Here is a 57,671-nt window from a genome sequence, read left to right as displayed (position 1 = left end):
GCGAATAGGGATTCATTCATCCAGCAACCTCGTGAGATGAATGAATCGACGATCCCACAAAAAATCGGGTAGAGGAGCAAACGCTCCCCTACCCGATTTTTTAATTTTTACATAGCCTAAGTGGCAAGAACCCTCCTTCGGCAAAACGGCTATCGTAAGGCTATACTCACAGCTGAAATAGTACCGTTGGATTTGTTGCGATGTTATTTACACTTTCCTTGTTAGTTCCTCCATTAGTCGCACTAAACGTATAGGAACCAGACAATAATTCCTTGTTAATCTCTCCGTTGTTTGTAGTTCCGAAAGGCCGCCAGCTTCCAGCATAGTAGCTTACTATGCCGCCATTAACTGGATTCCCTTGGCTATCCTTCAGCTGCACCTTAACATTGATCGTCTGGTAGACAACCACAGGATCAGTTCCAATATTTTGTACCTTTTCGTTGTGTGTTCCTTCATAAGTCATGTCAAACGTATAGGAACCATGCAATAATTCCTTACTAATCTCACCGCCGCTTGTAGTTCCGATAGCCCGCCAGCTTCCTGCATAATAGCTCACTATACCTCCATCGAGTGGATTCCCTTGGCTATCTTTCAGCTGCACTATAACGTTGATCGTCTGGAACACAACCACAGCATCGATTCCAATATTCTGCACCTTTTCCTTGTGCGTTCCTTCATAAGTCATGTCAAACGTATAGGAGCCAGGCAATAATTCCTTGCTAATTTCGCCTCCGGTTGTAGATCCGATAGCCCGCCAGCTTCCTGCATAGTAGCTCGCACTGCCGACATCCAGCGGATTCCCTTGGCTGTCCTTCAATTGCAGCTTGACTTTAACCGTCTGGAACACAATCACAGCGTCAGTTTCGGTATTCTGTACCTTTTCCTTGTGCGTTCCTTCATAAGTCATGTCAAACGTATAGGAGCCAGGCAATAATTCCTTGCTAATCTCACCACCGCTTGTAGTTCCGATAGCACGCCAGCTTCCTGCATAATAGCTCGCACTACCGACATCCAGCGGATTCCCTTGGCTATCCTTCAACTGCAGTTTGACTTTAATCGTCTGGAACGCAACCACAGTATCAGTTCCTGTATTTTGTACCTTCTCTTTGATCGTACCTTCATATTTCATCGAGAAGGTGTAGCTCTTATTCGGCAATGTTTTACTTACGGATCCTGTGGCATCTGTTATGCCAAAATCCTTCCATCCTCCGTCGTAATAACTGACTACCCCTCCACTGAGTGGATTTCCGCTGCTGTCTTTGAGTTGAACCTTAACAGCTGTAGACGACAGCGTAAAGCTAACCATTTGTGGGAACTCAACATTCCCTGCTTGATCCGTTGACTTATAACTCACTTTGACCTGGCCTTGCTTATCAAACGCAACTGGCGCTGTATAAAGCTGCCATGTAGTCCCGTTATCCAGACTGTACTCGGTTTTGGCTACACCCGATGAGCTATCGCTGCTATTCAATGTAACCGTGACCGGACTTGCGTACGTCCCGTTCAGTCCATCCGGCTGCAAAGGCGATACGCTTGCTGTAGTAACTGGAGCTATTTTATCGATATTGCTTATCACATAACTCGTTTCATTGGATACGTTGCCTGCGGCATCCGTTGCTTTTGCATACAAGGTGTTGTTGTCCGAAACGGCGATAGGGCTTGTGTATGCTGTCCAAACTCCGCTTGTGCCTAGTTTATATTCTTTCACTGCTGCGTTAGTTGGATAGCTGATCGTTACGATGACGTCCGTGTTGGTCGGCGTTGTCTTATCTGCAGTAAAGGTCGGATCAATAACCAGTGGGCGAGTCACTGTAACTCCGATCGTGTTCGTTCTGATCGTCTTTCCACCTAAAGTAATATCAGCATAAACGTTCGCCGTTCCCGCTTTGAGCGCTTTAACCTCCCCATACACAACGGACAGAACAGTCGGGTCGCTGCTTGTGAAGGAAGTGGTGCCCCCTGCCAAGATGGCCGGCAGTCCGTTCTCCAGAACGCCAGAACTGATAATCGGCTCACTTTGCCCCTGATCCAGCGTAACCTTGGCCATCGAAATGGATGCTTGAGCTAGCGGAACGGGCAGTTTGAATAAGGTTGGCCCCGATGTATAGTAGATGCTGCCGTCCACACCCAAGTCCATCAAATTCGTCTGGGTATCTACAAGTTTACGCGCTTTCATGGTGACGGGATCGATTGCAGTCACATAACGAGCAATTGTTGTATACAGCAGTCCGTCTTGCCCCCAACGTAAATAAAAGGATCGCCATGTGCTGCCACCGCTTGCATTCGGGTAGAGCAGCTTACTTTTCATAACCGCATTGGTGACGGGATTCATCGCATAGATAACAAAAATCTGCCCCCCTTGATCGTCCTTCCCCCATGCGCCGCCCCATAACAGTCCGTCAGGACCGAAAGACAAACCGCCGAGTAATCTTGGGGACGTCAAGCCAGGGATGACGGGTACAAACTCATCCAGCTTGGTACTTGTTGCTACATCCCATTTGAACAGTTTAGCCACCGCTGTGGTTGGCGTCGTTGTGCCGAGCCCCCCTTCGATGGAGGTGCCACCGTAGACAACGCCGTCTTTATAGGCAAGCGCAATGATACTTTGATCTTCTACAACGTTACGAGTTGACGTCCACTTATCCGTCGTTTCATTGTAGATGGTCAAGCTACCGCCCATATTGCCGTAGACCGGTACCGTTCCGATAAACAGCTTGTTATCGCCAGAAGCAAACGCATAAGGCCGATCTTGACTCTGCGGAATTGTGTAAACAAGCCCTGGATTGTTCGCTTTTGTTTCCCCATAGTTATAAGGCAGACTTGCATCGTAACGGTAAACGCGCGCTCCACCATAAGCGCCGAAATAGGTCTTGCCATTCAAAAAGCCGATCTCCTCCACTTGATGGGGAGATTTAGGGGATGAGGCTTGCACATCGTAGCTTTGAGTGGATTCATTGAACACACTCATCCCATCAATGTAACCGCCGAGATAGAGCTTATGATCAGGGCCTTCCGCCATACTTTGAATATTGACACCGTCTCTTGCCATAGCCACTTGGAAGGTTTGTATAGAATTATCGTTCGGATTATAGAGCGTGTATTTGCCGTTATCGTACAGCGTAGCCAACACTTGGCCGACGCCAGGTAAAGTGATCCAATCGATAGCTTTGCTCCCAGCTACGGGAAGTGTATCCTGCGCTGTCACAGGCCCTACCGTATTCGTTGAGACATTATACGCCCACAAATTGTTCGAAAATTTATTGCGGTAATAAAGCAAATTGGCGTCATAAGGTGACGGAGGTGAGATTTTGCCGTCAAATGCCTCTGGAGCCGTATAGGCAATTTGCTTCTTCACTTCGAACGTCAGTTCGTTTACGACGGCGAGAGATGTACCATGTGCAATGTAAAGCAGTCCGTTGTAAGGAGAAATGTTGTGCACGAAATCATCCATGCCCGTGAATGGCAATTGGATCTCAATTTTTTCTCCGTTATTCCGGTCCATTCGCATCAAATGCTTTTTTGAACCGATTCCGACATACAAGTACTGGTCGGTAACCCCGGCTCCCCGAGCATATTGCTCGGTTGGATGCATGCTGCCCAGATCGGCAAACAAACTCGTATTGATATCATAAGTAAAGACCTTGGCGTCCGGATAAGTAGAGCCGTATATGAGACCATTAGAACTTGCGTCCAAATCCCATAAGAAATTATTGGAGGGATTGTTCCCTATTAATGTGACCTTTTGGGAGACTGGGTCGTACTTCCAAAACATTCGATTGTTGGTGGCACCAAAATAGACCTTATGATCCGCCCCAACCGTAACCGCCCAAGTTTCCGTCGTACCGGGGACCGGTTCCGAGTGATTGATGACTCCCGTCGCAGCATCAACAGCATAGAACGTCCCCGGATTGCCGTTGGCTACGAAATAGAGCTCGCCGTTCCCTATTGCTCCCCCTAAGGTTGTCGCCGTGAGCGTCGCTTTGCCTAAATCGACGGGGGCGCCATACTTAAACGGTAATTTAAGCGCGTCACCTTTATAAGAAAATGAAACATCATCAAAATAGGCTTTGCTAAGAGTCGCTACACCGGAATACAACAAAACCTTCGCTGTGGTCGCGTTATCTGGAGCTATACCCTCTATTTTGAGTTGGCTCCATGTATTCAGCGGTGTACCATATGAAACGGAGGATGTTCCAATTTCGCTGCCTGATGAATTGTAAAATTTCAAATAAAGATTCACGGCTCCTCCGGATACTAAGTAAATACTGGCTTTCGCTTCATATATGCCGTCCGGCTTCACACTGATCGCTTGGGTGCCCAGCCCAACAGCTTTGTCCGTATAAGTGTCATCAATCAGCAGACTAGACAACCCACTGTTCTGCACCGCCTTACTTATCGACACTGAGCTTGCGGGCGTACCTGAGAACAACCCCCAACCAGGAATAGTTGCTCCGGAAGTAGGATCTTCAAATCCGGGATTGATCACGGCAATTGTATCGGCCACGCGGTAAAACTGGGCCTCGTCTACATAGGCCGTCATGGTAGTACCCGATGAAGCATACACGAAGACCGTCGCAAAGGCAGCATCCGCCGGAGCAATACCTTGGGCTCGAATGTCCAACCATTTGTTTAACGGAGGTGCAGTGAGGTTATAAGTCGCCTGTTTGTTCAAAGGTTTTCCCGCTGCGTCATGCCAGCGAATCCAAAGAGCAGGCGTTCCTGTGAAGTTTTCAATATACAACTTGACTGCTGCCTCATAAGATTTTCCGGGCGTTACGGCCAGCTTTACGCTTTCCGCCCCTAACGCCCCTGCTATTGCCCCTGTTCTCTCTATCTTCAAGCTTCTATTGCCTGCGAATTTGATCGTTTCTGACAATGAGAGTCCTGAAGGTATACCAGCAGAAAAATAACCCCAATTAGGAATCTTACCGGATGCCAAATCTTGCTCGAATCCGGAGTTGGGTACCGGAATAATCTCCGCCGCCTCAGCGGCTCGTACGTTGGAGGGCAAGTAAAAAGCTAAGCATAGCAAAGCTAACAATCCCAACAACCATTTGAAAAACGGACTTCTTTCACCCATAGATATAGCCATTCTCATCATCCTTTTTCAAAATTCTACCCGATCGGCAGTGTGTGTCGTGATAGGCGAGACTGAAAGATCGTTTAAATGAAATCGCTTACAATTTATATATAATAAGTGAGAGAAAATCAGTAACCTGACCAGTCATGGAGCATGACAACGCTATTTTAAAATGAAAAATGGCTGAATGTATCTATAATACTCTCATGGACTGGTAGGATTTGATGAAAGAAAACGAGGTACGCATCAACAATGAATGGCATAGACGGTATCGGACTGAGTTACCATTGAGCGTTTCTATGGGGACAATATAAGAACAGCAGTGATTACAATATATTAAAAGATACTGATACAGTACTTAGTTGATTCTCAGCTTCACTTCCTTGCGCCTTCCCGTAATCAATGAGAACGCCTAATACGTCTCGCGGAGTTTCGCGAAGCAATTCGTAAGCCACTGTCATAGAGGGTAAAGCCATCTCATGCGTGATAAGTGTTTGAATGGAAATCCGTCGTTCCGCAAGTAAACGGATATATTCCGCCATGTTGCGACCTTCTGTCCAACGTACGTAACCGATCGGATAATCGACGCCCTTGCTTTCGTAGCTATCATGGTACCGCCCAGGACCACCAGCGCGCGAAATGAGCACCTGCGCCTCTTTGGCAAACATCAGCTCCCGATCGAAGTCCATCTTCACATCGCCAACAATGACGATTTTCCCCCTGTCGCGAATCCAGCGAAGGGCCTGATCAATGATGCCGGAATTTGCACCGTTGGCGCAGATGATGACCGCATCAACACCTTCATGCTGATGATGTAACGAATCGATGGTAAGGTTAACATCCTGTACATTGTCACACACTTGAACGGCACAGGCTTCCGAAAGCTTGGCGCAGCGTTCCGCCAACAAATCAAGCCCGATTACCCGGCCGCCGGAAACGTCTGCAATCCGACATACGATTTGTCCCAGTATACCTAGTCCAACCACGACAACCAATTCTCCAAAACGCAAATCCGCTTGCCGCAGCGCATGAATGGCGATGGCACCGAGTCCGACGAAGGACGCTTCTTTGGAGCTGCATTCATCTGGAAGCGGAACAACTAAATGCTTAGGAACCACTAAGAATTCCGCATGCTTAACATAAGGAGAGCCGTAACAAGCAACTCTCTGCCCTACCTTCACATGGGAGACGCCTTCCTCAATTTCCCGCACAATTCCCATCGCACTGTAACCAAGTTGAATGGGAGTATCGGTCATCAGGTTTTTCAGCAGCAGCTCTGTGCCCGAACTAATTGCGGAATAGCAGGTTTCAACACGTACATGGTTCGTTTCAACAGAAGGTTCTTCAATGTCTAAGACTTCAACCTTGCCTTTCAAGGAAATAACTGCTTTCATCTCTTCCCTCCTTTCTTCATTGGTATTTATCTGGATCATATTATTCATGTTAAGCGATAGTAAAAGGACTGTCAAACCTTTTTTCATAAGCATTTCGTCCTTATTTTCTGTAAATAGATTTAGATAAGCATCAAATAAGAACCAACGATTATGATATAGTTAACTATAAGATAGGGGTTGACTAGCATGAAGAATGATATGCTCTCATCTCTGCTGGAAACAGCTGAGTTAAAAGTGTTAAAGTTTGATATCCATCGCCGTCGCGAGATGAACTACCGAAACCGTGTATTTCAAGAGTATTACATGATGACCTATGTGAGAAAAGGCTCGGCCAAACTCAGGGTTCAGGACAAAATCTATGTGATTGAACCGGGATCCGTCATTTTTATCCCTACTTTTCTGGAACACGACCAATATAAAGATAGCGATGAGGAAACCGAGTTTCTCTGGTGGCATTTTACTTACAAGATTCAGAATGTGATCGATGTGCTGCCGTTTTTACAGATCCCTTATATCTATCCGCTAAAAAATCACCAAAAATTTGAAGCCGTATTCGATGAATTCATTCTCTCCACCACAAGGGAAGGCTATATCCCTAACATCATTTTGCAAAAAGCTAAATCTCTTGAGCTGCTTTATTTGTTATTGGACAATGCTTTGGGAAGTATGAATACCTCGGATATGAGACAGCCGTCTCACAGCTTTTTGTCCATTTTATTGAAAATTGTAACCCAGCCCGAGGCTTCGCTTTCATTATCGGATTTGGCCAAGGGTTTACACATGAATCCAACCTACGTAAGCAACCACTTTAAAGAGATGTTCGGCAAATCGCCGATCCTTCTGCATCGGGAAATTAAAATCGCCAAAGCAAAATCGCTTTTGGAAATGCAAGAAATGAACATTACCGAAATCAGCAGCACCCTTGGATTTAACGACCTTCAAACCTTTACCCGCCTTTTCAAGAAATACACAGGCATTTCTCCCGTTCAATACAAGCGTTTGTTTGATAAAAATATTTAAAATGCTCTTAAACATCAGCTAATATAATGAAAGAGTGATAAATTTAATGAATTAGAAAATAGACTGCCGCGAAAAATCTCGGCAGTCTATTAAAAGTGGTCAGCTGTAACGTACCAATAACTAGGATTGGACATAGGCTGAAATAGCTACTTCCCTAATAAGTTTTTTTCATCTGAGGAACTTCATGTAAATGCTTGTAGATGAATTTTCCTTTTTCCTTTGCCACCTTCACCATTTCATCTGCACCTTGAGAGGGTCCACCCACTCGTAGAACCGCATCGCAATGGTCCAATAATCTTACTGAAGACGGGTGGAACATTCGATTGAATATGTCGTCTCCAATCCCTTTTGAGCCAGCTGTCTCCATCAGAGGAAGTGCATACCATTCGCCTAATACAGGCAAATGCCCCGCTTCATATACTTGTAGAGCGATTTCGTTCATGAAGCGTATATTCCTCTCAATCAAACGGAGATCATCACCAGTGCCGGAACGATAGGGACCGGCGATGAGGATGTGCTGCGGTTTACTAACGGATTCAAGTAGTCCGTTGATTTGGGCGTATTGCAAGAGCATAATCGTTTTTGCGTCTTTGATTTCTCCATTTTTAACCATCTGCAATGCCTGTTCTAACGAGATTTCCAGTACTTCTATATGTTCCTGTTCTTCCTCTAATCCCCCACCATCACCGGCAAGCATATTTGCGGTATATTCAGCTATATAAAAGTGCAGTATCTCGGTCACTGAACCTGGGGACATATAAGCTTCGCCTATTTTATGAACGTTCTTTACCCGATATCCGGTCTCTTCTTCCGTTTCTCGAAGGATGCTTTCTTCTGGACCGTCATTGTCCAACAAACCTGCACATGCCTCAATAAGCATCCCCGTTCCGTTACCATTTAAATAGGTCGGCATTCGAAATTGTCTCGTTAATACGACTGTTTTCTTCTCGCGATTATATAGTAGAATGGTCGCACCATTACCGCGGTCATAAGCCTCTCGAGCTTGGGTTTCCCAAGTACCATCACTTTTTTGATACATAAAAGTTATTTTCTTTAGTACGTACCAGTTGTTGGATAAAACCTCTTCTTTCACGATGCGAACTCTGGGGTTCATCTCTTGTAACATCGTTGTTTATTTCCTCCCTAAGAAAAATCCGGATTCTTTCGTTATATATATGCTTCCCACTAGCTCTAGCTTGGTACTTAAAAACTTTCTGAATTTATCTAAAGTAACTCCATTAAGAACCTCTCTAGCATTCATTGGAGTTGAAGTTATGTAATTGATAAGCGGTTGAATTTCATCTACAAGCATATGGTCTTCATACTGAATACATTCGATCTCAGAAAACCAAGGGGACAAAATTTCCTTACCGTTATCCAAATGAAATCGTTCCATTACATGATCTAGCACCTGGATTTGGGAATCGAATGATTTAGCTAATTGCTCGATTTCTTGCAAATGGCGTTTACTCATGGTTGAAGCATAAAACATTCCGCCTTGCTTCAAAACCCGATGTATTTCCATAATGGCTTTGGAGATATCCGGCACATGATAAAGCATATGGTTGGCGATTACGATATCGAATTCATCGTTATGATAAGGAATAGCTTGCGCATCCACGACAAGAAATTTGAAGCGATCGTATTGTTCACCTAAGTTCTTACGCGCTTCGTCCAACATACCTGATGAAAGATCCGTAAGTGTGATGCTCCAAGACTCAGGAACACGTTCTATATTTCGGGTCCATAATGCCGCATCACCACAACCGAGTTCTAAAATCCTCAAATTAGGTGAATTGCTCAAATGCTCAAAAAGCCAACGGTGCCAACCGATTTTGTTTACACTGAATTTATCGTATAACTGAATTCTCGTTTGTAGTCGGCACGCGTTGTGATATTGCTCAACCCAATCTTTTTCCACGTGAACGGCATGAATAAGATTACCCAGACTTTCCCAATCCACTTGCTCCTGTCTATCACCGAGGATACCCATGGATTCATTAATGGCTTTCACCACATACTGCATATGGGCAATTTTTTGCTGAATAATTTCTTTTTGCATGACTAAAGAACTTCTCAAATCATGTATGGGTAATGAATTGTCTTGAATGATTTGTTTAATTTCGTTGAGTGATAATCCGATATATTTTAAAGTCTGAATCTTTTGCAGACGAATTAAATCTTCTTTGCTGTACATCCGTAGGGAAGCATGGTTATAGTGTGATGGATTTAACAAACCAATCTGATCGTAGTATCGCAAAGTTCTAATCGTCATCCCGGTTCGTCGTGCAATCTGCCCTGTAGTTAGATAATCCTCACGCTTCAAGACCCATTTCCCTCCTTCTGAATTCCTTGATCAATCTTAGGAAATCCATGTGGATGCCGCCGATGCCACTCCCAGGCACTCTCGACCATTTCTAATAAAGTACTACGTTTCGGATACCAGCCCAGTTCATTCCTAATCAGAATAGGCGATGCGACTAATACGGCAGGATCTCCGGCACGTTTGGCACCTATCTCAAAAGGGATCGGCTTACCTGTAACTTTGCTAACAGTGTCAATGACTTCTTTCACAGTGAATCCTTCTCCATTACCAACGTTGTATATCCCGCTTGGCCCGTCATTGCGCAATTTATTCAATGCCACATAATGAGCTTCTGCAATATCCATTACATGAACATAATCCCTAATACAGCTTCCGTCTCTGGTTGGGTAGTCATCCCCGAAGATTACAATTTTCTCCCTCTGCCCCAACGCTACTTGAAACATCAGAGGAATAAGGTGAGTCTCTGGAGAGTGATCCTCGCCGATTTCACCGCTGTCGTGAGCACCGGAAACATTAAAATATCTTAAAGCAACATACTTGATTCCATGTGCCTTATCTGCCCAACCTAACATTCGCTCTATGGCTAGCTTTGTTTCTCCATAGGGATTCGTCGGGTTCGAGCTATCCGATTCCTTTATCGGAACACGCTTGGGATCCCCGTAGATCGCAGCTGTGGAAGAAAAGATAATTTTGTCGACATGATATCTATTCATCGCCTCAAGCAATCTTAAGGTACCGACGACATTATTATTGTAATAATCCAATGGGCATGACATGCTTTCTCCAACAAGACTACTGGCAGCCAGATGAATAACTGCTTCAATTTCATTCTCAGAGAACACTTTGTCTAAAAATTCAGAGTTATTCAAGTCTCCATTGTATACCTTGCCTCCTATAACAGCATTCTGACGTTCTCGAGCCATACGGTCTATAATGACAAGTTCTTCATTCTTTTCAAACAATAATGCGGAAGTATGGCTTCCAACATAACCGGCTCCTCCACAAATCAATATCGCCATAATCTTTCCTCCACTAATCTCAATAAGTATTATTTTTAATTATATAGGGTTACGTAACGTCACGTTCAATCATTATTTTTAATGAGGTGCGCCACGTGATGTGTTGGCAAACAACCAGTCTTTACGTTTATGTTTTCAAGAGCTTATCGGATAATTGGATGCTCAGTAGTACTCCAGCTGCACTACCTGTATAAGTGTTAAACTTCAGCAAAGTTGTGCTCTATTCTTGCCAATCTGATACCTATACACTAATCTCGTGGGTAAATGAACCCGTTCGAGGAGGTAAGGAAATGGAAACACTGCGTATCGTTTTCACAGAAAAACAAAAGGTTGAGGTGCGAAAGGAAACGTTCGATCCTGCACTCGGCCAAACCGAAATTTTATGTGCTGCTCTATGCTCCCTGATTAGTACAGGGACAGAGCTTCAATGCCTTAGAGGTGTATTTGACCCCGATACCAACTGGTCGGACTGGGTGAAGTATCCTTTCTATCCCGGTTATTGCATGGTGGCTGAAGTGCTAGAAATCGGCTCTGAAGTTACGGGAATACAAAAAGGAGATCGCGTATTTGTCGAGAATTCGCATACGCAATATTTTAAAACAGATGCCAAGCATGCCTATCTTCTTCCGCAGAATATCAGTGCCGAGCAAGGCGTATGGATCAACCTTTCCAAAACAACACAGCTTGGTGTAAGAAGAGCAGAGCTCCAGCTAGGGGAAACTGTAGGCGTCATCGGTCTTGGACTTCTTGGACAGTTGGTTACCCAATATTTATATCTATCTGGGGTCAAAGAGATTTTCGGCATCGATCCTGCAGAGAGCCGTTTGCAACTGGTTCAAGGGCGGCCGGGCATTCATCTGCTGCCCATGGATGCGGGAAAAGCACATGAAGAAATCAACCATAAAACGGATGGCAGAATGCTGGATGTTATCTTCGATATTACCGGACATCCGGCTGTTCTAGCCCAAGCCACTCGGCTCGTTAAACCTTTGGGACGAGTTATTTTGCTGGGAGATACAGCAACGCCTTCTGAGCAGGGAATGGGCCGCAATGTTGTGTCCAATTCCGTTTCCATTCTAGGCATTCACGCCCAAATGAATTACAACGGTTGGAATCATCCCGAAATGGCCGCTTTATTTTTAAGTTATATCGCGCAGGGACGAATGGACGTGTTACCTTTGATTACCCATCATTATTCGCCATCAGAAGCCCCGCAGGTGTACGATTCATTGGTGCAAAACCGTAGTTCTGCCATGGGCGTTCTGTTTGATTGGACGAAATTAAAATGATGAAATCGGAAGAGAGGAATCGCATTGTGAAATCGCAATTGAGGGTAGGACTTATTGGGTGCGGGGCCATTTTACAGCGCCGCCACTTGCCTGAGTACCTTGCACATAAGGATGTAGTCATTGTAGCTGTATGTGATCCTAATTTGGAACGCGCATAAGAAGTCGCTAGGCAGTTTGGCATCCCGAATGCCTACGAGACACATCAAGAACTGCTGCAGAGTGGCGGCATTGACGCCGTTTCTGTCTGTACGCCGAATCATCTTCACAGCTCCGTGTCCATTGAAGCCATCGAATTGGGCCTGCACATCGCAAAGCAAAAGACATTTTACAATCCGGAAAATTAGGCAAGGTGTTAAGCTTTAGTACGATATTCGCTCACTCGGGACCCGAACATTGGAGCATAGATGGCAAAAACAGCTGGTTTTTCAACCAGGAGCATGCCTTTTCCGGAGCATTAGGTGATTTAGGCATCCATAAAGCGGATTTGATCCACTGGCTGTTGGAAGACAGGTTCACAGAAGTCACGGCATTTTGCTCGACGCTGCATAAGCCTACGAACGTGGACGACCACTCGATGATATTATTGAAAACAGCAAGCGGAACCGTAGGCTCGTTAACAGCCAGCTGGACCAATTATGCAAATGAAATTAACGCCACTACGTTATACTGCGAAAAAGGTACATTGAAAATCGGAACCGATGACGGTTTCGGGGTAATCGTTGAATACTCAGACGGTACGCGGGATTACCATGAAGTCGGGGCATTGCAAACCAATAAGACTGGGGAACAGCATAATTCGGGCGTTATTCATCATTTTGTCGATGGTATTCTATCTGGAAATGGCCATGAAATTACTGGAGTGGATGGGTATAGAGCGCTTCAGACCATACTTGCGGGTATGGAATCCCAGCATTTGAAGAAAGTCGTCGTTATTCCGGAGCTGGTGGTAATTAACTAATTCTTTTCTACAATGTAAAAAAGTGCCCCTCCCACGCGATTGCAATGAGAGTGGTACTTTTGTCTACAAATCTTGAATTCGATGTTTATTCTGCTGCCGAAACTGCCCAGGCCTGATCCCAGTCGCTCTCTTAAAGACTACACTCATATATTCTGTATGTTTAAAGCCGATGCGTTCGGCGATGACTGCTAAGGGAAGTTTAGTATCTAGGAGTAGTTTTTTTACAAGCTTTAGTTTTACATTTATGATTTCGTCATGTGGTGTGCGACCCAATGCTTTCTGAAACCGGCTTTCCAATATACGGCGCGATACCTTAAGTTGTTCGAGAATATCTTGAACTTGAATATCGTCATAGGCATGATTGCGAATAAAACGTACGGCATCGGATACCATTTTGTCCTCTATAGCAAGAACATCTGTTGACAATCGGACCTCCACATTTAAGGGTTCAATCAAGTGCATTTGTCCCCCTATGACTTCGCCTGACATCATACGCTCGAGTAACTCCGCTGCTTGGTAGCCTGTTTTGACGGCATTCGTTTTGATGCTGGATAAAGGGGGATTGGATAATTCGCACAAGAGCTCATCGTTGTCCACGCCCAGGACAGCCACTTCATCAGGAACGGCAATCTGAGCAATCCGGCAAGCCTCGAGAAGCTGTTGGCCGCAAATGTCATAGCACGCCATGATCCCTATCGGCTTGGGTAGGTCATACAACCATTGGACCAGCTTGTCTCTTTCTGTCTTCCATGATTTTTCACTTAATAGATTTTCAGAGGTTTCAAAAGTACGGCAATCATAACCTCTCTCCGCAAGATATGCCGCCAAATAGGTGCATCGTAAGTTAGACCATCGAAAACGAGAGTCCCCATAAAACCCTATATGTTTAAATCCTCGTTCGAGAAAATGCTCTGCAGCCAATTGGGCAATGGATTGATCATTGGTCTCTACATAAGGAAGGCTCGGAATCATTCTTGAGGCGCTGAGATCTACGGTTGGAAGACCCGCGTCCTTAATAAACCGAGCGGTTTGCTCGTTTTCTATACGGGCGATAATGCCATCTCCCTGCCACTCACGCAGCCAAGTCAAATCGGTGTTATTTCGGCTATATTCACTGAGAAATATCGACCAAGGACGGTTTTCACGCAAGTAGGTGTTTATCCCACTAAGAAGTCCACGAGCGTACCCATTCGAAGTTTCAATCAATAGAGCGACCTGTTTTTGCTGTGGATTCGTTATGGATACATTTTCGTTGAATCCTGATGTGAATAAACTCATTAGTAAACAACCCCTTTTTCGCACTACTTATTAATATATGGTTATATTCCACTATTTACAACTAAGAAAGACAGGTAAAAAATCTCATTTTAAAATGCAAATAATCTCATCGACTTCTTTTGTTTTTTGGTCTAAAGTCAAACTATAAACGGAATATGACAGGAGGATCCAAGTGTGTCTTCAAAAATACGAGTCGCTATTGTCGGTTTAGGCTTTGGGGCAGAATTTATTCCAATCTATCAAAATCATCCCCATGTGGACATGTTCGCCATCTGTCAAAGAACAACGGATACACTGAATCAGATAGGTGACCATTTTGGTATCCAAGTTAGATATTCCAATTTTGATGAAATGCTGAAGGACGACAACATTGATGCCGTGCATATTAATTCTCCAATCCCTAACCATGCCGAGCAAAGCATTGCAGCGTTGTTGGCTGGCAAGCATGTAGCTTGTACGGTCCCTATGGCAACGACTGTTGAAGATTGTAGGCGAATTATTGAGGCCCAACAGCTGTCTGGGAAAAATTATATGATGATGGAAACCTGCGTTTACACCCGCGAGTTTCTATATGTGAAAGCTTTGCGAGACAGCGGCCAACTTGGGCGGATTCAGTTTCTACGCGGAGCTCATCAACAAGAGATGTTAGGCTGGCCTGGATATTGGGAAGGGCTACCTCCCATGCATTATGCAACGCACGCGGTTAGTCCATTGCTCGCACTTGCTGGAAAGGAAGCAGAATTCGTCTCGTGCTTGGGTTCTGGACAAATAGCTGACAAGCTTGCTGCAAAATACGGCTCACCTTTTGCAGTCGAATCCGCGATATTCCGACTTCGTGACTCTAACCTTGCCATGGAGGTTACGCGTTCTCTATTTGAAACATCACGCGAATATGTTGAAAGCTTCGACGTGTATGCGGATAAAATGAGCTTTGAATGGCAGCAGTTAGAGGGAGAAGAACCTGTTATCTTCATAGGTGAGAACGCTAAGCGGGTTGAAATTCCAGATTATGCGAACTTGCTCCCAGAAGGCATACGTAAATATACGACGGAGGGTGTCTACGATTCGGCAGATAACGTACATTTATCCTTTAAACAAGGAAACGGGCATGGTGGCTCCCATCCGCATTTGGCACACGAATTCATCATGAGCATAGTTGAGAAACGTGAGTCTTTCCCAAACGTCTATACGTCTGCCAATTGGACTTGTGCCGGAATATGCGCACATGAATCCGCCATGAATAATGGTGAGAAAGTGAAGTTGCCAATATTCCGGTAAAACACTTCATATGAGGAGGCCATCACCATGAATATCCCATATTTAAGAGCTGAAACCGATGAACAGAACATACGTATTTATCGTGGCGATCATCCTGACCCGATTCTTGTACAGAATGCACAAAAGAATCAACGTCCCTTTATTCATCCCATCCTTGCACCGGATGGAAAAGGTGTGTTAACTGAAAATGCTCCGCCTCATCACCCCTGGCAGCATGGCATTTATATCGGATTAAATGATGTAAATGGCATTGGATTTTGGGAGGAAGGCGTTAATCGTCATCCAAAGGACGGCAGCTTTCACCCTCTGCCACTCAAGCCTGCGGTCATTAACCTACACCATGCTTCATGGGAGGTTGAAACGTATTGGCGCGATCCACGAGGAAACCACATGATAACAGAACGGCAGCAATGGAGTCTGCATGATCTGGGGAATACATATGAGCTTGATTTCCAATGGTCTTTACGAGCAGAAATCAAGCTAACCTTCGGACGTTTCGATTACGGCGGTCTTTTTCTTCGTATGCCTTATCATCATGAACTAGGAGGCGAAGCGCTCAATAGTGAAGGTCAAGTGAATGGTGAAGCAGAGGGAAAACGTGCCCGTTGGGTATCCTGCAGAATGCCGATTGAAGGCCGAACTGACAACGCTGGCTTTGTGTTTATGGACCATCCGAACAATACGGAGCACCCAGTGCCATGGCGTGTTGATGGAGAATTAGCGATTTCCCCAAGCCGTTGTATTGCAGGTCAGTGGGAGCTGGGTAAAGGCGAAACACAAATCCATCAATATCGGATACTCGTATTTTGCGGTGAAATGGATCCATCCCAAGTAAATAAAAACTGGCGAAATTTTGCGTCAAAAATATCAATTTACAAGGAGTGAACCCTATTATGAGAAGTGTTATTATCGTCCATCCTAGTTTCGATGCCACCTGGCCGTGGACCGCGGATCACTTTCACACACTTTGGAAAGCCCAAGGATCAACTGATTTTATTCGATTGGCTCCTGATGAGTTAAAAACGCTTAGAGAGCTTGTTCCCGAACCGGGTAGCGTTACCCGTTTGATTTCCTTAAATGTAGCCGTAACATCCGATTGCTTACACGCTTTCAGTAGTTTAAAAGAAGCCGTTATTACAACCTGCTCCTATGGGAGTCCTGTAACGGAAGAACAAATGACCATTTTGAAAGATGCAGGGGTTAAAATGTACACGCATCCAAGCGAAGGTTATTGGGGACAATCGGTATCCGAATTCGGTCTGACGCTAACCTTATGTGGTTTACGTAGAATTCCTCAAACCCATCATGACATCATTACAAGCTTGCAGCCTTGGTATTATGAACCTGAGAATGGTGTTGGCACACCGAAAAAAAGAGGAGAACAGTTTGGTGACGATCCCAACTTTACGAATGGAACCGTTGAAGGTAAACGTGTCCGTATTGTTGGGGCAGGCAATATCGCCTCTCGTTATGCAAGTTTTGTCAGCATGCTTGGGGCAGACGTTGCGGCGTGGGATCCCTTCGCTACTGAACCTTCCTTTCACCGCGCTGGAGCTAGAAAAGAATGGCACTTGAGCCAGCTCATCCAAGATGCTGAGATTTTCGTACCCATGGTACCCTTAACAGAGAAAACAACAGGACTAGTTACATCGGAGCATATTCATTCACTGCCTAAAGGATGTTTAGTGGTACTGGTAACGAGAGCAGAAATTTGCGATATGCAGGCGATTCGTGAGCGTGTTCTAAACGATGAGATTAGCCTTGCAGCAGATGTTTTTGACATCGAGCCCTTACCATTGCAGGATTCATTGTTGGGAAGGCACAATGTCGTTCACACCCCACATAACGCTGGACGAACTGTGCAAGCAAATCAACGTTGGGCCGAAAAACTAGTCGAACAGTTCCTTCCCCTTTCACAACATGAATAAAAATCAATTAATAAACAACAAATGCAACAAAAGTGCCCCTCCCATGTGATTTCACAGAGAGAGGCACTTTTGATGTTTATCTCACTGGAACAACTGTAAACGTTGTCTTATCCGCTTTCCTCTTCTCCACTATCGTTGGAATTCTGTCAATTTTGAGAACATCTATGACGCCACTTTCATTTTTAGTTAGAGTCAATGACAAAATCATTCCCCGAATCGTATTCTCACTTTTTGTCAGCTTCGACGATAAGAAGTTACCCAAGGAGGAAGCAGCGACTCGATTGCGCACCTTGCCGTCGTTGTCTTTCACTACGGTCTGAGTTACTGGATGCAGCACATGAGGATGTGAGCCTAAGACTACGTTAACGCCTTGTTTAAATAGGAACTGCATCAATTGCTTCTGATCTCTGCTCGGGTACGTCTGATACTCTTTCCCGAAATGTAAGCATACTATGATGAAATCGGTTTTGTTTTTCAATTGGCGGATATCTGCAATCATCTTTTTTCGATCGAATGGATTCACCATCCAACGATAAGGCACAGATATGGCATTCGTCCCTTTGGTATAGGACAAAATGCCAATATTCACCCCTTTTACTCGCATAATCAGATGCTGATTAGCTTCATCAAGGGTGCGAGAGGTACCCGTATGCTTGAGCCCATGTTGATCGAGGATCTTCAAAGTCCGCTTTAAGCCGACTACACCACCATCCATACAATGGTTATTGGAAGTTGTTAATACATGAAACCCTGCGTTTTTCAGCGTTGCTGCTAGTGCATCCGGGCAATTAAATACGGGATATCCGGTTCTCGGATTCCTTCGTTCCATTGGACAATTACATTTGGGTCGGATTCCCATCCGTCCCAATTGTCTGTTCCCAGAGAAGGTCGTCTCCAGATTACCAATCGTTAGATCGTGGTCCATTAGATAAGGTTTAATGGGTTCAAAAATAGGATCAAACGAATATCCATCTCCTGTTTTAGCTGAGTCAATGATTTCACTCTTCATCAACAAATCTCCGACAGCGGCGATCGTTATTTGCACCAACGCTTTCACTCCTCTCATGAGCACATTATTCGATGAGAGGAGTTGTTGATTGTAAAATAGGCTGGGCTTTAGAGTACGACAGGTTGGGAGAGTCGGTGTTGGGTGTTGGGTGTTGGGGGCTGGGGCGGGAGCTGATGATGGGGCATGATACTGGGTGCTTGGTGCTGGTGTTAATTCTTAATGTTGGACCCAGTAGCTGTCCCCCTCCGTTGCGAGGTATTTAGCGATGTTAATCATCGCTAAATATGGAGATACCCCTCTGGCACACACTTTAGCAATGAAAAACATCATTATGGAGCAGAAATCGGGCTAATTAGCTGATTCCTCATCATTTAAGGTTGTTTTATACCGTTAACGAAACACATTTTGGTAGCATTCACACTTTAGTGATGAAAAACATCCTTACGGAGCGAAAATCCTACACCCAACCTGCGTTGCCAGCTCCGACATCACATTACAAATTCACCTCAATTAAACATACCCTTTACCCGCAACTAGAAATATTAGTATCCCAATGGTAAACGTGACTGTCCCAAAAGCCAATTTGAATTCCGATCTCAATTATAAAAAGAAGAACCTCCATTCCCACTTCAAGTGGAATTGGAGGTTCCTTTACTAAAAATTTGAGAGCCTGACTCCTTCGTGCTGAGCCCATACGGCGTCTGGCTATCTCCAGTCGCTGTGTGTCATCCTTAGCGTTGCCCCGTTTTCACCAGCAACCCGCTCGGAAGCTTGGCATCCCAATTATCAGGAATTTGCAGGCCCAGCGCAGACAGCGCGACGGCAGCCGTGTCCATGATAGTCAGGCCGGCCAAATCAGCCTCTGTTTGAACGCCAGGACCGCGGCAGCCCCAGAAAATCGTCATGTCTTTCGGATGATCGCTGCCATGATTGAAAGCGTCCAAGCCCCCGCCGCCATGATCCGTCGTTACGATAATCAGACTGTCTTCCAGCATTCCTGCATCTAGAATGGCTTTACTGATCTCTCCGATTTGATTGTCTGCGCGCGAGATCGCCTTTAAGTAGTCCTCGGAGCCATACCCATGCCGATGGCCAGCAGCATCCACATCATCCAACTGAACGAATAGCAGCTCAAAATCCGGGTTGTTATGGATATACGCGGCAATGGCAGGAACCAATTCTTCATCCGGTGCAGCGTATTTATAAACTGCATCGTTCTCTTCAATGATTCCGGTCTGGATCGGTTTCCATGAGACGAAGGAAGCCATCTTGCTGTTAGGTTTGGCTTCACTTAGGATTTGAAATAAGGAAGGCGCTACCGAGGCTATTGGGTAGTTCCGTTCCATTTTAATATTCAAATGGGACTCATGCCTCTCCGGCGTTACACCATGCAGCAGAGAACCCCAACATTCCCCGCTATTGGAGGGAAATACGGTTTGGGCATGATCCGTTTTGGCTCCGCCCAGGAGGAGTACATCGATATACGGCGTATCCGCTTCGCTGACGAATGCCCCCGCTCCATCTATACCAAGAATGATGACTCTTTTGACTGCCATGGGTGATGCCATTGTCAATCCCTCCGATTACAAGTTATCCCAAATCCGGTGTATCCGTCAGTTCAATGACTGGCGTATCCGTATGATGTAATTCAAATACGATAATTTCATTGCGTCCAATTCGCAGTAATGGCGCCGGCAGATACAACGTTTGCTGCGGCCCTTTTTCCCAATAACGTCCCAAGTTAAACCCGTTAATCCAGACTGCGCCTTTCGACCAGCTATCTAAACGAACGAACGTGTCCCCCGCTTCTTCTACGGTGAATTCCCCTCGATAAAAGGCAGGACGATCATTCCTTTCACTCACCTCAGCGGAACGTCCAAATGGAATCGCCGTCAAATCGTCCAGTGGGAGTGGATATATTGTCCAATCAAACAAGAACTGATTGTTCATCCGTACACCCTCTGTAATGCCTTTATAGTCCTTTAACTTCGGACCATAGTTGATGCGCCCCATGTTCTCGACCACAATGTCAAGCTTCGCGCCCTGAGCGGGAATGTCCATCGGGAGTGGACGCGAATCCCATCTTTCCACCGTGCCTTGGTAGACACCGTCCAAGAAGACTTGCGCACGGTCATGTACCTCCTGCAGGTGCAGCTTCTCACCGGTACGCGGCCCGGACACATGCGTGGAATAAACGATGAATCCATAGCTTTGGCCGAGCTTCTCCATCGGTTCCGGGTAAACGCGCTTCACGGACTCTGAGAGAAGCGGCAAATGGTCAAGCATATCTGCACTTTCAGTCAAAGCAATACGACCATAGCTTTTCTTCTGAATGGGTGCAGGCAATTCAGGGAAATCCTTAACATCTTTTCCTAGATAGCTAGCAATCACGCTCTGGACAGCTCTATATTTCTCTGTCTCATCTCCGCATTCGGACAAAGGAGAATCATAGTCGTAGCTGGTGATGGTCGCTTCATATTTATCACCATAGTTCGCTCCGTTGTAGAAGCCAAAGTTCGTCCCGCCGTGGAACATGTAGAAATTCACTGAGGCGCCAGCGCGAAGCATACGGTCGAATACCTCTGCAACATCGCCCGCATCACGCGTGTGGTGAGGCTTCAACCAGTGATCAAACCAACCGTTCCAGTACTCCATGCAAACGAGCGGCTCATCAACACGGTATTCACGAAACTTATCAAAAGCTTCCTCCGGTTTAGAACCGAAGTTCACAGTGGCAAGCGTGCCTGGAACTGTCCCGCCCTGCAGCATGCCGTCCTCCGGACCGTCAGACGTAAACAGCATAACATCAACGCCGCGCTTGATGAGCCCATCCCGCAAATACGTTAAATACGCTGTGTCATTGCCGTAGCTGCCATATTCATTTTCAATCTGCATCGCAATGATGGGTCCACCATTTGTGCTAAGCAGCGGGACCAGTAGAGGGATCAGCGCGTCATAGTAACGGTCGACTTTCTCCAGGTAAGCCTGATCCATGCAGCGAAGCCGCATATCCGTATATTTCAACAGCCATGCCGGTAATCCGCCAAACTCCCACTCCGCACAGATATAAGGGCTTGGTCGCAAGATCACATGCAGCCCCAGCTCGCCAGCCTTCCGAATGAATCGCTCCACGTCCGCAATGCCAGCGAAATTAAAAACATTTTCCTCCGGTTCATGCAAGTTCCAAGGCATATACGTCTCCACGGTATTAAACCCGCAGGCTTTGAGCTTCAATAAACGATCCTCCCAATAATCAGGCACGACGCGAAAATAATGGATGGCTCCAGATATGAGTTGAATAGGCTTCCCATCTAAAAGAAACTGCTTATTTTGGGCTTGTAAAATGGCCACGGTTATCCCTCCGACTGATGAATGTGATAGTGTATGAATGATCTAATCATCGCTGAAAAGTCGGTCAATCCTCAATCTCCAAATGGAGCATTTTCTATACCAAATGTGCCAGTTCAATGATATGATGGAACGTACAACGATGACGTACGGAAGGAGCCCTTCATGGAAGATTTATACCGTTTTCCGAACATGATCAATACGTTACAAGTAGTAGGATGCCATTTTGGCTTGCAGCCCCCAGGATGGCACTACCCAAGGCATCATCATCATTTGTTTGAGCTGCTTTACTGCTCGGAGGGTGAAGTTGTCCAAGAAATGAACCGCGAATCCATTACGATGCAGCAAGGAGACTGGCTGCTGATCAAATCCGGCGTCAGGCACCAATCTTCGAATTTGGCTTCCGTAGATTACGGCTACTTTAATGTGCATTTTGATCTCGATGATACCGAAATACGCAGCCTGCTCTCAACTACTCCTTATCGGCACATCCATCATCAGGATGCGGAGCAAAGCAAGCTTCAGTTCTATTTGAGCAAACTAGAGGCCGTCATGCATCGCAATCGGTCGATGGATACCGCCAAGCAAGAGCAGCAACCCTATTTGCGCTTCGAGGATAAGCTGCTGCTGCACTCATATACATTGCTCATCATTCATGACGTGCTAAATTTGATTCGCGAACACGACTCACTAAGTAGACATGTGCCTATGAAGGACAAAGACGCCTCCTTGTTCACCGCGGATGTCGCCCATGCGATTGAAGAGAAGCTATCGCTCGGTCTCTGCGAGGAGGCGTCCGTTGCGGGGGTTGCGAAAGAGCTGAATCTGAGCCGCAGTCAATGCAGCAAGCTCTTCTCCAAGGTATACGGGCTATCACCGCGTCAGTATGTCAGCCGGCAAAAGCTGAACCTAGCCAAAGAGCTGCTCGTCACAACCAATTTGCCAATGACGGACATTGCGGAGAAGCTCGGCTTCCATTCGGCCAGCCACTTCTCGCGGCAATTCCGGCGCTGGACCGGCCAGTCGCCAAGTGAATTCAAGCCGAAGCATCATGCTGTGCCATAAGTGCAGACCAAAAAGCAGAAGCGCCCAAACCAATTGTAGGGGCGCTTTCTTTATTGTTATAGCTGCCAGTTGAAACACGCTAGTTGATAATTCCGTGAGAAACAATCTCTACTTCTGTTGAAACTTGAAAATCCACTTCTGGGTACTCCGTCTCCCAGTTCATCTGTTTCCACTTTTCCGGGTAAAAAGCCATGATATCTCGACCTATAGCAAAAGCATCTGAATGTGAACGCTGAAGCAACTTGCAAATATCTTGCGCTTCAAGGGTAAGCAATTCGGAGAAACGCTTGTTCAATTTCGCAATCTTCTGCTTGTCGGATAGATCGTCTTTTGCGTATTCAATGACGGAGGCTTTCATTTTGAGATGCAATTGAACCCTAATTTGCCCCGTAGGATCAATCCAGACATGCTTTTTTCGCTTTAATTTAATGATGTCAAGAGATAAATATTGCGAGGGATCATTTTTGGAACGCGCTTCCTCTAATTTTCGCGTGATGACGCAGATGTCGCCTCTCCTACCGCTCATTAAGAGAAATAATGAAGATTGTTCCGGCGATAGAAAATAGCCCGTATACTTACGTTTATGCATAAGGGCCACGCCATCAACAACTGCTTTATCCTTTTCCTTTTTTACAAGCGGAATGACGGAATCGCGTCCCGGATCGTGCAGAATAGGGTAAATCGAATGTAAGGTAACAGACGGAATGACCGTTTCATATCGGGCGCTTATGAGGATTTTTCGCAAATACTCCCCCGCTGTTGCGGAGCCGATACGTTCAAGTCGAATCAATTCGCTGGGATTCCCGCGGACGATCGCTAATTTGGCGAGCATAGGATCGTTTGAATTCCGAAATGTGGAGTCGAGGATATCCGCTAAATCTTTTCTCGCCAGCTTTTCGCTGATGAGCATCACTTGATTTTTGGATGTGCCGATCGGGCCTGCGATTTGCATGCCGATATTTTTATATAAAGATTCTTGCAGCGTAGGGCCTGAAGCCGATAGCACTTCGTGTACTGGAGCCGTTCTTTCCTTCCCACCCGGTGATTGAATGGTGACGGTGGTGACGATTTCATTCTTATCGTTTATATCAAGCGACGTTGCATAGATGAGCTGCAAATTTTTCAACTCGTTATGATAATTGCATCCCGACAATGGCAAGATGGCAATCAGACATACAATTAACATGCGTCTCATGCCGGCTGTTCCCCCCTTTTTCCTGTCAGCCATGCGAGTAATAAGAGCACAATCGGAATCCCAATAATGACAAAGGTTTCAATCTCGGTGATTTTCTCGAAAATTTTGATCCTTTCCTCCGATCTCCAAAACAATCCGACCAGACATACGATAGGGGCTAAATAATAGATGGCTTTGCTGTGCTCGTTGCGATGAAACAAATAGCCCATTCCCTTGCCGGCAGCATAGATGTAACTGATGAGTGTTGCCGTCACCTTCACCAGCCAGACTGAAAGAAAAATAAGATCCACTCGTTCCAAAAAAGGCAGTGAAATCCCGTTCAGAAAGTAAGGTACCGGCTGCGGGATGAAGGCGATCGACTCGGGGCTAAAATTTATAAAGCACACCAGGACGACAATCAAAAAAAAGAAAGTTGCGAGTCCGTTTGCCCACAGAACAGGAGCAATCAGGCTCTTTCCTTTCGTTTGCACATCGGAACCCAGTATAAGCAGCAGCTCAAAACCCAAGAAAGAGATGACAGAACTTTTCATTCCCATCATGATCGCGGTCCAACCTTGCTGCCCGACAGGCAGAAGATACCGGTAATCCATAGTGCCAAAACTAGTAAACATGAGCGCTAACATAATAAAAATTAATAAGGTAACCAAGGCATGATACCGGGCGATGATCCGAATGTTCTCCTTGGCAAAGTAGACGAGAATCACACAATTTGCAACAATAATGAACGAAGGATTTGAAAATGGCAATATCCAAAGCTCGACGAACATCAATTCCAGCAAAAGAATCAGGCAAGTCGTAAATGTAAAATGAAAAATGTACATCGCGTTGAGCAGATTTCCGAACCATTTGCCAACGATAAGAGGTGTAAACTCATATAAATTTTGCCGCGGAAACCTTTTGCAGAGAGCTATGTAGGCAAGCAATAAGAGTTGTATACTGCCCCCAGCCAAAAGAATGGAAATCCAACCGTCCACGCCGGCGGACTTATGCAAATCATAAGGGAAAGCCAGAACGCCGATACCGATTTGTGTTTGCAGAATAAATGCAAATAATTGAATCCGTGTCATGAAGCCCTCCTATCGGAAGCTTTCCTGCCGAAGATCCGCCTTGGAAGCTGAACTAGTGCAGACAAGATTCGGTCTGGTTTAAAGGGAGTAAACGGATAAAAATAAGGAATGCCAAACGTTTCGAGTTTGCTTAGATGCATGAACAGTAGGCTGAAACTAAACGCGATACCCGCAAAACCAAGTAGCGATGATGCGACCATGATGGGAAAGCTGATGAGCCGAATCGCGAGCCGCATTTCATGAGAAGGTACAGTGAAAGATGCAACGGCTGTCAGAGAAATGACAACAATCATCGTCGTGGAAACTAAGCTCGCATTGACAACTTCAGTCCCTATGACAAGACCACCGACAATGGACAGCGTTGATGCAATCGATTTAGGCAGCCGAATGGCAGCTTCTCTGAGTAGCTCCAGCACAGTGATCATGAACAAGGCCTCAATCAGCGGACTGAAAGGGATATTTTCCAACGAGGCTTTCAATGAAAAAACTAAATCAATCGGCAGCACCTCAAAATGATTGGAGACAATGGATATGTAAATCGATGGAAGCGCTAACGCGGCCATAACGCTGATAAACCGGAGAAACCGGAAAAAAGTTCCGTTCCACCACCTGACATTAAAATCGTCTGCGATCTGAAAAAACATAAAGAAAGTCACTGGCAGAATGATCGCGAACGCGCTGCTGTCGACGAGAAGAGCAATCCTTCCTTCCATTAAATGAGACGCTGTAGTGTCGGGTCTTTCGGTAAAAAGCATTTGTGGGAACAGCGACCATCGGCTGCTCTCTAAACGATCTGTAATTTGACCGGCAGATTTAATAAACCTCGCTTGATTAGTGAGTAGATTAGCGATAACCTCGTCTACAATGTTCAGATCAGCAAGATCACTCATATATAGCAGCGTTACTGTAGTCGGGTTTTGAGTACCCAATGTGAAATGCCGTTCGATAAGATTGGCATTCTTCAACCGTTTGTGGATCAATTGCGCGTTGACGCCAGCGTCATCGACAAACCCTTCATGAGATCCGCGAATCGTTTGTTCATTTTGCGGTTCAGTAATGCTGTGAACTACACTTACACTAACATCCGCTAACAAAATATCCATTCTTTGATCAAGCAGAATAGCGCATTTGCCCTGAAGCATCCCTGCCGCTGCAGCCTTCAAATCGTGGGCGAGCTCTATATCCAGGATGGGAAGGATGTCTTCAAGACGGTTCTCTCTGGCGTGAAGCAGAGGTTTCAATACATCGGATTGCAGCTTATCCCGATCAGTTAAAGAGTTAAGATAGAGGAAGGAGCCCTTTAATCCATTTAAGTGAAATTCCCTAGTCCGTACATCGTCGGAAGAATTGAAACTATGGATAAGGTTACGGATATTCGTCTCCATCTCCGTTGAGATTTGGAATGAATCTTGGTGCATGTCCATGCTTTTTCCTCCCACCCTAATTGCGGCTAGTATTTGCTAGTTTGCTCAATTTATCCAAATACATCCATAGCGCAAGGAATATGAAACGGCTTCATTCGTTGAGGTATAAATAACAAATAAGCGCCTCCTCAAAAGTCTGAGGAAGCGCGGAATTGACATATTGTACGTCAAATTTTCTCAATATAAGAAAAGATCGTCATGGCTGGTCTCCTTTCCTGAACTGCCCCGGTGTAATCCCCTCATAGCGTTTAAATACCCTGATGAAGGTATTACTGTTCGAAAAACCGACCTTTTGCGTAATATCCGTAATCGTATCATCGGTCTCCGTCATCAACTGCTTAGCCAGCTGGACACGCTGTTTATTGACATAGTCAATAAACGTTTCACCGGATTGCTCTTTGATGAAGCGTGATAAATAAGGCGCATTGACTTCAAACTTCAGAGACAGTGAGGTCAGGCTCAAATCCATATCCGCCAAATGCTCATCAATATAGCTCAGCACTTGATCCTTCAGATTCGTATTATGACTTTTCTTCTTGGAATCGACATAGTCACAAACGGTTTTCAAAAACTTATAAATTTCATCTTCAATTTCCACGAAGGACTCGCACTGGGTCAATTGTTTGATGAGCTCATGCTTCTCTACCGCCAATTCATTAGGTCCCTGATCCAGATGCTCAATGGCCTTCAAAATCGTGCCGATCAGTTCAAACATGAGAAGCTTACCGAGCTGCAGTGACAACGTGCCGTCCGACACATTCGTTACGATCAGTTCACTTACGGCTTCCATAGCTTCCTCGTACTGTCCAGTTCTAATATGATTGATCAGCTGCCGCTCCATATCTAGCGGATAATACAGCTCATTCTTCGGTCGTTTGATCCGATCAAAAGGTATGATTTGGCTCGGGCCAATGACAAATTTATATTCAAGCGCCTCCAGCGCCTCGTCGAATCCAAGAGGGATTCCGGTCGTCACCAGTGGATGGATATCACTGATGCCAATCGTCAGCTGAATATAAAATTTCCCTTGAATTATCGTCTGCGCTTCTTGTGCAATCTCAATCAAATCCTGCTTCGTCCGAGCTTCATCGTCATTCTGAATATTAACCAGGAAAGCAATCATACCGTCCACTTCGGTCGTGAAAACCGTATGTTTTCGGCCAATCAGCTCTTCCGTAATGTTCGTCACAATATAATAAACATATTGCAATCTGGACTCCGCATCGCGCTTCCCGCTATCAGCAAATAAAGCCGCATAATCGCCGATATGAAACAGTAATACGGCAAATCGGTTCGTCTCAAATCGCAGGTCAAACGATTCCATCGATTGCGCGAGTGCAGAACCGCTCTCGACTCTGCCTTTGAGCAGTCGTGCCAAGAAATGGCTGCGCAGCACGTCTTGCTGCTTCTGGATGGTTCGGTTCGCCGTAACCTGCAAAGCTTCATTCTCCGACATGAAGGACTGGAGCAGTGAGAATTCATTCCCAATCCCTTCGATATTGGACTTCACCTTCGGAGAAACCAAATCCACCATGCGGCGGATCGGCATATAATGTCTTCGCGTCAGCCAGATGGACATCGGACCACCGACAAAAATACACAGAAATAAACCCGCATAAATCCAGCTGCGCAATTGACTTACTTTCGCTGAATAAATTTTTGTTGGAACGATGGAAACATACTTCCATTCATTTTCAACTGAAGAAACGTAAGAAACCGTTACCTCTTCCTTGCCCCATTTTTGACTAAATGAGCCTTCCGCTGAGCTGATCTGCTTGAAATCAATATCGGATACATGATCCGAATCGCCAGCGGTCATCAGCAGCTTATTGGTGGAATCGAGTATTAACACACTGCCTGCTTGAGCAATCTGAATATTAGAGATGGCTTCTTTTAAACGTTCTGCGTTCAGCATAACAACAAGTGTTGCCGGCGCTTCGCTGGCATTCTGAATCGGCAGTGACTGCATGTACACCATGTCATCGTCAGCGAATTGAAGGAAATTCCCATAGTAGATTTTCTCCATACTGTCGCTCCATTGCTTCATGGTGATGCCTTTATTTCCTGCGTGTAGCAATTGGAAAAGGAGCTCATCTTGATTCATTGTCGATGTTGTAACCCCGAAATGCCCTTTTTTCATATATACATATAAATCGTTAATATCCCCATTCGAGGCGGCATAAGAACGAAGCGAAGTGATCAAATCCAGTGTATCGATCTTGACTTGTGAATTGTTGAAATCAGCTTGATTAACATACTTAATGACTTTAGGATCCAGGGAAAGCTGGAGACCCATCCGCTTAATATCTTTGAACTGATTGTCCAGCGATTGCTTAACCTGGTTAAGCAGCGCTTTGTTGGATCGAATGACCTCCGAACTCAATAAATGCTGCGACTGAAAAAGAACTAACATCGTGATGACGATGGGAATACATAGAATGGTTAAGTTCGAGTAAAGCCAAAATAAAAATACGCTCCTCTTCACAAAGATGTCCTCCCTTACTCATGCTGTATGCAGTATTATCCCATCTTCATCCGCTCAAGTACATCTACGATTTTTGTATCATCATCATTTTTAGTGAATCCCTCACAGAAAGTGGAAAAAACCAAATATCCCGCCCCCTTTTTGAAGATCCAAAAAGAGAACAGGTCTGGTCGTTATTCTTTGAGCGCTCCAACCATGACGCCTTTCACAAAATATTTCTGTAAAAAAGGATAGGCAATCAGAATCGGCAATGTAGCCACCATGATCGTTGCGTATTTAATACTTTCCCCAATCGCTTGCGTGTCGTTCGCATTCCCCGTTCCAGTGGTCATCGAATCCGTGCTGTTTTGCACCAGAATTTCTCGAAGAATCAGCTGCAGCGGAAACATCTCCCGATCGTGAAGAAACAGCATCGCATTAAACCAGGAATTCCAGTGGGCTACGCCATAGTAAAGCACCATAACGGCAATAACAGGCATGGACAGCGGTACTACAATCTGGAACAAAATGCGCCATTCGCCTGCGCCATCAATCTTAGCGGATTCCATCAAGCCCTCAGGGATCGCTTCGAACGAAGTTCGCATAATAATCAAGTTCCATGTGCTGATCGCCACGGGTAAGATGAGTGCAAGGTAACTATTTCCCATGTGCAGATAGTTGTTGATTAACAAATACGTCGGAATCAATCCGCCGCTGAAATACATCGTAAACACGATACAGATCATCAAGAACTTGCGCATCACGAACTTTCTGGACAGCGCGTAGGCCCCAAGCGTAGTAAAAAACAGATTTACCGCTGTGCCCAGAATCAGGATGAGCAATGTATTCCCATATCCCGTCAAAATGTTTGGATTCGCAATCACTTTCTGAAAAGCGTCGAGGTTAAACCCCAGCGGTTTCAACAACAAGCCCGAATGCTGGATTAGCAAATTGGAATCGCTGATGGAAGCCATGAACACATAGTAGAAAGGGTACAACGTACAGACGATAAGCAATATCATAAGAATCGCATTACCGATATCGAATAGACGCTCAGTTGCGCTTAATTTCATATTTAGTTCCTCCTACCACAACCGGCTGCCCGAGAATCGGCGGGATATGCTGTTAGCGCTAATAAGTAAAATGAAGTTGATCATGGATTGAAATAGTCCTACGGCCGTTGTATAGCTGTAATCATTCCCTTGTGCCAGCCCTTCACGATAAACAAAAGACGAAATTACATCCGCAGTTTCATACGTATTTGGATTATAAAGCAGAACGACCTTCTCGAAGCCGACCTCCATCAATCCGCCAATTCGAAGAATGAGCAAAATCATAATCGTTGGAATAAGTCCGGGAAGCGTTACACTCCAGATTTGACGGAACCTTCCTGCCCCATCAACGCGAACAGCTTCGTACAATTCCGGGTTGATCCCGCTAAGCGCGGCCAAATAAATAATGGATGACCAACCGAGTTCTTGCCAAACAGATGTGCTGACGAAAATGGTACGGAAATTCTCTGCATTATTCATAAGGGCAGAATCTTGCCCGCCAAAAAACATTATGATGGAGTTTACAATCCCTCCACGATTCGTGAAGTCAATAATTAACCCTGAAATGACCACAATCGAAATGAAATGCGGCAAGTAAGAAACCGTCTGCACAATCGATTTAAAAAGCTTCTGGCGCAGCTCATTCAAAAGGATCGCAAGAATAATCGGTGCCGGGAAGCCGAATATCAAGTTATAAAAGCTGATCAGAAACGTATTGCGCAGCACGCGGATAAAATAATAACTTTGAAAGAAATCTTTGAAATGTTGAAATCCTACCCAATCGCTGCCCCAAATGCCTTTCGCAGGACTAAAATCCTTGAAGGCGATAACTGCGCCATACATCGGGAAATATTTAAAAATGAAGAAGTACAGCACAACCGGCAGTACCATCAGGTAGATCGCGCGATTTTTTCTTATGTCATCAAGTAAAACCCGAATGGAATTAGCCATGTTCTCACTTCCTAACAGACCCCCACAAAGTGACGTGGAACCTTCGAAGCTTACTCCGTCCGCACCGAGTGATAGCTCGGTCGGCGTCTAAACTTTCCGCTTAATGCGGTCAAGCTTCTTCGGCTTACTTCGATAGGAGTTTATACAATACTTTGCGGGGAGCCCCAGAATTATTTATTCAGAAGGGGAGGCTGGCTCCCCTCGAAATTTTTAGCGTTTGTTGTAACGATCTGTTGCTGCTTGGTAGATCTCCACAGCACGGTCCATATTCATCTTTTTCACTTGTTCTATCGTTTTGTCGTAATCTTCAACTTTTGCGGCACCCATTACAATTTTTGTAATTTGCTCCGTCAACAGCGTGCTCACGTCGTTCAAAATCTTCGCAGACTCCTTCGCTTCATCTGTGGACAGAACGACAGGAGGCAGTATCACTTTATAGGCATTATTCGCAAATTTAGCGTATAGTTTTACAGCATCTTTTTGTGCCGGCAATTGATAATACTGATCGTTGTAACGGTCATCATCCAAACCGGAGAAGCCGTAGTTGGCGATAAAATATTTAGCCATTGCTTGACTGATTGGCAGGTTGTCCGGATTTTTCAAGATCAGGTCCGTGTACTTCGGTTGACCGTCAACTTTCGTGTACGTCTGACCTTCGATACCGAAATTTTTGAGCATTGCTCCTTCTTCGCTATACAGATAGTCCAAGGCTTTTACCGTTTCTGCAGCATGCTTGTTCGCACTCGTAATGACCGTTCCAATGTTGTCGTATTCCCATGACGCTTGCACGAATTTAGGCTCGTCGCCCTTTTTCAAAACGGGATATTGGACAGCAGAAAGCTTCGCTTTCGGGTCTGTCTTCTGCAGCGCCGGTGTATACGTACCGATGCTTCCACCGATGAACCCGTAGAATGCTCCCGCTTTGCCGGATGTTACTTTCGCATCCATCGTTTTGGTGTCATTGGAAGCGAAGTCTGGATCGATCAGACCTTCCTTGTACCATTTTTGCATCGTCGTCAAATATTGCTTAAATTCCGGTTGAGCAGGTCCGAATTTCACTTTCCCATTATCGATATAGAAGCTGTTCGCATTGGCAATCGTCGACATTCCCGCAACACCGTATGCGCCTGCGAAGTCAGCAAATGACATCGGATAGGATTTGTTCAATGTGAAAGGAATAGCGCCTTTCTTCTCTTTGAACGCTTTCAGCACTGTTTCCCACTCATCTATCGTTTCCGGCGATTTCAGTCCGAGCTCATCGAGCCAATCCTGACGAATGACCATGCCGCTAAATGTTTTGTACTGACCGTATTGTCCTACCTTCAGGTGAGGCATCGCGTAAATGTCACCGTTATCCGCCTTGATCTGTTTGGCGATTTGAGGGTTAGTGTCCAGAATTTTTTTCAAATTCGGCGCATTCTTTTCAATTAAATCATTCAGTTTAATAATCGTGCCGTCTTTGAACATTTTGGATGTTCCACCCTGCACACCGTTCCAATTCCACAGCATCGAATCCGGCAAATTATTAGAAGCAACCATGACACCGTATTGTTGAACATCATCTTGCGGTGTGTTTCCAGAAGAATGTTGGAAATCAAATGTTACGTTTGTCTTCTTGGCCCACTCTTTCACCATAGGCAGCTCGTTCAAGCTTTTGACGACTGCTTTCGCATTCGGATTCATCGGTGTCCATAATGTCACCTTCACAGGATCTTTAGAAACTGATGACACTGATGACGCTGGAGCTGTGCTATCCTTAGCAGCATCATTTGTAGATCCAGCTTTTCCACAAGCGGTTGCAAGCGTTAGAGCAAGAATGGTTGCCGCGATTGGCAGTACTTTTAATTGAGGTCTTCTTTTCATGGAAACACTCCCCTTATATCGTAATCCGGCGCTAACGCCGTGAAGCGGATTAGCCCTGTGAAAGAAGCATATCTCACGCTTGCTCATGTCGTATATCGTCGATTATTCAATCGTATTGTTTTCTTAGGAATAGACGTCGCTTCTTTTTGTACCATCCTCATTTTTTGAGAATGCCCTTATTTGCAAAGAAAAAATCGCCCTTTCGCCGCTATGAGAGCCGGTTTGGTGGCGATTTTCCTATTAGTCGCTGATCAGCACTTCAATGCCGAGCGCCTCAATCTTATCGATCCATTCCTTCGAGCACCCCGGATCGGTAATGAGCATCGAGATTTCCTCGAGCTTTGAGACTTTGGCGAACGTAGACATTCCGAATTTGGAATGATCCGCTACCAGAATGGATTCCTCGGCTCGCTGCATCATTTTTCGCGAAATGATGGCTTCAGCCAAATGGAAGTCGGTAATCCCGTCCACGAGTGAGATGCCTCCAACGGAGATAAACGCTTTGTTCACTTTAAATTGATCCAGCATCTGATCTGTCAATGAGCCTGTTGCAGCTTGATACTCGATGTTCACTTCCCCGCCTGCGAAGATAATTCTTCCCCGGAACGTTTCCATGGCCAGATTGAGAATCGGGACAGAATGGGTAATCAAGGTTACACTCGTACGATCCTTCAGGTAAGGCAAAATTTCAATCGTCGTCGTGCCGTTATCCAGCATGATCGTTTCACCGTCTTGGATCAAAGAGGCAGCCAGCTTGCCGATCGCAGTTTTCTCTGACTTCATCATTTGGGTCCGCTTGAGAAAGGGAGGCTCAACAAGCTCCATGCGCATTTTGACAGCGCCTCCGTACACTTTGCGAAGCTTGCCTTCCTTCTCTAGTCGATCTAAGTCCCGCCGCACCGTTTCCGTCGAGACGTTAAGCATCTCAGACAGGTGATGCACCTGCACTTTCCCTTCCATCTCCAAATGGTTCAGGATGGTCATCCTGCGATCTTCGTATGTTAAAGACATAATGGCCTCCTAAGAGTTTTCCGTAAGGAAAACTGGCATCGTAAGCATCAGCTATTGACCGATGATATCCACATGGTGATGTTTCCTGTTGTTTTCATCCAGTTTATAAGGTGGCGCTTACGATGTCAACGGATCAGCTTCATCCTTTAGCCAGCGATGCAATAAGTTGATTGATCTGCTCACGCTTCTTGATAATCCAGTCGGGTTCATGCGGATAATCGCTGAATGTTAATGGCACAGCAAGATCTTCTTCCATCATAGCAATCGTTTTCTCGCGACCAATCAAACCTTCTAACATTTCAAGCGCCCTTACATCTTGCAAAGCTTCATAAAATACAACCATTCGAATAGATTCGATTGGTCCCGTTTCTCCTGGATATACAAGAAAGGCATCCCCAGATGGAAAAGCTCGATCTGCATCCGTTTGGACAAATGGATTCACCATTTTACGTGCATATTGCGAATACCAGAAGTTATACCCCCAGTGTAAAAATCCTCGTATATCAAATTTATATAACTGGAATCCAATGATCCGATTTCTCTCCGAAGGAAATGCAAAGAATCGATTCGATACTTTTTTATACTGCGCACAGCAATAATAAGTCCACAGGTTATCCACGCCGCGGCTAATAAAGGAATCGATATGATTGTTGGCCACCACTGGTGTGTTCACAAGGCCATGTGCGTAAAATTCATAATCCGAAAGTGCATCGAACGTAGGATAGCCTTGAAGAAACTGGCTCAACCGGGTACTTGCTGCTCGATATGATTCTAAATTGTCCAAGGTCGGTTCGTCCGAAACGTGGAAAAATACGCGATCCTGAATACCCTGCTTTTTGATAAACTGATCCAATTCAGGTAAAAATGCCTCTAGGAACTGGCCATATTCTTCTCCAGTTGCGTCTGTTTCCCAACCAAATATCCGCTTCAGCTGCCCCTTTTCCGCAGCCATGATTTTGGGTGCAAACTGTGCCCCCCATTGCGTAAATAAATGAGAAAACTCATAATATTCAACCCCGCAGCGTTCTCCAAGCGCTATCCATCTCTCCAGTAAGCGAAAATCAAATCGGTACCCATTCTCATCCCGCTCTACTTCAACCAACTGCACAGTAGTCCGCTCACCGCCAACTTCTGTATCCAATGGAGGCGTGAATAATGGTGTTAAAATCATATTGATTCCTTGTTTGACAGCAGTTTGAACATATTGCTCAATAAGTGTCCAATGCTCTTCGCTGAAGACATTCACATTGTAATGATTGGCCAAACAATCCGTATGAAACCATTCGGTTCGAATCAACTTTTGCTTGGGCAAAGAACCGCTTAGTACTTGTAAATCGATGCGTTCTGAACCCATCCGATTGCCATCAGCAGATAACAAAATCACATCAATCGGATACACACCCTCTGAATGTTGATCTTTGAGCTCCACCGTTATCCATAGAGAGCTCCAACTTCCAGGTAAAGCGACCTCACCAATTACATCCAATGGCATCAACGGATCGGGATACAGACCAGGTTGATCACTGATCACATAATCATCATGATCGCCATAACATGCTAATTCACTTGGCACCAACCCCACTTTTCGTACCGTTATACACTCGGCTAGAGGTGATTCGATTTCGATACGTATGCCTTTGATAAGCTGCTCCGCTCGATAGGCTACCTGAAACGAGTAAATTTCGTTGCTGAACGTTGTTGCTCTTTCAAGCAAATAACGGGAATCGAGTTCATGATGAGCGATTACTTTAGCCAAAGAATTCAAACATCGTAATCCTACCTTTTTATCAGACATTATGTAGGCTCCTTTTACTTACAATTAATATGGTTATTAATTATAAAGATACGGTTGTTACTCCCTACAGTATATCGGCATTTTTTGCCTAATCGCTCTTTTTTGTGAAAAAAATTCTTCATTGACAGCATAACAAACCAGCGATACAATAGCCAACAAACAACAATATATTATAAAGAAACAACATGATTACTACAAAATACAACTTATAGGAGGACATTATCGTGCAGCATCAGCTTGCCTTTCGCGAAGATCGCACTTTTACGATTGCCCAGTTCACCGATTTACATTGGGAAAGTGGTGAGGAAGAGGATCAGCAAACACGTCGTCTAATGGAAGAAGTGCTAGACGCCGAGCATCCTGACCTTGTCGTATTTACTGGCGACGTCATTTACACAGGGTATGGGGCATCCGGTGAATCTGTTTGCAAGCATCCGCACCAAGCGTTTCGCGATGCCGTTCACACGGCCGAATCTCGCGGTATTCCATGGGCTGTTGTGTTCGGTAACCACGATACAGAAACTACCATCACTAGAGATGAGCTCATGAAAACAGTGCTGGAGCATTCCCATACCGTTACCCAGCGTGGACCAGAAGAAATTAACGGTGTTGGCAATTATACATTGTCCATTTCCGGTCCCGATGGTCAGACCGCTGCCGCTTTGTACTTCTTTGATTCCGGGGATCGCTCTGTGCTGCCGCATATCCAAGGTTATGATTGGATTCGCAGCAATCAGATCGACTGGTTCAGGGAGGAATCCCGTAAGCTCCAATCGAGCCTCGGGGCACAGGCATACCCTGCCTTGGCTTTCTTTCACATCCCGCTTCCGGAATATAAACAAGTTTGGGAGAATGAGACCTGCTATGGCAACAAGTTTGAACATGTCTGCTGCTCTCCTGTCAATTCAGGACTATTTACAGCCATGGTAGAAATGGGCGATGTCATCGGAACTTTCTGCGGCCACGACCACGTCAACGATTATTGGGGCGAGCTTCATGGAGTACGTCTCTGCTACGGAAGAGCAACAGGCTACAATACCTATGGCAAAGACGACTTCCCTCGTGGTGCCAGAATGATTCGACTCCGCGAAGGCGAGCGTTCTTTCGAATCCTGGCTGCGACTGGCTGACGGCACGGTAATCCGTGATCAACCCGAACACCAACCTGGGGTTTAACCCTACCTAATCGTTTGGAGATGATCGCTTGTTTATCGTTTCAATTTTATTAGTCGTAGCCTCAGGTCTTACGCATGCAGTCTGGAGCTTATTCACCAAAAGAAGCCAAAATAAAAGCGTCTTCCTATGGTCCATCATGATGGTAACCACAATCGGACTTCTTCCTTATTTAATCAGAGAACTATGGCTTACCCCTTTATCTCTAAAAGCCTACGGATTCTTACTTTTATCGGCGTGTTTGCAAAGCGTCTACTCCCTATTGTTGGCACGCACTTACAATATGGGCGACCTCTCCCAGGTGTATCCGATTATGCGAGGCACCAGCACGCTCTTCATTCCCATTGGCAGCGTCTTGTTTCTTCGTGAATCCTTATCGATATACGGTTGGATAGGTCTGCTCTGCATGGTCTTCGGTTTCATTTGGCTTAGCGGTATTTTCACCCGAAAACAAACATCCGCCGGAACGGTTAAACCATTCCTTATGGCCCTTAGTGTCGGCCTATGTACGACATGCTACGTTTTTGTTGATCGCATCAATCTTCAGCATGTCTCAGCTATCTCTTTATTAGAGGTTACGAATATCGGGTTCATGGCTGCACTGACGCCGATTGTACTCGCTTCTAAACAACTTCGCGTCGAGTGGAAGCTGAACGCCAAGATCATTTTATTGGGAGCTATCCTCAATCCTGGATCTTATTTGTTATTTTTGTTCGCCATGAAATATGCCCCTGTCGCCCATATCTCTCCAATTCGTGAGATTGGCACTGTCTTTGCTACAATTCTGGGCATTGTTGTGCTCAAAGAAAAGCAAGGCACACTACGAATTATTTGCTCAATTCTCATCTTGATCGGCATTCTGATCATTAGCTTTTTTGGATAAACAGGATATATCTACATTGACTTTATTCCATATCCAGCATATTATAATGTCAGTGAGTACTGACATTGATGCGGAAGAGGGATAATATGGACGGCAGCAAGCTGGGAAGCAGCGATAGACTTCTCTTGGCGGCACTCAATCTGATCGCGGCTAAAGGCTACAATGGGGTAACCACCCTTGAAATTGCCACGGAAGCAGGTCTTAGTGAGAAGACATTGTTTCGCCAATTCGGCAGTAAACAGAAGCTTCTCGAAGCCGCATTTGACCGCTATCATTATGCCGAAGAGATGAAGAAGCTGTTTAGTGAAAAGCTCGTGTGGGATCTGGAGAAGGATCTGCTTCTGGTCAGTAAAACCTATCATGAGATTATGAACCGTAATCGCAAATTGATCCAGATCAGTCACAAAGAAGAAGGCCAACTGCCCGGATTCCGCGAGCGTACGCATAAGCATCCTCTGCAATTGCTGGAAATCTTAACGAATTATTTCATCACAATGTCTGAGAAAGGCAAAATAATTCCTACGAATCCGGAGATGCACGCCTTCTCCTTTATGATGATGAATTTCGGGGCGTTCATGAACGATCTCGACAGCCATAAAAATTACTCAACCATTTCGTTGGAGCCATTTATTCAAGAGAGCGTAAAGATTTTTGCTAGGGCCTTACAACCCTAGTTTTTTTACAGACTAAATGTCAGTCAGTACTGACAGTCAAATTTTCAAAAAGGATGTGGTATCGTATGACTAACCAAGCCCAAGAACCGCAGCAAGCCGGCGACAAATTAATGCGCATTTTGATGTTCACCTTGACTATATCTATGATGAGCGGCATCATGTTCAACATCGTCTTACCCAAAATTAGTGAAGACTTCTCCCTTACGATTTCCCAGGTCAGCTGGCTTTCTTCTGCCTACATTCTTATCTACGCGATTGGCGCAGTCACCTATGGGAAGCTAGCAGACCGCTATAAGCTGAAAAGTTTGATAACCTTCGGACTCCTTGTATTTGCGGCCGGGTCTCTCATTGGGCTGACCTCACAAACATTCGGGATAGCGCTAGTCGGCCGATGTCTGCAAGCATCCGGAGCTGCGGTTATTCCCGCGATTGCGATGATCATACCTTTGCGTTATTTCGCTCCGGAGCGTAGAGGTGCAGCTCTTGGTATGACCGCGGTAGGTTTGGCTTTTGGTAATGCACTCGGGCCTGTTGTCGCTGCTTTAATCGTTAGCGCGGTACACTGGCGCTGGTTATTCGCTGTACCTTTGCTTATTTTGGCAACCCTCCCTCTTTACCGTAAGTATTTAGGAAATGAACAACCTGGGACAACAGGGAAATTTGACTGGATTGGCGGCAGTCTGTTGGCCATCACAATAGCTTTATTTCTGCTGAGTGTTACGAAGGGAATCTGGCTTTTGTTAGGTGGCTTACTCGCTCTAGGGTTATTCATTGCTCGAATTTGCACGGCTGGGGAGCCCTTTATTGCGCCAAGACTCTTTCGAAATAAAAAGTACACACTCGGACTGACCATTTCATTCCTCATCAGCGGTACTTGCTGCTCTCTCTATGTACTTAGCCCTCTGCTATTAGCAGATATTCAGAAGTTACCATCCGTTTGGATCGGCTTCGCAATGGTCCCTGCAGCAGTTGCTTCGGCTGTATTTGGACGTAAAGGCGGTAGACTCGCGGATCTAAAAGGCAACTCGTTTGTTGTTTATGTGGCTTCAAGCCTACTGCTGGCTAGTTTTATTTTACTCTCCACTTTTACTGGAGGTTCCCCCCTGCTTATTGCTGTATTTCTGATTCTTGGCAACGTCGGGCAATCTTTCATTGTCATTGCGTTATCCAACTCGGTCTCAAGAACCCTGCCTAAGGAACAAGTTGGCGTTGGGATGGGCATGCTAGCGATGGTCAACTTCATTTCGCAAGGGATTGCGATCGGCATATACAGTAGAATCGTTGATCTTGGATCACAAGGCATTCCAAACTGGAACCCCTTTTATAGCTATTCAACTGGCTTTATTTTCAGCAATATCTGCTTCGTTATAGCCGCATTGCAACTGGTTATTCTAGCGATTTACTATTTCTCGTTTGGCAGAAAGAAACAAAAGAAGGCTGTGGTCTTGAAGGAGTCTGAGGCAGCTGCTTTATTGAATAGTTATAACTAAATGACAAAATCAAAAAGGCACATGCGCAGTTGCATGGGCCTACTTGATTTCGTTGACAAATTTTGGGTATGACAATATGCTAGAACACAAGCAATCCATCGTCATATATTCTCACTTGATGTTGCCGGATGAATGAATCCTTATTCTCGGTTGAATTGATGTTGTAAAAAGTGCAACAATTTCTGCCTAAATCCCGCCAATCTCCTTCGATGTTGCATAATGTACAACAATTTAGCCCCATTCAGGCCATTTCGCGACAAATGGGTTAGAAATGTTGTACAAACTGCAACTTCAGCTTGCCAAATAGCCTTTTGGGGTGTGAATTGTTGTAGATTTTACAACATTGGTAACCAATATAGCCCATCTAACTTCACGAAGCTTCCTAACAGTTATGGGAAATGAATCGACGGTCTCGTATGACTAACATAAGGGAGAATCTATGACTATTTTGATCAGAATCTTAGGTTCCATTTGTTTCTTACTATTGATTGGATGTTCAAATGAACAAATAACTCCCAAGAATGTTGAACGATCTGATCTTGATACAAGTCTACAAACATGGGTGCAAACTAAATCACAAGAAAATGGTATTTATATTAGAAAAATGAATGAACATAAGGATCAAACAGATAAGATACGTTACCTCATTTACTCCAAAAAAGACCTTAGCTACGACTATAGAACAATTAAACTAAATCTGAAAGATGGAACTTTATCTATACTTTTGAAAGATAAAATGGCCTCAGACGAGCAGTATGTTAAACCTGAGTCCCTTTTCATAATTACGTTAGATACCCCACCCGAAAAAATTGAAATGTATTTAAATGAGAAAACCGTTAATTATCAAATGGAGCAGCCTTAAATTAAGCAGCAAACAAAAGGACGGTCGTAAGAATCATGAGGAAAATCCTATTAACCATTTTCTTAATATTCACATATTTTCTGTTGTTCACCGGTTTTAAGTGGACGTATACTTTCTTTTTCGACGGAGGGATATCGCCCTTTATTAATGTATTGCTGCTTATTTTTATGATAGCTTTATTTTTGCCATCCCTATTAATCACTAAATTTGTAGCTAAGTTTATAAAATGATTCGTTCCCTCCCGGATTCCAACATTATTTTGTTAAAAGCACGCGATGAACGCCTTTACTGCCTCCAGGTGCCGTTCCAATATATAAATATCCACTATGGCTTGCTGCCGTCGTTACGCCAAACAATGAGCCTTCTGGATCATGCCAGCTTCCGATAATGATACGATTCCGCCACAAGCACGTAATCTTCATCCTCAGACAAGGCAACCCCGTTCGCAAAATAGAGACCTTCTAATAGGACTGTCGTCTGATTGGTCATTGGATCACATTTCCCGAAGGACATCGATTTCAAGAAGAAAAAACAATTGACGTACAAGACTTACAAGAAGAACCGTTTATTATGCCCAAAGGAGTCTATCGAACTCATGTTGATGAGATTTTTTCTCAAGCTAAAATAAGACCCTTGGAAATTCTTAATAAAATCATTGATTTCTTTCGAAAAACAAAAGCCCAAGCGTTAACTCGCTTGAGCTCTTATAGGTTGGGCAATGGTACATGTGATGGACGTCGCTTTATTTGAACCGCTGCGCTTGCCTTGAAGGCATAATGGTCAGTTCCGAAATGTTGACATGCTCAGGCTGCTCTAGTGCATAGAGTGCTGCCTCGGCAACATCATCGGGATGTAACGGCAAGACGTTCGAAGCAAACGTGCGAATTTCATCCTCGGAATACCCGGCCACCTGAGAAAATTCCGTTGCCACCGCCCCCGGCTGAATCGTAGTAACGCGAATCCCCTGAGAAAGTGTCTCCAAACGCAATGCAGACGCTATGGCGTTAACGCCGTATTTAGTCGCGCTGTATGGGCCTCCTCCGGCAATCACTTCCTTGCCGGCAATCGAGGAGATGATAATGACATCTCCCTTGCCCTGACCCAGCATCGGGGGGAGCCCATACCGCAGTGTCAGCATAAGACCGTGCACATTGGTCCTGTACATCTCCTCCCACCTTTCCAGATCCACATCTACCAAAGTACTTCGATATCCGAATCCGGCATTGGCGACTACAATGTCAAGACGCCCCCAGCGATTAATAATTGCATTGACCACATGCTGTACTTCTTCAGCATTTTGAATATCAGCAGTTACCGCCATAACCTCGTACAATTCCTCTTTATGCAATTCCTGAACCAGCTCATCCAATCGTTCCCGCCGGCGTGCCACCACGGTCACATGTGCGCCGCGCTTTGCCAGCTTCCTAGCAATCGATGCTCCAATGCCGCTGCTGGCGCCTGTCACCAAGGCTACTTTGCCGGCCAGACTCTCCTTCGCATTCCATGATAACGCTAAATCATCCAGTTTCATTTCGCACCCTCCCGGATTCCAACATTATTTTGTTAAAAGCACGCGATGAAGGCCCAGGCTACCTCCAGGTGCCGTTCCTATATATAAATATCCGTTATGTTTTATTGCTGTAGTTACGCCGTACAGTGTGCCTTCTGGATCGTGCCAGCTTCCGATAAGCTCTCCCTGCGGGCTGAGCTCCACAGCAAGCCCATGCTTCGCCGGTGCGCTTGCACCGCTTAGCAGCGACTGCGGTATTTTGGCCATGGTACTGGCCAACCAAGGGTTGCTATGCATCTGATCTACAAAGGAAAGGCGAGTCGTGAAGATACCGACCCAGAAATGACCTTGCTCATCACGCGTAATGTTGTCTGGAAAGCCTGCGAGATTGTCCGCAAAAATATCAGATGTCCCTTTCTTTGGACCCTTGAGCCAGTATCTGGTCAACTGATAATGATATGATTCCGCCACAAGCACAAAATCTTCATCCGCAGACAAGGCAACCCCGTTTGCAAAATAGAGCCCTTCTAACAGGACAGTCGTCTGCTTGGTCTTTGGATCATACTTCAGCAAACGTCCATGCGGCTTGTTCTCGGCAATTTCCTTGAAGGTCACGCTGCCATAGTTCGAGGTATCGGAGAAATAAATTGCGCCGTCCTTGGCAATATCAAGCTCGTTAGCTAAATAGATCGGCTTGCCGTCCACTTGATCGGCCAATACCTCTATGCTCCCGGATGGGTTTATAGATAGCAGTCCCTTCTTGACATCAGTAACGATCAAATTGCCATTGGCATCGAATATAAGTCCATTAGGCGTTCCTTTGGTGTCTTCAAACACTTGGGCCTTTTGTGGATTGCCCTCTGCATCGAAAGCAACCTTGTAAATTTTCCCGTCAGAATCTCCTGTGTATAGCTGGCCTTCCTTATCGAAGGTAATGAATTCCGGGGATTTAGGGGCATCAGTAACAAGCTGAGCAGAGCTGAGTTTGTTGTTCTGTTTCCAAGGGCCCGATTCCTCAAAAGAGGGGGCCGTCGGCGCGGACCATTTTGCCGGTTCGATCGGTGAAGGAATAAGCAAGAAAACGATCACTCCGAGAACGAGCAACGTAAGTAGTGATAACAAAAATCTGCGTACTATTTTACGCGGTGAGCCTTTCGGACGATTCACACCTTCAGTAGATTTAACGGAGCGAACTTGTGTATTTGGCATTAAAGCGCCTCCTGTGTCTTTTATGTGAGATTTAAATTTGGACTACGATTTTACCGAAATATTGCTTTCCTTCAGCTAAGAGCGCGAATGCTTCTCCAATTCGATCCAGAGGGAATACACGGTCGATGACGGGTTGTAAACGATGATGGGTAATCGCTCGATTCATCCTTTCAAAGTGATCCCGGTTGCCGACTTGACTGCCGCGAACCGTTGCGGCTTTCTGCAAGATGCCCGTGACATCATATTCCGGAATGGTCAAGCCCGATAAGAACCCGACCATACTCAAGGTTCCTCCAATGCGAAGCGCATTTATGGATTTTACCATCGTAGACGCTCCTCCAACATCCAGAACGTGATCGACGCCCCCAGTCAGCTCTAACGCTGCTTTATCCCAATCGGGAACTTCCGAATAATTGATCGTTTGCCATGCACCGAGAGCTTTTGCTCGTTCCAGCTTGTCGTTGCTGCTCGATGTGATGATCGCTCGTGCTCCAGCCATAAGAGCGAATTGAAGCCCGAAGATAGAAACCCCGCCTGTTCCTTGCAGCAGCACGGTATCCCCCGCTTGCAAACCACCGTATTCGATTAGCATGCTCCATGCGGTTAATGCCGCGATCGGCAAGGTGGCGGCCTCCTCATAAGAGAGGTGATCGGGAATATGGACGATTCCGTCTTCATGTAAAACGACGTACTCAGCCGCTACTCCGTTCAACGGACCTCCCAGACTGTCTTCTAATACCCCCGGTCTTGGGTTGCCGGCAATAAATCGCTGTTGCAAATTACCCGCTACTCGGTGTCCGACCTGAAACCTTGTTACTCCTTGGCCAACGGCTACAATTTCTCCCGCTCCGTCTGATAATGGAATGAAGGGGAATTTGATTTCAATCGGCATTAATCCGCTGAGGATCACTAGATCCCGGTAATTGAGAGAAGCTGCCTTCATGCGGATTAGTACCTCATGGGGGCCTGGCGTTGGTATGTCGAGTTCCGTTAAGTTTAATTCCTCAAAGCCGAAGCCGTTTGTAAGTTGTATAGCTTTCATCGAATTGTCCTCCCTGCAAGATCAGATTGATTACCTGTATTCTTATAATTATTAGTATTGCCGGATCCTCCGCGTGGACGAAGCATGCCTCCAACAAGTCGAAGACCTTGCTTGCGTGTTATGAATCGCGATAACTGAGCCCCGATATAATTCTGCACACCCGGAACGACGTATATTTTCCCTTCCTTCAACGCACGAAGTGCAACCTCTACGACTCTTTCCGGCGTATCTTTCTTTCCGACAGAGGCTTCTTCCGTTCCTACAACATTAAAGAAGCTGGTGTCCGTCGAACCGGGACAAAGTGCGAAGAATTTGATACCTCGGTCGCGGTTTTCCCACCATAACGCTTGAGTAAACGATAAGACGAAAGCTTTCGTCGCCCCATATACTGCCATAAAGGGCAGCGGTTGAAATCCGGCGGTTGAAGCCACATTAATAACTGCTCCTGAGTTTTTGCGCAACATGTTTGGCAAGAACAAGTGAGTCATATCTACAACAGCAGCGACATTGAGCATCACTTCTTCATGTTGTCGCTCACCTGACACTTGCTCGAACAAACCATGTGTAGCAAAGCCTGCATTATTGATTAGCAGTTCGATATCCACTTTCAAAAGTTCACATTGCCGATATAACTCGCTGGGTGCGCCCTCTTTCGCAAGATCCATAGAGATAACCTCGGCTTTGATGCCATACTTCTTTCTAAGCTCATCTGCCAGGCTCTCAAGCTTACTCGTTGATCGAGCCACAAGTACCAAGTGGCTGCCTTGTTTGGCTAGTTGTCTCGCGAATTGCTCTCCAATACCGGAAGACGCTCCCGTGACGAGCGACCATTTTCCTTGAATTTTCATAGTGCTACTCTCCTTTTCGATACTATGTTATAATAATGAAACACTGTTACCGATTGGTTAAAAAAATCCTCGATTCCCAAGAGATTAAGAGTCGTCATATATTTGGTAACAGTGTTTCTAATTAATTTCATTGTAACCAAGCTTTTTAAGAAAGTCAATACGATCTTTGAACATCCCATGTCTCATTGACAACTACCCATCAACTGTATAGAATTTTTGATAAGAAATTATGAAACTTTGTTTCCTGACGAAAACACGATAACTGAAGGAAGATGAATGATGAGCGACCAGGATAACTCCGTTAATACGAACACACGAGTGTTGAAAACCTACCAAGAGGCTCGCTTACAAAATATTGAAAATCTCCGCAAGCTTGTTGTTGATGCTGCGGCAACGCTCTTGCAAGAAGAGGGCCCAGAAGCCGTTACGGTGCGTAAAGTAGCGCAGAAAATGGATTGCTCGACAAAAATCATTTATAGCTTATTTGTCAATAAAGAAGGCTTGGCTCAGCAGCTCTATCTGGAAGGTTGTAAGCTCCTCGCTAACGAATTCGAGGGGACGCCGCAAGCAGCTGATCCGGCGCAGCATTTGCTGAATCTAGGCGAAACCTTTTGGCAATTCGGGCAGCGTTACTCCAGCTATTATAAGCTGATGTTCGGAGGAGCCTTCGCAGATTTCAAACCGGACGAGGAAAGTGTGCATGGCACCGTAACAGCCATGCGGCAGTTAATGACCGTGATCAGCAATGCGCAAGAGCAAGGACTAATTCCCGGCCAGTATGACACGGAATCCGTTGTACGAATAGTCTGGGCCTCACTCCATGGCGTTATTCATCTTTACATGGGTGGACACTTGGGAGATGTACAATCGGCTCATGCCGTATATAAGCAAACGTTGTCAATGATAGTCAGCTCGTTGTTGCCAGATCATAGCACCTAATGCGGGATCCTGATCCGGTTGACAAGTCTCACACTATACAAAATATGGCATGATTGTGTGTCGTTATGTCATTCCCTAGGGATGAATGAATTTTGATCAAATGGCTGATAATTCATATTTTCCGGGGACTTTTAACGGTAGATATACATGCCATGCTTCTCTACAAACGTCAAAAAGCCCCTCCAACTTGTTGAAAAGATGGGGGGCTTTTTGACGTTTACAGTGTTCTATTATGTATTAGAAGTTAGTTAATAAACAAAATGATAGCCCATTTGTTATTTTTTCTATTGTCCACCGCAAGCGGCAGTCCACGAGGGCTGAACTCCTGACGCATCGCTACCAGTGATGCGCGCTCCCGCAGTGGTTAGTTACACTGCCCTTTATCCCGTCTTTCTGTGTTCTCCTCGAATACATCCTTCGCAACTTGAATCGCAGATGCGGCGCGCGGCCATCCAGCGTAAAACGCAAGATGAGTCAACGCTTCGATCAGTTCTTCTTCGGTCAAACCGTTCTCTTTTGCTAAGCGAAGATGATAAGGAAGCTGCCCTGTAAGTCCTCCGGTGACTAGCACTGATATCGTAAGGAGACTACGTTCCCGAAGCGATAATTGTACTCTTCTCCAAACGTCCTCGAAGAGTACTTCTTCCGAATAGCGTACGAAAGTAGGGGCAATATGCCCAAACGATTCACGGGCGTTTGATACAATTTTTCGATGCTTCATTCTTATGCCTCCCTCTTATTGTCTGGACGTTCGATCATTTGCGCAACGCCGTTACCGAAAGTCCAGTCCTCGAATTCCGTGTCGATCAGCACGACGAATACGTCTTCTTTCCTCATGTTAAGCGTATTTGATAATAGTTCGGCTAACTTTCCGTAAAAGCTTATTTTCTGCATGGTGCTTCTTCCGGATTTGAACGTGATTTGAATATAGAGCAGCCCGTCACTTCGCTCTATGTTTAAGTAATTCCGACTATAATAAAACTCGCTTGCTTTGTGCGAGTGGAACACTTGAAAGTAATCGTCTTCCGGCACATTGAAATGCTGGATTAGAGCGCTCATAATCGCATGGCTTATGATGGGTAGCTGCTTTGTCCCATATTGATTTTCCATGTAGCTGACTCTGATGAATGGCATTCAAATATCACTCCTTCAGCAAGATACTCTAATTGTACTTCCCACTTCTTTATTTGTATAATTGAATAAAATGATATACTTATTCATTTTATTCGATGGAGAGATATGCCATGGACTTAAAGGAACTAACTACGTTTCAAACCATTATTCAAGAAGGAACCTTCACCAAAGCGGCCACGAAATTGAATTACGCGCAGTCTACGATTACAAATCAAGTCCAGCGGCTGGAGAGGGAATTGGGCATCCAGCTATTCAAACGAGGATGGGATGCGGAGTTAACGGCTTCTGGACAAATTTTTGCCGCGGAAATTGACAAGCTCATTGGGCACTGGAACCATGTAACGGAGCAAGCGAAAGCTTTGCAAAGAGAGGAGATCGGCTCCCTGCGCGTCGGAGGGCTAGAATCGTTGATTGAGCATGTGCTACCCAACTCTCTGCGACGATTCCGGGAACATAAACCCAAAGTATCGTGTCACTTTGTCAATGGGAACACCGACTCCCTGTCACGCGCGGTACTCCAGAATCAATTGGACTTTGCCATATGCGGAGAGCCTACCGATCTTTCTTCTTTTCGCTTCGAACCGCTATATAACGAGTACATCTCCTTTATTGTAACGAACAGCCATCCCTTGGCCGAAAGAAACGGAATAATCCCCTTTGAAGAACTGCTTAACTATCCGATGATCGTTGGCGGAAATACCTGCTTGTATTACCTGCGGTTATCTAAGCAATATTCCCATTACACCGAAACTCCTTTTCTATATACGGTGAGTCAAATCTCGGCTATTCCCGGGTTCGTTCAGCGAATTCCTTCCGTTGGAGCCGTTCTCGATTCCACGGCGTTACCCCCGAATGTCATGAAAATACACGTCGAACTCAAGGATTCATCTATCCCGGTCGGCCTGCTGCAATCACGCAACACGGAGTATACTTCATCATCCAAAAATCTTTTAATGCAATATGTAAAAGAGGAACTGCGGCGAAACTAAGCGTATTGATCTTAAGCTTTTGGAGAACTCCGGGGTTCGCCTCCTACATGGACTCCACCAAACACAAAAAAACACCCCTCACTTGGCGTGTTTTTTGTGGAGCCTTAGGGGCTCGAACCCCTGACCTCATCGCTGACAGTGAAAAGAGAGGTATTGTAGGTTAAGGGAATTGCGGAGGTAAGCCTTTCAGAGCAAGGCTTTTTTGAATTAAATGCTTCTACATTCGAGTGCGCCGCGGCTCTCAGTCGCAATGGGAAGTACGATGGTCTTCACGCTCTACTTATGCAACAATGCTTTCTTGGGTCCAAAAATCATAAAACTGATCGCGGCCAAAACCCAGACGCCAATACCGCCATAGAGCATCACCAAGCCAAAGCCGTGCACAAGCGCTGCATGGACGACGGCTCCGGACGCATCCAGAGAGGATAGTTCTGGCAAACCCTGCTTGAGAGATGAAGTGTTTCCGACGGCTATTTTTTCGGCCAATGACCGCAATTGCACTGCATCGAGAGTCCCAGGAAGAGCACCCTTCAAATAAGACAGGATGCCTTCCTGCAAGATGAATCCCATTACGGCGATGTTGATGGCTAGACTGATTAATCTGGCACTCGTGTCTATGCCGGAAGCCATGCCTGCACGGGTACTCGGAACGGAGCCGGTGGTCGTGTTGGTCACAGGCGTGTTGGTTAAGCCAAGCCCAATACCAGCCAACAGGGAACCGGGGAGCATGGTCAACCAGCTGGCGTGATCGCCGCCGCTGCCAAATTTCATCAAAATGAAGCCTATGCCGATGATGAACAGACCCGATGGGATGACTATGCGCGGCTGATAGCGGAGCGAAAGGCGCTCTGCCAGAGGCGGAATCACCAGGGTGGGCAGCGTATAAGCCAAGAGAGACAGCCCAGCTGCCACGATGCCGTAACCAAGGGCGCTCTGGAAATAGATCGGCAGATAGATCATGAACGGCCAGAAACTGAAATTCATGCCGACGGAGCCAAAGAGAGCGCCGGAAAAATTACGTATCCTGAATACGGAAAAGTCGAACATCGGATGGGTGCTGAGCTTTTCCGCAAACAGAAAAATAATGAAACATGTTGCCGTTGCAACAAGGGTGCTGATGGCGGCTATGCTGGTAAAGCCGAGTTCCGGCCCTTGCGTGATAAAGTATGTCAGCCCAAAAACCGTCAACGAAAGCGTGACGATGCCGATAATGTCCAGCTTTTTCGCCTGCGGATCGCTGGACTCCTCCACACTGCCTAAGACAAAGATCAAAGTGAGGATGGTCAGCGGGACGTGGACTAGGAAAACCCAATGCCAGTTCGAAACGGCCACGATCATGCCGCCGATGATGGGTCCAAAACCGAGGCCGATACCGAACACGATCCCCCATGCGCCAAAGGCTTTACTGCGTTCTTTTCCTTCCTGAAACTGATGCGAAAGAATTGCTATCTGGCAAATCAGCATCGCGCCAGCACCCACGCCTTGAAGAAACCGGCTGACGATCAGAACTGACGTGCTTTGTGCCAAGCCACAAATCAAGGATGTAATGCCGAACAAGACGAGGCTGATAATAAAAATACGCCTCCTTCCATACCGGTCAGCCAGCGTTCCAACAGCCATCAGAACTGTCGTACTAGCAATGGTGTAGGCGTTCATAATCCATTGCATATCCTTGAGATTGCCATGCAATACCTTTTCCAGGGTTGGCAGTATCACTGGCACACTGGAAATTTCGAGGCCGAACATTAGCGCGGACAAACATATAGCGGCCAATGCGATTATATTTTTGCTGGAGTGGGAGAGGCTCATTGAGAGTTCCCTCCAGACTTAGATTTGGTAATTGGGCCGCGCCATAGCGGCCAGCGAGCCGTGCCATTGCGCTGGACAACAGCACCAACCAGCCTATTTTCGTCAATTGTACAATCAATGACCTCATCAATTCGTGCCTGAAAATCTTCTGTACCTACCTTATTTAGATCGTATTTGCTCAATGGTAGCCATCCTCTCTGACTTTTCATATATGGATCATCTTATTGGTGTGAATTATTATATAATTAAAATCATTCATTTTACATATCACAATCATTCAATTATGATGATTATACAAATGAATTAAATGAGTTTCATCTGAAACACCTTAAATTTAAAGGAGGGCATTCAAAGTGGATCATGTAGACAAACAAATCCTCTTCTATCTTCAAGATCAGGCAAGGATTTCAATGACAGAGCTGGGTAAAAACGTGGGTTTGTCCCAACCTGCTGTAACGGAACGAGTTAGAAGAATGGAAGAAAACGGAATTATCGAGGAGTATCGCACCGTCATCTCTCCTGAAAAAATTGGGAAGCATGCGGCAGCCTATATGTTGTTTCGGACTAGAGACTGCCTGGCATTTCTTGATTTTGTCCATGCATCTCCCCAAGTTGCCGAGTGCCACCGCATAAGCGGAGAACACAGTTATTTATTAAAAGTAGTGACCGGATCCACACGCGCTCTCGAAGAGTTTGGCAATCAGTGCGATAAGTATGGAACCTATACGATCCTGATTGTCATGTCTTCACCGATCGATCATAGACTTCTCATTCATTCTCTCGAAGAAGCATGTAGAGTTGACTAATGCCAAGGAGAAGGGATGCGGATGCGAAAGCATATGGGTTATATCAGATTGGATAACTATCTTCTGACGCAAATCGATTAGAAAAAAGAATGTGCTCCGATAAAAAGAAAAACCCGCGATTTTAGCAGGTTGGAATAGGACTATATTCTTGTCATCCGACAAGTAATCATTGAAAAGAGAGTACGTTTAAAAAAGAGAGTATAGTGTCACCGCACAACGGCACTCTGCGCTGGAGAATAGACAATACATCAGAGCTTTCGGACTTCTACCAAATAAAAAAGCAACCTTTACGGTTGCGATGTTTTATTATCGTGGAATTTAGGGGTATGCATGAATCTTGATTTTAAGGCTGACGAAACGTATCCGGATGGAGCTTTCAGCGGTAGATTCAAACGCCGTGCTCCTCCACCTTCGGCTCCGTCCACGCTTCACTGAACCCCTGACCTCATCGCTGCCAGCAAAGCGCTCTCCCAGTTGAGTTAATTCCCCACGTTTTACTTTTATCTGTCTTGAGAATAGTTTACTCAGTAAACAACTACTCAGCCCCGCTGCCCGCCGAGGCAGCTTCTCTCATAGCCGAAAGCGCTTCGTCTAGTGAATCAACGCCGCCGCTTGCACCGCTTCGTGCACTGCTGGCCATTTCCGCGCTATACGCCCACCAACGCACACGTACATTCCCCGGCTCTGAAGTTTGCTGTACCTTTACACCAATGCGGAACGTGCCTTTTTGTGGATAAGCAATCGTACCGATCTTCACTTCTGGCGCATCGGGTTCAAACTCACTGCCTTTGAACACATCGGAGGCACCGCCGTAGACGCGGTCCCCGCTAGATAGCATTTCGGAGAAAGCTTCACCGCTGCTCTCTTCCAAGCTAGTGATGATCAGCACGTTGCCCTCACCAAGTCCGTGTGCGATTTCGCCGGAGAAGAAGCTTTTGGTTGCTCTCCCGAATGGGGACACAGCAATCTTCGTGAAAGGCTCGATCGGAATGTCCACGACACCGCTTAGCATACCCGCAATGCCGCTGCCGCCGCCGGCTGGAATGCTTAAATCGAATGAAAGCTCGCTAATCGCTTTATTGAAGTTAACCTTGAATTCCGGAGGCTGTCCTGGCGCCAAGGTTTTCACTTTGGACTTCGTTACGAACTGACCGGATGTTTCCTCGCGGTACTCGTTCGCTTGAGCTAGCCTGTACATAACCGAGGAATTGTACACGTATTCGCCAAATGGCACTTGCTCGACACTTTCAATGACATAGGTTGGTCCCACTTGAACAAGGTATATTTTAGCCAAATAAATACAAGGCTCGGACGGAGCTTCTAAAGAAGCCTCCAACGATTGTTTCACGAAATCCGACATCAACCGTTCCCGCACGGCCTCGCCAATAATCTGCACTTCGCCAACAGCTTGAGTTTGCAGCTCCAACTGCCTGTCATCCAGCTTCAGAACGGCCGTACTCACCTGTACACCAATCGTCCCCTTCACGGAAGTCGTACTATCCGCTCGCAAAAGCACCTTCATTTCATACTCGCTCTCTTGCCCATCCTGCAGCTCTTGGAACACAATCGTGGTTCCTTCAATCGCCTCTACGCGTTCAGCAGCCAGCTCATATTGAAAGGACAGTCTGCCCGCATTAAGAGTTTTCTCGAAGCGCAGCTTCATTTCGAACAGCTGACCTGGATTCACATAACGAGGTGTTGTTTGAAGCACGCGCACTTGAGAATCTTGATAAAGAACGACTGTCTGATCGGACAGATTTGCCAAAGGCAGTGAGGCTGGATCTGGCGCATCTTCCCGGATAAACAAGCGGTAGCTTTCCAGCACACGATTATAGTCATTAATTTCGTCGGAACGAATAGAAGAATTAGCGACCGCGTGAACGGGTTCTTTTTCCTTTTCGTCATAGGCAATACATAGGTATACGTTCTTGGCATACTGATTATTGCTGAAACCGTCCATCATCGATAGCTTCAATGTCATCGGAGAAGGCACGACAATTTCCCGGCCAAGCGCGTCGATCGCAGCTCCCATCTCTACAGAAACTGACTTTTCATCGACCGCGACAACCTGCAGACCAGTAAGTACGCCCGAACCATGCAGCAAACGGTTCATCATTCTGCGCTTATCGTTGAAATACTTTTGCTCAGACTCGAAATCCCTTACTGTCAGCAGCTTTCCATAGAAATACCGATTGCGCTCAAACGGGTAATAGCGTGTTTTTTTCATAAGTATCCCCTCACCTTCCAAGACTCATTTCGTTTATTCGATTTCGGAATCCAATTCCAAGCGAGTATGTATGTCCATTCGTTTATCGCGATCTACGTCAATCAGCACCGTATTGTAAGGCATCGACGAACGCTGATCGAGTGTTAACAAGGTAGGCTCAGATAAGTAAGTATTAATGCCCAGATATGTATGCATGTCCGCGTACATCCACGGTTGTAGAACGATTAACTTACCTTCGGTATAGGCAGGTTTTTGGTCTTCGATGATTTGCTCGATCGTTAGCCGTTGTGCGTCTGTCTGTACGAATTCAGGCTTTAACATGATGCAGAAGCAATAAGGATTATCCCCATATAACTGGGCAAAAAGCTGCCGCAGCTCCGAAGTCTCCTGCATTTGTTTAAACTGAAAATATTCCAGCAAAAACGGTTCAGACCCTGTGTAAATCTTAAGCATGTTCATCATGCCCTCGCGAGTTCCCCGCAATTTATAAAGCTCAGGGGCCTGCTTAATCAGCTCTCTTAGCTTCGTCTCGCCCCATGCCTCATGATCCGTGATAGCCAGCCAGCGGCCTAGCCATTCCAGATAAGTGCCGGACACAGCATCCGGATCGAAGTGAGAGGAAATACGGTCTATTTTATCCTCCATATCGTCAAAGAACGTGCTGAACATCGCCAGAAACCGCTCCAGAAAAGGGCTATGCTCCTCGTCCTGCTGATAAATCGGCGGCAAATAGGCAATCAGTGACGTTCTCGGGAAGTAAACCCGAAGCTTTCGGATGTAAGGTGATTTTTGCTCGCTGCCAATCAGCTCAATTTTGAACCATAGATAACGGCCTCTGGCATTCAACAGAAGAGCATCCTTCGGATTCAGGATGGGCTCCGACCATAAGTCTTGCGTCGCAGCCAGCTTAGCTCGAATCGAAATGTCTGGATCCGTCAAATAGCCCGTATAATTTACGTATTCGCCATCAATGAATCCTTCACTTTCATCCGATGTAAAATAGGAAAAACGAACCTGCGTTTCCTCCGGAATATCGGCTTCTAGACGAATCTTATGCCACTGTGTCTCCGTTTCCGTCGTATCCAGCTCAGCCGAGAAATAGATGGCCTCCGGAAGCTGAGTCCCCTCAAGCAGCATCGTACGGGCACGAAGATCAAGCAGGCTAATCTGACCGCTAATCCGATCAAAAACATACAACCGATTGCGCCCATCATGCAGCAATTTATCCGTTCGCCCTCGGAAGCTCGTTACTTTATCAAACTGCTCACCATTCTCGCGAAACTTTAGAATAAACCGCTCCGTTACTCCTTCTTGCTGTGCGTATCCGCTGTCCCCTATATAGATATTATGATTCGTATCAATGGAAATACCGGCAAAGCGCCCTTCCTGCTCCAGCTTAAAATGAAACGGCTCCCGACCATCCTCATGGAACACCGTTACCGTTCTGATCTGTGCATCCAATAGAACTAATTTACCACTCGCAGCAGCGGTGTAATAACGCCCTCGAAGTGCAGCAATTTCAGCCGCTTCTTCCAGACGGTGTACTTCATGCTCATACACATGTACCACTTCACCTGCCGCGTTCCACTGTATAATCCCGATTCGGCCGCCCTTAGGGACTTCGGGACTTCCATTCATACCAATCGCAATGTCCAAAGGGACCGCCACGTAAAGCGAATTCGCCGTTGTTAATCTCGTATTAACCGAGAGGGGAAATAATTCAAGTCCATCCCAATCATGGATAGCCCACATCGTCTGTCCATTGGAAATCGAATAAACCGCAAGTCTTCTCTCGCTTTCAAAGTGGGCATCTGCTATCACCAAAAGATCTGACATAGAAGCAAGCATCGCTTGATGGCTAAACAACTGATGACCCTGACGAAATAACGACTCCCGATGACGACTTTCATCATCAAAAATCCATACATTCGAAGCCTCGTCTAGCAAAAATAGTTTCCGACCTGGCCCAACCGTCATCTCTTGAATAGGATGAATGCCTTCCAGCTCGTCTGTGCGAACGATGCGATGAATGCTGTATTTTTCCGTCTGCTGAATCGAAAATCCTTCGCTCTGCATATGAATATTGGCTTCATATCCCTGTTCCCAGTCAAGCGGTTTGTTAAGTGAGAAAAACGTTTGTCCATCCTGCATCGTTCGACACCTCTTTTCCTAAATAAGGATTATAAATCCGTCTGGCTAATGGTTTCCACTTCATGATCACCGGAATAGACCAAGGCATAAGGCGGAATATGAATGTCGCCAGCGCCATCTTTGTGGAAGCCTGTGCCCTCGGCGTCTATCCAAATGTCCTGCACATAGACAACCCCTTTAATCCGGGAAATAACGCCATAAATATCACCCTTATACACGGTCCGGCCAAAACGCCAGCCTTCTGAGCCTTGCCCATGATCCATCGGCTGCAGCAATAGTCTGAGCTCTTGCATGATTCGGCGCTGTTCATCTTTGTGCTTGGGCTCCATCACCACGACAGCGTGAACGGTTATTTTAATATATTCGGCGGGAATCACATGTAGTTCTGTGGTCAAAAGACGATGCCGATCTAGATGCTGCTTAATCGTTTGCAAGAAACCCTTACCTGCTTTCGGCTTATCGCTCTCGCTGTATGGGACGACCACTACGGTCATCTGAGCGGTCGCTTTGACCTTCGGATAATCCCGCATGCCTTGCTTGTATAACGGGATTGCCTTTACACGCGCGACACGCAGACCCGGCGTCGCCTTCGCGATTGCCTCGTAGTCCTCGCCAGTCACGGCCCGCGTCGGCTTGTCGAGCTCACGCCGCACGCGAAGCTTCGCCTGCGTGAGCGTCTCCGCTTCGAGGCCGCCTCGCGCCGGGAACGGATTCGTCACACGCACGCCTTTGGTATTCGTGAAGCCGGTCACGAGGCCATCCTTCACGTTGCCTCGCACACCACCGCCCGCTTGCAGCGCCAGGAACCGAATGTTCGGTTCCACGGACTTGGGCGGAGTGAGACCCGCTTCGTTATTGCCGAAGCGGATCGTTCCTGCTGCAGCGTCGTAGACGTAATGCCTGTCCGTGGACTTCGAATTGTCGAAGTCGTCCACGGACTGCCAGTCGTCCCAAACGACGTCACGCTCTCCGCGTGGCCGGTAACCAACCTGCAGCAGCATGCTGCTGGGCTTATACATCCGGCCACGGCTGATTTCAAAGGTCTGCCCGGGCAGACCTCTGCTGCCCCCGACAAAACGGCCATAGTCAAACTCGGCCGTGTAAGCAATGAGCCGTACCCGCTGCGGACCCTGCGGCGGGATACTTCCGTTCACCCCGTCGCCGAAGCGCAGACGGGTGGTACGCAGAGCCGAGTCTTGCTGCAGCTGGCAGCAGAGATCGTCCGGCTCGCAGTCCTCGAGCTCCGCGACGATGTGCCAGTCGCGCCAATGCCCTTGCTCGTCCTGCACCTGCACAGTGTGCAGACCGTTGTAAGCGAGATACGAGCTTACCTCGAAGCTCTGATCAGGCTCTCCCGAGCTGTCAAAAGCAGTAACTTCGCTGAAGGTTTCCTGCTCAGCCGCTTTCACCGCATTGAGACTAACCTTCTCAATCTTCGGAGACAGCTCATAGCCGTCCTCCTCGAGTGTACAGCAAATCCAGAATCGGCTGCGATCATCCGCAGGGTAAAGAGCAATCAGCTTCATCTCCGACGTAATCCGAAAACGGAGCTCGCCGCTTTGCGACAGATGAACCGTTGAGTCGCTTATCTGCTCGATAGGCAGCCAGCTTTCGCTTTGCCCCTGCTGCCCGGCCCCAGCGAACGACCAAGCCACCTTTGCAGAAGAAATCATCGGCGTTGTCCCATCTTCACGGTGACCCACGGTTACCGGATAGCGGTCAAATAACTTAAAGAAGATCGAGATTTCCGTTTGCTCAGGCAGCGCTCTATCGAAACCGAGATACAAGTGCGCGCCCTTACGCGCTTCAGGTCCAAAAGCATAATAAGCAATCTTTGCATGATTATTCGATGTAAAATCACCAGCCGCCGTCTCCGTACGGACTAACACTTTCTCAAGCTCGGATGGAACAAGATGCACCGTGTCTAGTGTCTCAAACCGCTGGTCCATCGCTTGCAACGGTGTCCCCTTGGGGAGCACAAGCTGCTGCTGTAATCCAGCAAACGCCACATCACAAACCGCAGATACGGCTTCACGAGGGCTAATCCCCAGCAGTTTCAGAAATTTCCGTTCACTTCGCTCCGTCACCCGGTTTAAGTAATACTGCTGCATC

General features: G+C 46.0%; 46 protein-coding genes and 1 pseudogene (1 of these 47 only partly in view). 16 read left to right on the top strand and 31 right to left on the bottom strand.

Features of this window, described 5'->3' with window-relative positions:
* Positions 1–166 precede the first annotated feature (166 nt).
* Positions 167–5,092 (bottom strand): OmpL47-type beta-barrel domain-containing protein, encoded by a 4,926-nt coding sequence (locus AC58UU_RS29610; protein ID WP_497320892.1) that lies wholly within the window; start codon positions 5,090–5,092, stop codon positions 167–169.
* A 314-nt stretch (positions 5,093–5,406) separates the two neighbouring features.
* A complete protein-coding gene (locus AC58UU_RS29605; RefSeq protein WP_497320891.1) occupies positions 5,407–6,474 on the bottom strand; it encodes a zinc-dependent alcohol dehydrogenase in 1,068 nt (355 codons plus the stop codon).
* A 186-nt stretch (positions 6,475–6,660) separates the two neighbouring features.
* Here AC58UU_RS29605 and AC58UU_RS29600 point away from each other — a divergent pair, with 186 nt between their 5' ends.
* Positions 6,661–7,494 (top strand): helix-turn-helix domain-containing protein, encoded by an 834-nt coding sequence (locus AC58UU_RS29600; RefSeq protein WP_497320890.1) that lies wholly within the window; start codon positions 6,661–6,663, stop codon positions 7,492–7,494.
* A gap of 154 nt (positions 7,495–7,648) precedes the next feature.
* Here AC58UU_RS29600 and nudK read toward each other — a convergent pair whose 3' ends face one another.
* Genes nudK through galE form a run of 3 tightly spaced genes read right to left on the bottom strand, consistent with a single transcriptional unit; the run spans position 7,649 to position 10,839 of the window.
* Positions 7,649–8,620: a GDP-mannose pyrophosphatase NudK gene (gene nudK / locus AC58UU_RS29595; RefSeq protein WP_497320888.1), complete on the bottom strand. Its 972-nt coding sequence runs from the start codon at positions 8,618–8,620 to the stop codon at positions 7,649–7,651.
* 6 nt (positions 8,621–8,626) lie between these two features.
* Complete coding sequence (locus AC58UU_RS29590) at positions 8,627–9,820, bottom strand: MerR family transcriptional regulator (RefSeq protein WP_497320887.1); 1,194 nt, start codon at positions 9,818–9,820, stop codon at positions 8,627–8,629.
* On the bottom strand, positions 9,817–10,839 hold the full coding sequence (gene galE / locus AC58UU_RS29585; protein ID WP_497320885.1) for a UDP-glucose 4-epimerase GalE: 1,023 nt from the start codon (positions 10,837–10,839) through the stop codon (positions 9,817–9,819). Before galE ends, AC58UU_RS29590 begins: the two co-directional genes overlap by 4 nt.
* A gap of 290 nt (positions 10,840–11,129) precedes the next feature.
* On the opposite strand from galE, the gene AC58UU_RS29580 reads away from it, so the two are divergent.
* Positions 11,130–12,128: a zinc-binding dehydrogenase gene (locus AC58UU_RS29580; protein ID WP_497320883.1), complete on the top strand. Its 999-nt coding sequence runs from the start codon at positions 11,130–11,132 to the stop codon at positions 12,126–12,128.
* A 71-nt stretch (positions 12,129–12,199) separates the two neighbouring features.
* Here the strand turns inward: AC58UU_RS29580 and AC58UU_RS29575 are convergent, their stop codons facing one another.
* A complete protein-coding gene (locus AC58UU_RS29575; RefSeq protein ID WP_497320881.1) occupies positions 12,200–12,388 on the bottom strand; it encodes a hypothetical protein in 189 nt (62 codons plus the stop codon).
* Here AC58UU_RS29575 and AC58UU_RS29570 point away from each other — a divergent pair.
* Entirely contained in the window at positions 12,338–12,472 is a 135-nt protein-coding gene (locus AC58UU_RS29570) for a Gfo/Idh/MocA family oxidoreductase (protein WP_497320959.1), read from the top strand. The genes AC58UU_RS29575 and AC58UU_RS29570 overlap by 51 nt on opposite strands.
* A 5-nt stretch (positions 12,473–12,477) precedes the next feature.
* Entirely contained in the window at positions 12,478–13,086 is a 609-nt protein-coding gene (locus AC58UU_RS29565; RefSeq protein ID WP_497320880.1) for a Gfo/Idh/MocA family protein, read from the top strand.
* Between the two features lie 63 nt (positions 13,087–13,149).
* On the opposite strand, the gene AC58UU_RS29560 is transcribed toward AC58UU_RS29565, so the two are convergent.
* A complete protein-coding gene (locus AC58UU_RS29560; protein ID WP_497320878.1) occupies positions 13,150–14,364 on the bottom strand; it encodes a substrate-binding domain-containing protein in 1,215 nt (404 codons plus the stop codon).
* Positions 14,365–14,538: 174 nt separating this feature from the next.
* Here AC58UU_RS29560 and AC58UU_RS29555 point away from each other — a divergent pair, with 174 nt between their 5' ends.
* The 3 genes from AC58UU_RS29555 to AC58UU_RS29545 are packed head-to-tail and all read left to right on the top strand — an operon-like array spanning position 14,539 to position 17,570.
* Positions 14,539–15,642 carry a Gfo/Idh/MocA family protein gene (locus AC58UU_RS29555; protein ID WP_497320877.1) on the top strand — a complete coding sequence of 368 codons (1,104 nt, stop codon included), beginning with the start codon at positions 14,539–14,541 and terminating at the stop codon, positions 15,640–15,642.
* Between the two features lie 27 nt (positions 15,643–15,669).
* Entirely contained in the window at positions 15,670–16,527 is an 858-nt protein-coding gene (locus tag AC58UU_RS29550; protein ID WP_497320876.1) for a DUF6807 domain-containing protein, read from the top strand.
* An 8-nt stretch (positions 16,528–16,535) separates the two neighbouring features.
* Positions 16,536–17,570, top strand: coding sequence for an NAD(P)-dependent oxidoreductase (locus AC58UU_RS29545; protein ID WP_497320875.1), 1,035 nt, complete (start codon positions 16,536–16,538; stop codon positions 17,568–17,570).
* Positions 17,571–17,646: 76 nt separating this feature from the next.
* Here the strand turns inward: AC58UU_RS29545 and AC58UU_RS29540 are convergent, their stop codons facing one another.
* The 3 genes from AC58UU_RS29540 to AC58UU_RS29530 form a co-directional block, all read right to left on the bottom strand.
* The gene (locus tag AC58UU_RS29540; protein WP_497320957.1) at positions 17,647–18,615 is read right to left on the bottom strand and encodes a CapA family protein; all 969 of its coding nucleotides are present in this window, start codon (positions 18,613–18,615) and stop codon (positions 17,647–17,649) included.
* A gap of 695 nt (positions 18,616–19,310) precedes the next feature.
* Positions 19,311–20,147: an alkaline phosphatase family protein gene (locus AC58UU_RS29535; protein WP_497320874.1), complete on the bottom strand. Its 837-nt coding sequence runs from the start codon at positions 20,145–20,147 to the stop codon at positions 19,311–19,313.
* A 22-nt stretch (positions 20,148–20,169) separates the two neighbouring features.
* Complete coding sequence (locus AC58UU_RS29530; RefSeq protein ID WP_497320873.1) at positions 20,170–21,930, bottom strand: glycoside hydrolase family 35 protein; 1,761 nt, start codon at positions 21,928–21,930, stop codon at positions 20,170–20,172.
* A gap of 162 nt (positions 21,931–22,092) precedes the next feature.
* Here AC58UU_RS29530 and AC58UU_RS29525 point away from each other — a divergent pair, with 162 nt between their 5' ends.
* A complete protein-coding gene (locus AC58UU_RS29525; protein WP_497320872.1) occupies positions 22,093–22,992 on the top strand; it encodes an AraC family transcriptional regulator in 900 nt (299 codons plus the stop codon).
* Positions 22,993–23,071: 79 nt separating this feature from the next.
* Here AC58UU_RS29525 and AC58UU_RS29520 read toward each other — a convergent pair whose 3' ends face one another.
* The 9 genes from AC58UU_RS29520 to AC58UU_RS29480 all read right to left on the bottom strand — a co-directional run bounded on the left by AC58UU_RS29520 (position 23,072) and on the right by AC58UU_RS29480 (position 35,814).
* On the bottom strand, positions 23,072–24,187 hold the full coding sequence (locus AC58UU_RS29520) for a Ger(x)C family spore germination protein (protein WP_497320871.1): 1,116 nt from the start codon (positions 24,185–24,187) through the stop codon (positions 23,072–23,074).
* Complete coding sequence (locus tag AC58UU_RS29515; RefSeq protein ID WP_497320870.1) at positions 24,184–25,254, bottom strand: GerAB/ArcD/ProY family transporter; 1,071 nt, start codon at positions 25,252–25,254, stop codon at positions 24,184–24,186. Before AC58UU_RS29515 ends, AC58UU_RS29520 begins: the two co-directional genes overlap by 4 nt.
* A complete protein-coding gene (locus AC58UU_RS29510; protein ID WP_497320869.1) occupies positions 25,251–26,678 on the bottom strand; it encodes a spore germination protein in 1,428 nt (475 codons plus the stop codon). Before AC58UU_RS29510 ends, AC58UU_RS29515 begins: the two co-directional genes overlap by 4 nt.
* 196 nt (positions 26,679–26,874) lie before the next feature.
* Entirely contained in the window at positions 26,875–29,163 is a 2,289-nt protein-coding gene (locus tag AC58UU_RS29505) for a helix-turn-helix domain-containing protein (protein ID WP_497320868.1), read from the bottom strand.
* Positions 29,164–29,336: 173 nt separating this feature from the next.
* Positions 29,337–30,215: a carbohydrate ABC transporter permease gene (locus tag AC58UU_RS29500; protein WP_216628071.1), complete on the bottom strand. Its 879-nt coding sequence runs from the start codon at positions 30,213–30,215 to the stop codon at positions 29,337–29,339.
* A gap of 12 nt (positions 30,216–30,227) precedes the next feature.
* Positions 30,228–31,145, bottom strand: coding sequence for an ABC transporter permease (locus AC58UU_RS29495; protein WP_497320867.1), 918 nt, complete (start codon positions 31,143–31,145; stop codon positions 30,228–30,230).
* Positions 31,146–31,355: 210 nt separating this feature from the next.
* Positions 31,356–33,008 (bottom strand): type 2 periplasmic-binding domain-containing protein, encoded by a 1,653-nt coding sequence (locus AC58UU_RS29490; RefSeq protein ID WP_497320866.1) that lies wholly within the window; start codon positions 33,006–33,008, stop codon positions 31,356–31,358.
* Positions 33,009–33,248: 240 nt separating this feature from the next.
* On the bottom strand, positions 33,249–34,019 hold the full coding sequence (locus AC58UU_RS29485; RefSeq protein ID WP_497320865.1) for a DeoR/GlpR family DNA-binding transcription regulator: 771 nt from the start codon (positions 34,017–34,019) through the stop codon (positions 33,249–33,251).
* A gap of 139 nt (positions 34,020–34,158) precedes the next feature.
* Positions 34,159–35,814, bottom strand: a complete 1,656-nt coding sequence (locus tag AC58UU_RS29480; RefSeq protein ID WP_497320864.1) for a DUF4091 domain-containing protein — start codon at positions 35,812–35,814, stop codon at positions 34,159–34,161.
* Positions 35,815–36,038: 224 nt separating this feature from the next.
* Here AC58UU_RS29480 and AC58UU_RS29475 point away from each other — a divergent pair, with 224 nt between their 5' ends.
* From AC58UU_RS29475 to AC58UU_RS29455, 5 genes are all read left to right on the top strand, one after another.
* Entirely contained in the window at positions 36,039–36,989 is a 951-nt protein-coding gene (locus AC58UU_RS29475) for a metallophosphoesterase family protein (protein ID WP_497320863.1), read from the top strand.
* A gap of 28 nt (positions 36,990–37,017) precedes the next feature.
* Complete coding sequence (locus AC58UU_RS29470; protein ID WP_497320862.1) at positions 37,018–37,869, top strand: EamA family transporter; 852 nt, start codon at positions 37,018–37,020, stop codon at positions 37,867–37,869.
* Positions 37,870–37,955: 86 nt separating this feature from the next.
* A complete protein-coding gene (locus AC58UU_RS29465) occupies positions 37,956–38,543 on the top strand; it encodes a TetR/AcrR family transcriptional regulator (RefSeq protein WP_497320861.1) in 588 nt (195 codons plus the stop codon).
* 65 nt (positions 38,544–38,608) lie between these two features.
* A complete protein-coding gene (locus tag AC58UU_RS29460; RefSeq protein ID WP_497320860.1) occupies positions 38,609–40,033 on the top strand; it encodes an MFS transporter in 1,425 nt (474 codons plus the stop codon).
* Between the two features lie 439 nt (positions 40,034–40,472).
* The gene (locus AC58UU_RS29455; protein WP_497320859.1) at positions 40,473–40,895 is read left to right on the top strand and encodes a hypothetical protein; all 423 of its coding nucleotides are present in this window, start codon (positions 40,473–40,475) and stop codon (positions 40,893–40,895) included.
* Positions 40,896–41,149: 254 nt separating this feature from the next.
* Here the strand turns inward: AC58UU_RS29455 and AC58UU_RS29450 are convergent.
* The 5 genes and pseudogenes from AC58UU_RS29450 to AC58UU_RS29430 all read right to left on the bottom strand — a co-directional run.
* Positions 41,150–41,396, bottom strand: a pseudogene (locus tag AC58UU_RS29450) (SMP-30/gluconolactonase/LRE family protein); the annotation flags it as partial.
* A 241-nt stretch (positions 41,397–41,637) separates the two neighbouring features.
* Positions 41,638–42,426, bottom strand: a complete 789-nt coding sequence (locus AC58UU_RS29445) for an SDR family oxidoreductase (protein WP_497320858.1) — start codon at positions 42,424–42,426, stop codon at positions 41,638–41,640.
* Positions 42,427–42,450: 24 nt separating this feature from the next.
* Entirely contained in the window at positions 42,451–43,614 is a 1,164-nt protein-coding gene (locus AC58UU_RS29440; protein ID WP_497320856.1) for an SMP-30/gluconolactonase/LRE family protein, read from the bottom strand.
* A gap of 31 nt (positions 43,615–43,645) precedes the next feature.
* Positions 43,646–44,656 (bottom strand): zinc-dependent alcohol dehydrogenase family protein, encoded by a 1,011-nt coding sequence (locus AC58UU_RS29435; RefSeq protein ID WP_497320855.1) that lies wholly within the window; start codon positions 44,654–44,656, stop codon positions 43,646–43,648.
* A complete protein-coding gene (locus tag AC58UU_RS29430; protein WP_497320854.1) occupies positions 44,653–45,504 on the bottom strand; it encodes an SDR family NAD(P)-dependent oxidoreductase in 852 nt (283 codons plus the stop codon). The genes AC58UU_RS29435 and AC58UU_RS29430 overlap by 4 nt, the downstream gene beginning before the upstream one ends.
* Before the next feature lie 279 nt (positions 45,505–45,783).
* Here AC58UU_RS29430 and AC58UU_RS29425 point away from each other — a divergent pair, with 279 nt between their 5' ends.
* Entirely contained in the window at positions 45,784–46,443 is a 660-nt protein-coding gene (locus AC58UU_RS29425) for a TetR/AcrR family transcriptional regulator (protein ID WP_497320955.1), read from the top strand.
* Positions 46,444–46,807: 364 nt separating this feature from the next.
* Here the strand turns inward: AC58UU_RS29425 and AC58UU_RS29420 are convergent, their stop codons facing one another.
* Positions 46,808–47,164 carry a carboxymuconolactone decarboxylase family protein gene (locus tag AC58UU_RS29420; protein ID WP_497320853.1) on the bottom strand — a complete coding sequence of 119 codons (357 nt, stop codon included), beginning with the start codon at positions 47,162–47,164 and terminating at the stop codon, positions 46,808–46,810.
* Positions 47,165–47,166: 2 nt separating this feature from the next.
* Positions 47,167–47,577: a tautomerase family protein gene (locus AC58UU_RS29415; protein ID WP_497320852.1), complete on the bottom strand. Its 411-nt coding sequence runs from the start codon at positions 47,575–47,577 to the stop codon at positions 47,167–47,169.
* 110 nt (positions 47,578–47,687) lie between these two features.
* Here AC58UU_RS29415 and AC58UU_RS29410 point away from each other — a divergent pair, with 110 nt between their 5' ends.
* Positions 47,688–48,566: a LysR family transcriptional regulator gene (locus tag AC58UU_RS29410; protein ID WP_497320851.1), complete on the top strand. Its 879-nt coding sequence runs from the start codon at positions 47,688–47,690 to the stop codon at positions 48,564–48,566.
* Between the two features lie 276 nt (positions 48,567–48,842).
* On the opposite strand, the gene AC58UU_RS29405 is transcribed toward AC58UU_RS29410, so the two are convergent.
* A complete protein-coding gene (locus tag AC58UU_RS29405; RefSeq protein WP_497320850.1) occupies positions 48,843–50,375 on the bottom strand; it encodes an MFS transporter in 1,533 nt (510 codons plus the stop codon).
* Positions 50,372–50,557, bottom strand: a complete 186-nt coding sequence (locus AC58UU_RS29400; protein ID WP_497320849.1) for a hypothetical protein — start codon at positions 50,555–50,557, stop codon at positions 50,372–50,374. The genes AC58UU_RS29405 and AC58UU_RS29400 overlap by 4 nt, the downstream gene beginning before the upstream one ends.
* A gap of 171 nt (positions 50,558–50,728) precedes the next feature.
* Here AC58UU_RS29400 and AC58UU_RS29395 point away from each other — a divergent pair, with 171 nt between their 5' ends.
* Entirely contained in the window at positions 50,729–51,181 is a 453-nt protein-coding gene (locus AC58UU_RS29395) for an Lrp/AsnC family transcriptional regulator (protein ID WP_497320848.1), read from the top strand.
* A 535-nt stretch (positions 51,182–51,716) separates the two neighbouring features.
* On the opposite strand, the gene AC58UU_RS29390 is transcribed toward AC58UU_RS29395, so the two are convergent.
* The 3 genes in view from AC58UU_RS29390 to AC58UU_RS29380 are tightly spaced (at most 33 nt apart) and all read right to left on the bottom strand, a layout consistent with a single transcriptional unit that may run on beyond the window.
* On the bottom strand, positions 51,717–53,408 hold the full coding sequence (locus AC58UU_RS29390) for a hypothetical protein (protein WP_497320847.1): 1,692 nt from the start codon (positions 53,406–53,408) through the stop codon (positions 51,717–51,719).
* A gap of 33 nt (positions 53,409–53,441) precedes the next feature.
* Positions 53,442–55,559 carry a phage tail protein gene (locus AC58UU_RS29385; RefSeq protein WP_497320846.1) on the bottom strand — a complete coding sequence of 706 codons (2,118 nt, stop codon included), beginning with the start codon at positions 55,557–55,559 and terminating at the stop codon, positions 53,442–53,444.
* Positions 55,560–55,588: 29 nt separating this feature from the next.
* Positions 55,589–57,671, bottom strand: partial view of a putative baseplate assembly protein gene (locus tag AC58UU_RS29380; protein WP_497320845.1) — the 3' portion only. Its footprint extends 134 nt past the window's final position; 2,083 of the gene's 2,217 nt are visible here — the last part of the coding sequence; its start codon lies off the right edge, out of view; the stop codon is at positions 55,589–55,591.

Source organism: Paenibacillus sp. JT22N1 (assembly GCF_059692155.1).
The sequence above is the reverse complement of the archived record's forward strand: the minus strand, read 5'-3'. Positions and strand labels throughout refer to the sequence as shown.

Bases quoted from the DNA above. Each gene is read 5' to 3' on its own strand.
- AC58UU_RS29490 (WP_497320866.1), bottom strand. From the start codon at position 33,008: ATGAAAAGAAGACCTCAATTAAAAGTACTGCCAATCGCGGCAACCATT.
- AC58UU_RS29525 (WP_497320872.1), top strand. From the start codon at position 22,093: ATGGAAGATTTATACCGTTTTCCGAACATGATCAATACGTTACAAGTA.
- AC58UU_RS29460 (WP_497320860.1), top strand. From the start codon at position 38,609: ATGACTAACCAAGCCCAAGAACCGCAGCAAGCCGGCGACAAATTAATG.
- AC58UU_RS29545 (WP_497320875.1), top strand. From the start codon at position 16,536: ATGAGAAGTGTTATTATCGTCCATCCTAGTTTCGATGCCACCTGGCCG.
- AC58UU_RS29500 (WP_216628071.1), bottom strand. From the start codon at position 30,215: ATGAAATTAAGCGCAACTGAGCGTCTATTCGATATCGGTAATGCGATT.
- AC58UU_RS29390 (WP_497320847.1), bottom strand. From the start codon at position 53,408: ATGAAAAAAACACGCTATTACCCGTTTGAGCGCAATCGGTATTTCTAT.
- AC58UU_RS29560 (WP_497320878.1), bottom strand. From the start codon at position 14,364: ATGAGTTTATTCACATCAGGATTCAACGAAAATGTATCCATAACGAAT.
- AC58UU_RS29455 (WP_497320859.1), top strand. From the start codon at position 40,473: ATGACTATTTTGATCAGAATCTTAGGTTCCATTTGTTTCTTACTATTG.
- galE (WP_497320885.1), bottom strand. From the start codon at position 10,839: ATGGCGATATTGATTTGTGGAGGAGCCGGTTATGTTGGAAGCCATACT.
- AC58UU_RS29495 (WP_497320867.1), bottom strand. From the start codon at position 31,145: ATGGCTAATTCCATTCGGGTTTTACTTGATGACATAAGAAAAAATCGC.
- AC58UU_RS29415 (WP_497320852.1), bottom strand. From the start codon at position 47,577: ATGCCATTCATCAGAGTCAGCTACATGGAAAATCAATATGGGACAAAG.
- AC58UU_RS29425 (WP_497320955.1), top strand. From the start codon at position 45,784: ATGAGCGACCAGGATAACTCCGTTAATACGAACACACGAGTGTTGAAA.
- AC58UU_RS29575 (WP_497320881.1), bottom strand. From the start codon at position 12,388: ATGATTCGGCGTACAGACAGAAACGGCGTCAATGCCGCCACTCTGCAG.
- AC58UU_RS29550 (WP_497320876.1), top strand. From the start codon at position 15,670: ATGAATATCCCATATTTAAGAGCTGAAACCGATGAACAGAACATACGT.
- AC58UU_RS29535 (WP_497320874.1), bottom strand. From the start codon at position 20,147: ATGGCATCACCCATGGCAGTCAAAAGAGTCATCATTCTTGGTATAGAT.
- nudK (WP_497320888.1), bottom strand. From the start codon at position 8,620: ATGTTACAAGAGATGAACCCCAGAGTTCGCATCGTGAAAGAAGAGGTT.
- AC58UU_RS29440 (WP_497320856.1), bottom strand. From the start codon at position 43,614: ATGCCAAATACACAAGTTCGCTCCGTTAAATCTACTGAAGGTGTGAAT.
- AC58UU_RS29420 (WP_497320853.1), bottom strand. From the start codon at position 47,164: ATGAAGCATCGAAAAATTGTATCAAACGCCCGTGAATCGTTTGGGCAT.
- AC58UU_RS29600 (WP_497320890.1), top strand. From the start codon at position 6,661: ATGAAGAATGATATGCTCTCATCTCTGCTGGAAACAGCTGAGTTAAAA.
- AC58UU_RS29405 (WP_497320850.1), bottom strand. From the start codon at position 50,375: ATGAGCCTCTCCCACTCCAGCAAAAATATAATCGCATTGGCCGCTATA.
- AC58UU_RS29465 (WP_497320861.1), top strand. From the start codon at position 37,956: ATGGACGGCAGCAAGCTGGGAAGCAGCGATAGACTTCTCTTGGCGGCA.
- AC58UU_RS29430 (WP_497320854.1), bottom strand. From the start codon at position 45,504: ATGAAAATTCAAGGAAAATGGTCGCTCGTCACGGGAGCGTCTTCCGGT.
- AC58UU_RS29385 (WP_497320846.1), bottom strand. From the start codon at position 55,559: ATGCAGGATGGACAAACGTTTTTCTCACTTAACAAACCGCTTGACTGG.
- AC58UU_RS29580 (WP_497320883.1), top strand. From the start codon at position 11,130: ATGGAAACACTGCGTATCGTTTTCACAGAAAAACAAAAGGTTGAGGTG.
- AC58UU_RS29445 (WP_497320858.1), bottom strand. From the start codon at position 42,426: ATGAAACTGGATGATTTAGCGTTATCATGGAATGCGAAGGAGAGTCTG.
- AC58UU_RS29485 (WP_497320865.1), bottom strand. From the start codon at position 34,019: ATGTCTTTAACATACGAAGATCGCAGGATGACCATCCTGAACCATTTG.
- AC58UU_RS29515 (WP_497320870.1), bottom strand. From the start codon at position 25,254: ATGACACGGATTCAATTATTTGCATTTATTCTGCAAACACAAATCGGT.
- AC58UU_RS29435 (WP_497320855.1), bottom strand. From the start codon at position 44,656: ATGAAAGCTATACAACTTACAAACGGCTTCGGCTTTGAGGAATTAAAC.
- AC58UU_RS29480 (WP_497320864.1), bottom strand. From the start codon at position 35,814: ATGTCTGATAAAAAGGTAGGATTACGATGTTTGAATTCTTTGGCTAAA.
- AC58UU_RS29520 (WP_497320871.1), bottom strand. From the start codon at position 24,187: ATGAGACGCATGTTAATTGTATGTCTGATTGCCATCTTGCCATTGTCG.
- AC58UU_RS29510 (WP_497320869.1), bottom strand. From the start codon at position 26,678: ATGGACATGCACCAAGATTCATTCCAAATCTCAACGGAGATGGAGACG.
- AC58UU_RS29410 (WP_497320851.1), top strand. From the start codon at position 47,688: ATGGACTTAAAGGAACTAACTACGTTTCAAACCATTATTCAAGAAGGA.
- AC58UU_RS29610 (WP_497320892.1), bottom strand. From the start codon at position 5,092: ATGGCTATATCTATGGGTGAAAGAAGTCCGTTTTTCAAATGGTTGTTG.
- AC58UU_RS29605 (WP_497320891.1), bottom strand. From the start codon at position 6,474: ATGAAAGCAGTTATTTCCTTGAAAGGCAAGGTTGAAGTCTTAGACATT.